At 70.5% G+C, this 57671-nt stretch carries 38 protein-coding genes (1 of these 38 running past the window's edge); 22 read left to right on the forward strand and 16 right to left on the reverse strand.

What is annotated here, in order from left to right:
* Positions 1-99: 99 nt before the first annotated feature.
* The 6 genes from ACIQCY_RS06430 (at position 100) to sufU (ending at position 7463) form a co-directional block, all read left to right on the forward strand.
* Positions 100-1050: a glycosyltransferase gene (locus ACIQCY_RS06430; protein ID WP_400483068.1), complete on the forward strand. Its 951-nt coding sequence runs from the start codon at positions 100-102 to the stop codon at positions 1048-1050.
* 77 nt (positions 1051-1127) lie between these two features.
* Positions 1128-2762: an ArnT family glycosyltransferase gene (locus ACIQCY_RS06435; RefSeq protein ID WP_400483069.1), complete on the forward strand. Its 1635-nt coding sequence runs from the start codon at positions 1128-1130 to the stop codon at positions 2760-2762.
* A 2-nt stretch (positions 2763-2764) separates the two neighbouring features.
* Positions 2765-4036 (forward strand): GtrA family protein, encoded by a 1272-nt coding sequence (locus tag ACIQCY_RS06440; RefSeq protein ID WP_400483070.1) that lies wholly within the window; start codon positions 2765-2767, stop codon positions 4034-4036.
* 358 nt (positions 4037-4394) lie between these two features.
* Entirely contained in the window at positions 4395-5480 is a 1086-nt protein-coding gene (locus ACIQCY_RS06445) for an excalibur calcium-binding domain-containing protein (RefSeq protein ID WP_400483071.1), read from the forward strand.
* Between the two features lie 210 nt (positions 5481-5690).
* Entirely contained in the window at positions 5691-7010 is a 1320-nt protein-coding gene (locus ACIQCY_RS06450; RefSeq protein ID WP_400483072.1) for an aminotransferase class V-fold PLP-dependent enzyme, read from the forward strand.
* Positions 7011-7463 carry a Fe-S cluster assembly sulfur transfer protein SufU gene (gene sufU, locus ACIQCY_RS06455; RefSeq protein WP_400483073.1) on the forward strand — a complete coding sequence of 151 codons (453 nt, stop codon included), beginning with the start codon at positions 7011-7013 and terminating at the stop codon, positions 7461-7463.
* Here sufU and ACIQCY_RS06460 read toward each other — a convergent pair.
* The 4 genes from ACIQCY_RS06460 to ACIQCY_RS06475 all read right to left on the reverse strand — a co-directional run bounded on the left by ACIQCY_RS06460 (position 7460) and on the right by ACIQCY_RS06475 (position 11354).
* The gene (locus ACIQCY_RS06460) at positions 7460-9160 is read right to left on the reverse strand and encodes a sensor histidine kinase (RefSeq protein WP_400483074.1); all 1701 of its coding nucleotides are present in this window, start codon (positions 9158-9160) and stop codon (positions 7460-7462) included. The two genes, sufU and ACIQCY_RS06460, sit on opposite strands and share 4 nt — an antisense overlap.
* A gap of 3 nt (positions 9161-9163) precedes the next feature.
* Positions 9164-10519, reverse strand: a complete 1356-nt coding sequence (nhaA, locus tag ACIQCY_RS06465) for a Na+/H+ antiporter NhaA (RefSeq protein ID WP_400483075.1) — start codon at positions 10517-10519, stop codon at positions 9164-9166.
* A gap of 54 nt (positions 10520-10573) precedes the next feature.
* Positions 10574-10795, reverse strand: coding sequence for an SCO4848 family membrane protein (locus ACIQCY_RS06470; protein WP_400483076.1), 222 nt, complete (start codon positions 10793-10795; stop codon positions 10574-10576).
* A gap of 61 nt (positions 10796-10856) precedes the next feature.
* Entirely contained in the window at positions 10857-11354 is a 498-nt protein-coding gene (locus tag ACIQCY_RS06475) for a DUF2505 domain-containing protein (RefSeq protein WP_400483077.1), read from the reverse strand.
* 246 nt (positions 11355-11600) lie between these two features.
* Here ACIQCY_RS06475 and mfd point away from each other — a divergent pair, with 246 nt between their 5' ends.
* The gene (gene mfd / locus ACIQCY_RS06480) at positions 11601-15197 is read left to right on the forward strand and encodes a transcription-repair coupling factor (protein ID WP_400483078.1); all 3597 of its coding nucleotides are present in this window, start codon (positions 11601-11603) and stop codon (positions 15195-15197) included.
* Positions 15198-15313: 116 nt separating this feature from the next.
* Here mfd and ACIQCY_RS06485 read toward each other — a convergent pair whose 3' ends face one another.
* The 4 genes from ACIQCY_RS06485 to ACIQCY_RS06500 form a co-directional block, all read right to left on the reverse strand.
* Positions 15314-15622 (reverse strand): hypothetical protein, encoded by a 309-nt coding sequence (locus ACIQCY_RS06485; protein ID WP_400483079.1) that lies wholly within the window; start codon positions 15620-15622, stop codon positions 15314-15316.
* A gap of 45 nt (positions 15623-15667) precedes the next feature.
* Complete coding sequence (deoC, locus tag ACIQCY_RS06490; RefSeq protein WP_400483080.1) at positions 15668-16348, reverse strand: deoxyribose-phosphate aldolase; 681 nt, start codon at positions 16346-16348, stop codon at positions 15668-15670.
* A gap of 142 nt (positions 16349-16490) precedes the next feature.
* Positions 16491-18278, reverse strand: a complete 1788-nt coding sequence (locus ACIQCY_RS06495) for a phospho-sugar mutase (RefSeq protein WP_400483081.1) — start codon at positions 18276-18278, stop codon at positions 16491-16493.
* Between the two features lie 84 nt (positions 18279-18362).
* Positions 18363-19163 carry a purine-nucleoside phosphorylase gene (locus tag ACIQCY_RS06500; RefSeq protein WP_400483082.1) on the reverse strand — a complete coding sequence of 267 codons (801 nt, stop codon included), beginning with the start codon at positions 19161-19163 and terminating at the stop codon, positions 18363-18365.
* 122 nt (positions 19164-19285) lie between these two features.
* On the opposite strand from ACIQCY_RS06500, the gene ACIQCY_RS06505 reads away from it, so the two are divergent.
* The 4 genes from ACIQCY_RS06505 to ACIQCY_RS06520 all read left to right on the forward strand — a co-directional run bounded on the left by ACIQCY_RS06505 (position 19286) and on the right by ACIQCY_RS06520 (position 24984).
* The gene (locus tag ACIQCY_RS06505; protein ID WP_400483083.1) at positions 19286-20686 is read left to right on the forward strand and encodes an NAD(P)H-quinone dehydrogenase; all 1401 of its coding nucleotides are present in this window, start codon (positions 19286-19288) and stop codon (positions 20684-20686) included.
* 232 nt (positions 20687-20918) lie between these two features.
* Positions 20919-22331 (forward strand): MFS transporter, encoded by a 1413-nt coding sequence (locus ACIQCY_RS06510; RefSeq protein WP_400483084.1) that lies wholly within the window; start codon positions 20919-20921, stop codon positions 22329-22331.
* Positions 22332-22621: 290 nt separating this feature from the next.
* Complete coding sequence (locus tag ACIQCY_RS06515) at positions 22622-24295, forward strand: serine/threonine-protein kinase (RefSeq protein WP_400483085.1); 1674 nt, start codon at positions 22622-22624, stop codon at positions 24293-24295.
* Complete coding sequence (locus ACIQCY_RS06520) at positions 24292-24984, forward strand: hypothetical protein (RefSeq protein WP_400483086.1); 693 nt, start codon at positions 24292-24294, stop codon at positions 24982-24984. Before ACIQCY_RS06515 ends, ACIQCY_RS06520 begins: the two co-directional genes overlap by 4 nt.
* A 171-nt stretch (positions 24985-25155) precedes the next feature.
* On the opposite strand, the gene ACIQCY_RS06525 is transcribed toward ACIQCY_RS06520, so the two are convergent.
* From ACIQCY_RS06525 to ACIQCY_RS06550, 6 genes are all read right to left on the reverse strand, one after another.
* Complete coding sequence (locus tag ACIQCY_RS06525) at positions 25156-26991, reverse strand: acetyl/propionyl/methylcrotonyl-CoA carboxylase subunit alpha (protein WP_400483087.1); 1836 nt, start codon at positions 26989-26991, stop codon at positions 25156-25158.
* A 108-nt stretch (positions 26992-27099) separates the two neighbouring features.
* Positions 27100-27732, reverse strand: a complete 633-nt coding sequence (locus ACIQCY_RS06530; RefSeq protein WP_400483088.1) for a Maf family protein — start codon at positions 27730-27732, stop codon at positions 27100-27102.
* A 43-nt stretch (positions 27733-27775) separates the two neighbouring features.
* Entirely contained in the window at positions 27776-28336 is a 561-nt protein-coding gene (locus tag ACIQCY_RS06535) for a hypothetical protein (RefSeq protein WP_400483089.1), read from the reverse strand.
* Between the two features lie 161 nt (positions 28337-28497).
* On the reverse strand, positions 28498-29913 hold the full coding sequence (locus ACIQCY_RS06540) for a dicarboxylate/amino acid:cation symporter (protein WP_400483090.1): 1416 nt from the start codon (positions 29911-29913) through the stop codon (positions 28498-28500).
* 183 nt (positions 29914-30096) lie between these two features.
* Positions 30097-31812, reverse strand: coding sequence for a DUF885 domain-containing protein (locus ACIQCY_RS06545; protein ID WP_400483091.1), 1716 nt, complete (start codon positions 31810-31812; stop codon positions 30097-30099).
* Positions 31813-31900: 88 nt separating this feature from the next.
* Entirely contained in the window at positions 31901-33121 is a 1221-nt protein-coding gene (locus ACIQCY_RS06550) for a DUF222 domain-containing protein (protein ID WP_400483092.1), read from the reverse strand.
* Positions 33122-33417: 296 nt separating this feature from the next.
* Between ACIQCY_RS06550 and ACIQCY_RS06555 the strand changes: the two genes are divergently transcribed.
* Together ACIQCY_RS06555 and ACIQCY_RS06560 are read left to right on the forward strand one after the other, a co-directional pair.
* Positions 33418-33864 (forward strand): hotdog fold thioesterase, encoded by a 447-nt coding sequence (locus ACIQCY_RS06555; protein WP_400483093.1) that lies wholly within the window; start codon positions 33418-33420, stop codon positions 33862-33864.
* Positions 33865-33978: 114 nt separating this feature from the next.
* A complete protein-coding gene (locus ACIQCY_RS06560) occupies positions 33979-35253 on the forward strand; it encodes a serpin family protein (protein WP_400483094.1) in 1275 nt (424 codons plus the stop codon).
* A 16-nt stretch (positions 35254-35269) separates the two neighbouring features.
* Here ACIQCY_RS06560 and ACIQCY_RS06565 read toward each other — a convergent pair whose 3' ends face one another.
* Together ACIQCY_RS06565 and ACIQCY_RS06570 are read right to left on the reverse strand one after the other, a co-directional pair.
* Positions 35270-35509 (reverse strand): acyl-CoA carboxylase subunit epsilon, encoded by a 240-nt coding sequence (locus tag ACIQCY_RS06565; protein WP_400483095.1) that lies wholly within the window; start codon positions 35507-35509, stop codon positions 35270-35272.
* The gene (locus ACIQCY_RS06570) at positions 35506-37089 is read right to left on the reverse strand and encodes an acyl-CoA carboxylase subunit beta (protein ID WP_400483302.1); all 1584 of its coding nucleotides are present in this window, start codon (positions 37087-37089) and stop codon (positions 35506-35508) included. Before ACIQCY_RS06570 ends, ACIQCY_RS06565 begins: the two co-directional genes overlap by 4 nt.
* A 247-nt stretch (positions 37090-37336) precedes the next feature.
* Here ACIQCY_RS06570 and ACIQCY_RS06575 point away from each other — a divergent pair, with 247 nt between their 5' ends.
* The 9 genes from ACIQCY_RS06575 to ACIQCY_RS06615 form a co-directional block, all read left to right on the forward strand.
* Complete coding sequence (locus ACIQCY_RS06575) at positions 37337-38206, forward strand: SDR family oxidoreductase (RefSeq protein ID WP_400483096.1); 870 nt, start codon at positions 37337-37339, stop codon at positions 38204-38206.
* 75 nt (positions 38207-38281) lie between these two features.
* Positions 38282-39163, forward strand: a complete 882-nt coding sequence (locus ACIQCY_RS06580) for a biotin--[acetyl-CoA-carboxylase] ligase (RefSeq protein ID WP_400483097.1) — start codon at positions 38282-38284, stop codon at positions 39161-39163.
* Between the two features lie 2 nt (positions 39164-39165).
* A complete protein-coding gene (locus ACIQCY_RS06585; protein ID WP_400483098.1) occupies positions 39166-39759 on the forward strand; it encodes a PH domain-containing protein in 594 nt (197 codons plus the stop codon).
* Positions 39756-41006, forward strand: coding sequence for an adenylate/guanylate cyclase domain-containing protein (locus tag ACIQCY_RS06590; RefSeq protein ID WP_400483099.1), 1251 nt, complete (start codon positions 39756-39758; stop codon positions 41004-41006). The genes ACIQCY_RS06585 and ACIQCY_RS06590 overlap by 4 nt, the downstream gene beginning before the upstream one ends.
* Positions 41007-41172: 166 nt before the next feature.
* Entirely contained in the window at positions 41173-47280 is a 6108-nt protein-coding gene (locus tag ACIQCY_RS06595; RefSeq protein ID WP_400483100.1) for an Ig-like domain-containing protein, read from the forward strand.
* Positions 47281-47397: 117 nt separating this feature from the next.
* Positions 47398-53466, forward strand: a complete 6069-nt coding sequence (locus ACIQCY_RS06600) for an Ig-like domain-containing protein (RefSeq protein ID WP_400483101.1) — start codon at positions 47398-47400, stop codon at positions 53464-53466.
* 63 nt (positions 53467-53529) lie between these two features.
* Entirely contained in the window at positions 53530-54501 is a 972-nt protein-coding gene (locus tag ACIQCY_RS06605) for an AAA family ATPase (protein ID WP_400483102.1), read from the forward strand.
* 45 nt (positions 54502-54546) lie between these two features.
* Positions 54547-55950 carry a DUF58 domain-containing protein gene (locus tag ACIQCY_RS06610; protein WP_400483103.1) on the forward strand — a complete coding sequence of 468 codons (1404 nt, stop codon included), beginning with the start codon at positions 54547-54549 and terminating at the stop codon, positions 55948-55950.
* Positions 55947-57671, forward strand: the 5' portion of a protein-coding gene (locus ACIQCY_RS06615) for a transglutaminaseTgpA domain-containing protein (protein ID WP_400483104.1). It continues 768 nt past the right edge of the window; only the first 1725 of its 2493 coding nucleotides appear in the window; the start codon lies at positions 55947-55949; its stop codon lies off the right edge, out of view. The genes ACIQCY_RS06610 and ACIQCY_RS06615 overlap by 4 nt, the downstream gene beginning before the upstream one ends.

Raw genomic sequence — 57671 nt, forward strand, 5'->3', positions numbered from 1 at the left:
CGGCTGGCTGCACTACTACAACCATCACCGGCCCCACACAGCCTGCAGCAACCAGCCGCCCTTCTCACGATTGACCAACGTGTCCGGTCAGTACACCTAGTGAGGGTCGCGCTCGACAGCAACGAGACCAAGAACAAGCCGCGGCAGCTCAACGGCGCCCTGGCGATGTGCCGGAACGACGTGGTGGGAGTCTTCGACGCCGAGTCGATCGCCGCGCGGGAGCTGCTCACGCACATCGACAGTGTCTTCACGCGGCGAAACGCCGATGTGGTCCAGGGGGCCGTTCAGCTCATCAACTACCGGGACACCTGGTACTCGCTCCGGAACTGCCTCGAATACTTCACCTGGTTCAGGTCCCGGCTCCACGCCCACTCCCGCCAGGGCTTCATCCCCCTGGGCGGCAACACCGTCTTCATCAAACGCGAGCTCCTGCTCGCCGTCGGAGGCTGGGACGGCGCATGCCTCGCCGAGGACTGCGACCTCGGCGTGAGGTTGTCCACCCTCAACAGGCGCATCGTCGTCGCCTACTCGCCGGAACTGGTGACGCGGGAGGAGACCCCCGACTCCCTCGCGACGCTCGTCCGGCAGCGAACGCGGTGGTCCCTCGGCTTCATGCAGGTCTTCGCCAAGGGGGACTGGAAGGCCCTTCCGACCCGGAGGATGCGCGTCATCGCCTGGTGGACGCTGATGCAGCAGCACTTCATGGCCTTCGCGGGTGTCTGCATCCCCATCGCGATCGTGGCGGCAGTCTGGGGGAACTTCCCCCTGCTGGTCACCCTGATCGCCTTCCTGCCGCTGATCCCCACCCTCGCCACCATCGCCTTCGACATCTGCATGCTGCGTGAGTTCGGCAGGGATCACCGCTTCGAACTGTCTCCGTACGACTACGCGCGGCTGATCATCGGAACGCCGTTCTACCAGATGGTCCTTGCGTTCTCCGCCCTGCGGGCCCTCGTGAAGTTCCAGCGGGGAGACTTCCGCTGGGAGAAGACGAGCCACGCGGGGTCCCACCTCTCCTACATCGAGACCACTGCCGCAGCGCAGGTCTAGCCCAGGCCCTTCCCACCCTTTTCCCTGACCGGGACCGCACTGGTCCCGCCGGTCTCGCACGTTCCCAGGAGGTCCCGATGTCCCTGCTCGAGGTCAAATCACCGCTGAGGTTCCCGCAACCCAAGCCCAGAAGCCGCGCGGCACATGTCGCACCCCTGACGCGGGACGAACCGTTCACCCTGACCCGGCTGAGCCCTGCCGACCGCTTCACCATGATCGGCCTGCTGGTGGCAGCGGTGGTCCTGAGCCTGTGGAACCTGACCGGCGCCCCGAGCTACCAGGATGACGAGGGGACCTACACGGCCCAGGCCTTCTCGGTCCACGAGGGCGAACTGGCCCCCTACACCTACTGGTACGACCACCCGCCGCTGGGCTGGATCCAGATAGCCGCGCTCAACTGGATCCCCCTGATGCTCAATCTCGGGGACGGGACGGCCATCGGAGCAACCCGGTATGTCATCTCCGTCTTCTTCGTGGCCAGCGCCATGCTGCTCTACATGCTCGCGCGGCGTCTTCGCGTTCGTACGCCTTTCGCGGCTCTTACGACGATCGTCTTCATCCTGTCGCCCCTGTCCCTGGTGCTGGGGCGACAGGTCTACCTGGACAACGTGGGAGTCCCATGGCTCCTCCTGGCGTTCTACCTCGCGCTGAGCACGCGGCATTCGCTGCGGGACCATGTGCTCGCCGGCGCCTGCTTCGCGGTGGCGGTCCTGTCCAAGGAGACGCTCGCGATCTTCGGTCCGGCGCTCCTGCTGGCCATGATCAACCGTCCGCGGTGGAGCAACCGGGCGTTCTCGATCGTCGGCTTCCTCGCAATAGGCGGTCTCCTCCTGGCCTTCTACCCGCTCGCGGCGCTCCTGCGAAACGAACTCGTCGCCGGGGAGGACCACGTCTCACTCCAGGAAGCCCTCGCCTACCAGTTCTTCGAGAGGTCAGGCTCGGGCACCATCTTCGAAGAGGGCTCGAGCAGGGCTGAGCTACTTGCCGGCTGGCTCTACTTCGACAAGTACCTGATTGCCGCCGGTCTGGTCGCCGCCGTGGTGTGCCTCGTGAGGCGCAACAGCCATGCCGTGGCCCTGGCGATCTTCGTGTTCGCCGTCCCGATCGTGCTGGGGCAGGGCTACCTGCCGGCCATGTACATCATCGCCGTGATACCGTTCCTCGCCCTCGCGCTGGGTATAGCGGTGGACGTCGCGTGGTCGGGCTCCGAGAGGCTCTGGCAGCACAACCACCACCTGCGGCGTCCCCTGCGTACTGGTTTCGTCCTCCTCCTGGCCACCGCGCTGTCCCTGATGTCCATGCCACAGTGGCTCCAGCAGGACCGGGTGCTGCTGACGGCAGAGACGAACACGGACTGGCTGAAGACCGTCGAATGGGTGAAGAGCAACGTCGACCGGGAGAGCGTGGTCCTGGCCCCCTATTCGATGTGGCACGATCTCAATTCGAGCGGTTGGGATGATCCCTGGACCATGGTCGCGATCGAGAAGCCCGACCTCGACGAGCAGTTCGACGCAGTCCACCCCGGCGGGTGGCGGGACGTGGACTACATCATCGTGGGGCCGATCGTGCTGGACAACATCGAGAACCTCGAGCTGACCCGGACGGGCAAGGCACTCCAGTATTCGGAGCCCGTCGCCACCTTCGGGGAATGGAGTGTCAATCGCGTCGCCGTCCCGGCGGGCCTGCCGGCGGATGCTCCAGAGGGGGAGTGACGGTGAGACTCTCGGTCATCATTCCCGCCGTCGGACAGGCAGCGGATACAGCTGAGCTGGTGCGGCGGATCGGAGGAGCCTGCGCAGGCATCGACGCCGAGATCATCATCGTCGACGCCGCCCGGGGTACGGCCCCCGCCGGACTCGACGGAACCGGCAGACGCGGATCGGTGCCGATCCGCCACGTCCGCCGCGACAACCCCCGCAGCGGGTTCAGCGGCGCGGTGATGGAGGGTATCGCGACGAGCCGGGCAACCTACTGCCTGGTCATGGGGGGAGGCCCACACCACCCGCCCGAACTGATCCCGCTCCTCCTCGCGCGGCTGGAGGCCGGCCAGGCCGACCTGGCCATCGCCTCCCGCTACTGCGGCGCCGCGACGCAGGGCGGGAACGCCTCGGGCCCCTTCGGGACTCCCGGCGCGTGGCGTGCCGCCTTCGTGGCCCGCGTCCTCTTCCCTGCTCGGCTGAGGGACTGCAGCGATCCCCTGACAGGCTTCTTCGCGCTCCGGCGGGACGCGATCGACCCGGGACTGATCCAGCCGAAGAGTCCCAACGTCCTGCTGGACATCCTGCTGCGCCACAGGCTGAGGGTCGAGGAGGTCCCCTTCGAGGTCGGGCGGCATGCTGCCGGGCAGCCGAAGGCGACGCCGGCGCAGGAACTGCGCTTCCTGCGCCAACTCGGCGAGTTGCGGATAGGCCGTGCGGGCCTCTTCGCAGTGGTCGGTGCCATCGGGACCGTCCTCAACCTGCTGATCATGGCGGTCCTCCTGGCCTTCGGCGTCCACTACGTGGCCGCGGCCCTGGTGGCGGCGGAACTGACCATCCTCACCAACTTCGTGATGCAGGAGAAACTGGTCTTCGCCGGTGACACACGGAGCGCCCGGGTGCTGCGCCACCGGTTCGCCCAGTCCGTCGGGTTCAACAACCTCGAAGCGGTGCTGAGGGTGCCGTTCCTCCTCCTGCTCGTCGAGGTCCTGATGTTCAACAGCATGATCGCGCAGGCCGGCACGCTGGCATGCGCCTTCGTGGTCCGCTACCTGTTCCATGCCAAGGTGGTCTACCGGCAGCGGCCCGCCGAATCCCCGGTGGCCGGCTCCCCGGCGGCCGAGACAGCGCCCGTGGCGGCCGCGCCGGCCGTCCTCGAGGAACTCCATGCCTCGCTGAACCAGGTTCAGCGTGACCGGCAGCCGCAGGCCGGGAAGGAGCCGGCCCCGTCAGCGGCCCGGCCGTCGATCTCCCTGCCCGCCGCGGTGCTGAATCCCCTGGAGACCTGACGCCGAGGGCACTGCCGGAACGGAGGCAGCACGGGATGCCCGGCCGGGCGCCCAGGGGGGCGGGCGAGCAGGAATTCTCCTCCTCGCCCGCCCTCCGCACTCCACCTGCGGGGCTGCGCGAAATACCCCTGTCGGTGTGCGTTCTTCACTTACTCCACTTGGAGAAACTACGTTCCCGATCGCTGCTGACACTCGTCTTCCCCTGGGGACTCCGGGTTCTGGGCGTTCCTGGTTACCTGAGGGTGCTCCCCGGGGTGACATGGAAAGAGAAGCGAGCTTGGGGCTTTCCAGAACCTGATTCTGGAAGGCCGTCCACCTCGTACTTCTCACTCCAGTGAATCCTCGACAAAGGTCTTACATGAACAAGCGCACTACCTACCTCGCTCTCGCGGTAACTGCGGGTCTCACCACCATGGCATCTCCGGCTCTCGCCACGTCCGTGGCCCCCACCGATCAGGTGTGCGCGGGCCTTAGCAGCGGCAAGATCGACACGCAGGGCGATCCCCGGACGGTCACGCTGGCAGCACCCGAGGGCATGGTCATCACCGGCTACTGTGTGAAGGCCGGTTCGGGCAACCAGGGTGATGGGCCCGAGTACGTCGTCCTCGATCCCGCCGGTTACGCAGCCACCCTCGTGATCTCCCACTCCTCGGGCAAGGCAGTATCGCACTACAGCTTCACCACGGCGCCGGCCACACCCGTCGACGAGACGCCGGTCGACGAGACCCCGGGCGGTGGGACGCCGGTTGTCGAGACGCCGGTTGTTGTCCCGCCGGTTGTCGAGACGCCGGTTGTTGTCCCGCCGGTTGTCGAGACGCCGGTTGTCGAGACGCCGGTTGTTGTCCCGCCGGTTGTCGAGACGCCGGTTGTCGAGACGCCCGTTGTTGTGCCGCCGGTCGTTGGGACGCCGGTTGTTGGGACGCCGGTCGTTGGGACGCCCGTTGTTGTGCCGCCGGTCGTTGGGACGCCGGTCGTTGGGACGCCGGTTGTCGAGACTCCCGTTGTCGGAACGCCGGTTGCCGAGACTCCTGTCGTCAGGACTCCCGTGAACGATGCGCCCGGCACGAACGTCATCGATGTTCCCGTCGTCGTCGTGGAGGTTCCCGACACCGAGCTCGGGTTCGCCTCCGAGGTCTACTACGAGAACTGCGACGCCGTCCGTGCCGCCAACGCGGCGCCGATCCACCTCGGCGAGACGGGCTACCGTGCCGGCCTCGACAGGGACGGGGACGGTATCGGCTGCGAAGCAGCCGGCGGGGACGACCGCGCCGTCGCGACGTCCTACGGCGCCGATGACACCGATAACGCCAATGGCACCGACGAGCTGGCCTACACCGGAACGGGCGAGGACATGAAGGTTGCCGGTGGCATCGGTGCCGCCCTGCTCGCGCTGGGCGCCGGCGTCGTCCTCGCCGGTCGCGGCCGTCACCGCAAGGCCGCATAACGCGTCCTGACCCTGCACGGCAGCACCTCGGAAGGGCCGGTCCATCGACCGGCCCTTTCGTTCGCCCGCGGACGGCCGAGCCACCCCCCCCGGAGCCTCCCGTAGTTAGGCAGCACTGGGATGCCCCGACGGGCGCTGAGTGGGAGGATTAGAGCAGAGAATCCTTGCGTAATTACCGCAGGGACTGCTGCCCGATCCGAGGAGCCCGAAGTGCCCGTGGTTGAAACGCCCGTCACGCTCACCCCGTCCGGCGGCGCCGGCCTGACCGACGCCGAGGTGCACCGCATCCGCAACGACTTCCCGATCCTCGGGACCGAGGTCAACGGCAAGCCGCTCGTCTACCTCGACTCGGGCGCCACCTCCCAGAACCCGCTGAGCGTCCTGGAGGCCGAGCAGGAGTTCTACGAGCAGCGCAACGCGGCCGTGCACCGTGGCGCCCACTCGCTGGCCGTCGACGCCACCGACGCCTACGAGGACGCCCGCGCCGCCGTCGCACGCTTCATCGGCGCCCGCACCAACGAGCTCGTCTGGACGTCGAACGCGACCGAGGGCATCAACCTGGTGGCCTACGCGATGTCCAATGCGGCCGCAGGTCGCGGGGGAGAGGCCGCACGCCGCTTCGCCGTCGGACCCGGCGACAGGATCGTGGTCACCGAGATGGAGCACCACGCGAACCTCATCCCGTGGCAGGAACTCGCCGCGCGGACGGGTGCGGAGCTGCGCTTCATCCCGGTGGACGACGACGGCGCGCTGCGCCTCGAGGAGGCCGCGGCCCTCATCACGCCGGCCACGAGGATCGTGGCCTTCTCCCACGCCTCCAACGTGCTCGGCACCATCAACCCGGTGGGGGAGCTCGTCCGGCTGGCGCAGTCCGTCGGAGCGCTCACGCTGCTGGACGCCTGCCAGTCCGTGCCGCACCTGCCCGTGGACGTGAAGGACCTCGACGTCGACTTCCTGGTATTCTCCGGCCACAAGATGCTCGGGCCCACCGGCATCGGCGCCCTCTACGGCCGCGCCGAACTGCTCAACGCCATGCCTCCCTTCCTCACCGGCGGCTCGATGATCACCACGGTGACCATGGAGCGCGCCGAGTACCTCCCCTCGCCCAACCGCTTCGAGGCGGGCACGCAGCGCATCTCGCAGGCCGTGGCCCTCGGCGCCGCAGTGAACTACCTGGCGGAGACCGGCATGCAGCGCATCGAGGCCTGGGAGTCGGCGCTCGGTGCGCGGCTCGTCGAGGGCCTCGGGGGCATCGACGGCATCCGCGTCCTCGGGCCGGCGGCGGGGATCCCGCGCATCGGCCTCGCGGCCTTCGACGTCGCGGGTGTCCACGCGCACGACGTCGGGCAGTTCCTCGACGACAAGGGCATCGCCGTGCGGGTGGGCCACCACTGCGCGCAGCCGCTCCACCGGCGCCTCGGCCTCACGGCCACGACGCGCGCCAGCACCTACCTGTACACCACGACGGATGAGGTGGACGCGTTCCTGGACGCCGTCGCCCGGGTCCGTCCCTTCTTTGGAGCGCACTAGATGAGCACCGGCCTCGAACAGCTGTACCAGCAGATCATCCTCGACCACGCCAAGGCGCGGCACGGTTCGCCGCTGCGCGAATACGACGGGGCGGGGCGCGTGGGGGAGTCCCACCAGCTCAACCCCGTGTGCGGCGACGAGATCACCCTCCGGGCCGGCGTCGCCGAGGGAGCCGTCACCTCGGTGACCTGGGACGGTGCCGGCTGCGCCATCTCCATGGCCTCTGCCTCCGTGCTCACCGACCTGGTGCAGGGGCTGCCGCGGGACGAGGTGATCTCCCTGGTGGACTCGTTCCGGGAGGTCATGCGCTCGCGGGGCAGGATCGAGGCCGACGAGGAGGTACTCGGCGATGCCGCCGCGTTCTCCGGCGTCTCGCGCTTCCCGGCGAGGGTCAAGTGCGCCATGCTCGCGTGGGTCGCGCTCGAGGAATCGCTCCTGGCCGCGAACGCCTAGTCCGGCGTCCCGGGAGCCGCCGGCGGCTGCGGGATGCGGATGGTGAAGCAGGTCCCCTGACCCGGCGTGCTCGTGACGGAGATCGATCCGCCGTGCTCATCGATGATGCTCCGGGTGATCAGCAGGCCGAGCCCCACGCCCTGCACGGCGGAGCTGCGGACCGACGGCGAGCGGAAGAACCGCTCGAAGACGCGGTCCAGTTCCTCCGCCGCGATGCCGATGCCGGTGTCCGCCACCTCGATCACCAGCCCGTCGTCGCCGAGCGAGGCGTCGAGCGTGATGCTTCCGCCCCGCCGGTTGTACTTGACGGCGTTGCTGAGCAGGTTGTCGACGGCCTGGGCGAGCCGGCCGGGATCCACGATCGCGGGCAGGCTCGACGGCGCCCGGTTGACGAGCCGGAGGTCCGAGCGCGTGGCGCGCACCTCGGCCGATGACGCCGCGTCCGCGAGGATGCTGCCGACGTCGGCGCGCACGGGGTGAACCGCGAAGGTGCCCGCGTTGATGGCCAGGAGGTCCTCGACGAGCTGTTCGAGCCGCAGGGCGTTGCGCCGCGCCACCACGATGAAGGCGCCGGCGTCGTCGGGCAGCCTGTCGCCGTACTCGAGCGTCAGCTCGAGGTACCCGAGGATCGACGTCAGCGGCGTGCGGAACTCGTGCGAGACGTTCGAGAGGAAGTCGTCCTTCGCCTGCAGCGCGAGCACCAGTTCCGTCACGTCGTTGAAGGACACCACCGTTCCGGCGAGGACGCCGTCGTCGTCGTGCATGGACTGGGAGGAGATGCTCAGCGCGCGCTGCGAACGCCCCTCACCGAGCCAGATCTGCTCGTTCTCGAGGTCCTCGCCCCCGATCGCCCGGATCACCGGGCGCTGCTCGGGCGGGATCGGGGTGACCCTGTCCGGGCCGAAGATCAGCAGTTCGGCCTCGGTCGGGTCGTCATTGCCCGGGGGCGCCGCCCCGGCATGGCCTGCCCGCTGCCGTGCGTTGGTGAGGATGTCGTGGCCCTGCGCGTCCACGGCCAGGAGTCCCACGCTGACCGTGTCCAGCACAGTGCTGAGCAGGCGCTCGCGTTCCCGGCCGGCCTCCACGCTCTCCCGCAGGGCGGCCTGTGACGCCCTGAGCGCCTCCTGCCGCCGGCGGTTGTCCTTCGTGAGTTCGCTGACGAACCAGGCGAGGCCGGTGAGCATGATGGGCAGCAGGATCGGGTTGCTCAGGGAGTCGTAGCTCGCCGGGGTGGCGGTGAAGGCCAGCGGAAGCCAGATGATGGCCAGGGACGCGACGACCGTGAGGGTGACGGCCGTGCCGGTCCTGATCCGGGAGGCGGCAATCCAGACCACCGGGAACGCGGCCAGGAGTCCGACGCCGGAAAGGCTTTCGCCCGCCGCTGCACGGGCGAGCCCGACGGCGACGAAATCCGCCAGCGGAACGAGGAGCACCCAGCGGCTCGGGATGCGGGACCACGGCAGGGTGCAGCACAGGACGAGCACGAGCAGGTTCAGTGCCCAGCCGGTGAGGAAGACCGCCGGTGAGTCGAGGTTCTCGTGCTCGACGACGCCGAGCACCATCGTCAGGGTGAACGTGATGGCGAGGGCGAGCTCGCTGAGGATGATGCGGCGGCGGTTCCGGGACCGTCCGGCGGCGTGGCCGGAACCCGTGGGACGCTCCATCCCCGGTACCTGGCCGAGATCCGCCGTGGACATCCGCTAGTTCCCGCGGTCCTCGAAGACGTCGGGGATGCCGTCCTGGTCGGCGTCGATCTTCTCCTGCTCCTCGATGCGGCGGTAGTGCTTGTTGCGGGCCCGCAGGACCACGCTGGAGAGCAGCGCCGCCGTGAGGGATGCGGTGAGGATGGCGACCTTCGCGTGGTCGTCGTGTTCGCTGCCGGCCCCGAAGCTGAGGTCGTTGACCAGCAGGGACACCGTGAAGCCCACGCCGGCGAGGATGCCGACGCCCAGGAGGTCCCACCAGCTCAGGCCTGGGTCCAGGTGGGCCCTGGTGGTCTTCGTGACGAGGAACGTGGTCAGCATGATCCCGAGGGGCTTGCCGAGGACCAGCCCGAGGACGATGCCGATGAGGACCGGATCGGTGAGGGCCGACGCGAAGCCCTCGGCCCCGCCGATTGCGACCCCGGCCGAGAAGAACGCGAAGACCGGGACGGCGAAGCCGGTGGACAGGGGGCGGAAGCGGTGTTCGAGGACTTCCGCGAGTCCGGGTTTGCCGGGCCGGGGCAGCGCCGGTTTCCCCTCGGATTTCCGCAGTACCGGCACGCAGAAGCCCAGCAGCACCCCGGCGACGGTGGCGTGCACGCCGGAGGCGTGCATGAGGGCCCAGGTGATGATGCCCAGCGGCAGGAGGATCAGCCAGGGGCCGCGCGTGGTGGTGCCGAAGAACCTCGGCCGGCGCTGGGCGAGGAGGGCGAACAGCCCCAGGGGCAGGAGCATCCACAGCAGGTAGGTGAGGTGGACGTCCTCGGAGTAGAAGAACGCGATGATCGCGATGGCGATGAGGTCATCGACGACGGCGAGGGTCAGCAGGAAGATCCGCAGGGCGCCGGGCAGGTGGGAGCCGATGACGGCGAGCACGGCCAGGGCGAAGGCGATGTCCGTCGCGGTGGGGATGGCCCAGCCGCGCAGCGTGTCCGGGGAGGACAGGTTCACGACCGTGTAGACGAGGGCGGGGACGACGACGCCGCCGAACGCGGCCGCGACGGGCACGATCGCGCGGCTGATCCGCCGCAGGTCGCCCGCGACGAATTCGCGCTTGAGTTCCAGGCCGGTGAGGAAGAAGAACACGGCCAGGAGGCCGTCCGAGGCCCAGGCGCCCACCGACAGCTTCAGGTGCCACGGCTCGTAGCCGAACTCGAAGTCCCGGACGGCGAAGTAGGACTCGGAGGCGGGTGAGTTGGCCCAGATGATGGCGATCGCGCTCGCGATCAGCAGCAGGATGCCGCCGACCGTCTCCTTGCGGAGGATCTCCGTGATGCGCAGGTACTCCGGATAGCTCGAGCGCTGCAGGATCACAGGATGGGCGCCGGACGCCGTCGGGTTCTCGTGTGCCATCGGTCTCCTGGGGTAGGGCGGATGCGGTGCGGGCGGCGGTGCGGGCGGCGGTGCCTAGGCGATGAGGGCCCGCACCCCGATCACGGCGGTCGCGGCGCCGAGGATCATCGACGTCGAGATGAGCATGAGGTGCACGGTGAGGAACCGCGTGGCCGCTCCGTTCTCGTGCCGCGCCCGCGGGTCCTTGAGGATGCGGCGGAGGAAGGGCGGCCAGACGATCAGGGTCCAGACGCCGGCGAGGATCAGGATGAGGGCGAGGGGTGTGGGGAGCTGCACGGTGCGGGTCTTCCGGGTCGGGGCTGGTGGCGGGGGTGGGCGGCGCTGGAGGGCGGCCGGGTCAGCGGCTCTCGAGCCACTTCCGGGCCTCGACGGCCTGCACGTTGAGTGCCTTGCCGATCATCGGCTCCGCGGCGCCGGCGATCTTCCCGCCGAGGAACGGGATGGAGGAGGTGACGTTGCCCTGGAGGTCGACGACGGTGTCGGTGCCCTGGGCGATCAGGCGCTGCACGGCCGAGACGTTCAGGGGCACGCCGGCGACCGTCATCTCGAGCGAGGCCTGGCGGGAGCCGTCCGCCGAGGGCGCCTCCCAGTGCTCGGTCTGCGTGACGGAGAGCGTCTCACCGACGAACTTGCGGGCCATGTCCGGCAGCCGGTCGGTGGGCATGGTGCGGACGGCGGTGAGCGTGAACGCCCCGGCGGCGTCGCCGTCGAGCCTGAGGGACTGGAGGGATCCGCCGACGTACTCGCTCATGTGGCGGACGAAGCCCTCGTCGGTGAAGACGCCGAGCACCGTGGCGGTGTCGTAGGGGAGCGTGGTGGACGCGTTCAAAGCCATGGTTCCTCCGGAGGATTCAGCGTGGGCGCCGCCGCGGCGGCGGGCCAGGGGTCTCCCGTAATCCTACGGCCTGGCCCCTGGTGGGGTGCGGCAGGCCCGGCAAAGCGTCAGGGCCCCTTGGTAGAGTTGACGCATCCCCGGGAACGATTCGTCTTTCCGGGTTTTCGTGCTGTCCCCGTCCCGTCGGCGAGCGTCTCGACCAGCGGAACGGGGCGGAGGAATCCACTCCTGAGGAGCCCCTGACAGATGAGCCTGAACGGATTGCGCGCGGCGCTTGCCGACGACGTTTCCTATGCGCGCGTGCGGACCAATGCCTCGCGGCCGGTCGAGCAGCGCAGCGCCGACCTGCAGATCGGCGCCCCCGCCGGCATGCGGGCCCCACTGATCGCGGAGATGGTCGACGGCCTCGACACCCTCGGCGCCGCCGATCCCGGCGGCGCCGTGCCGGTGGTCCTGGCGATCACCGCCACGGGACGGGAAGCGGAGGACCTCGCTGCGGCGCTGCGCAGCTACCTGCCCGGCAGCGCCATCGAGGAGTTCCCGAGCTGGGAGACACTGCCCCACGAGCGGCTGTCGCCCCGCTCCGACACCGTGGGCCGCCGCCTCTCGGTGCTGCGCAGGCTCGCGCACCCGGAAGGGTCCCCGGTCAGGGTCATCACGGCGCCCATCCGCGCCGTCGTGCAGCCGCTCGTCGCCGGACTCGGGGACCTCGAGCCCGTGTCCCTGAAGGTCGGCGACGAGGTGGCCTTCTCCGACGTCGTCAAGGCCCTCTCCGACGCCGCCTATGCGCGCGTGGACATGGTGACGCACCGCGGCGAGTTCGCGGTGCGCGGCGGGATCATCGACGTCTTCCCGCCCACCGAGGACCACCCGATCCGCGTGGACTTCTTCGGCGACGAGGTGGACCAGATGCGCTGGTTCGCCGTCGCCGACCAGCGTTCGCTGACCTCGGGCGAGCCGCCTGCCGCCCTGTACGCGCCGCCGTGCCGCGAGATCCTCATCACGCCGTCGGTCATGTCCCGGGCCGCGAGGCTGCAGTCCGAGCTGCCGGCCGCGGCGTCCATGCTGGAGAAGATCGCCGGCGGCATCGCCGTCGAGGGCATGGAGTCCCTCGCGCCCGTGCTCGTCGACGCCATGGTGCCCTTCGCCGGCGAGCTGCCGCCCGGATCGATCGCCGTCGTCATCGAACCCGAGAAGGTCCGCGCCCGCGCGCACGACCTCGCGGCCACCAACGAGGAATTCCTCGCGGCCGCCTGGTCCACGGCGTCCGAGGGCGGTGCCGCACCGCTCGACCTCAGCGAGGGGCTGGGGACGGACCTGCAGGAAGCCAGCTTTCGCTCGCTCACCGACACCCGGGCGACGGCGCTCGCCCACTCCGTGGCGTGGTGGGGCATCACGTCCTTCGGAGCCGACGAGGAACTGAGCGACGTCGACAGCTTCACGCTGCACGCGCGCGAACCACGCGGCTACCAGGGCGACGTCGCCGAGATGATGGAGTTCATCGGCGGCCGCGTCCGTGACCAGTGGCGCGTCGTCGTGGCCACGGAAGGGCCCGGACCGGCGCAGCGCCTCGCGGAGCTCTTCTCCGACAACGACATCCCCGCCAGCCGCGTCGACTCGCTGGATGCCGCGCCGCAGCCCGGCATCATCGAGATCACGACGGCGTGCGCCGGTCGCGGCTTCGTGGTGGACGGCCTGAAGATGGGGTTGCTCACGGAGGCGGACCTGCTCGGCCGCACGAGCGCCTCGGGCACCCGCGACATGCGCAAGATGCCCTCGCGCCGCCGCAACGCCGTCGACCCCCTGCAGCTCAAGGAAGGCGACTTCGTCGTCCACGAGCAGCACGGCGTGGCGAAGTTCGTCGAGCTGATGCAGCGCTCCACCGGTGCCGGCCCCATACGGACCACGCGCGAGTACCTCGTCCTCGAGTACGCGCCGTCCAAGCGCGGTGCCCCAGGTGACCGCCTCTTCGTGCCCACGGACCAGCTCGACCAGGTCACGCGCTATGTCGGCGGCGACGCCCCGGCCCTGAGCAAGATGGGCGGCTCGGACTGGAGCAAGACCAAGAACCAGGCGCGCAAGGCGGTCAAGGAGATCGCGGGCGAGCTCATCCGCCTGTACTCGGCGCGCATGGCCTCGCGCGGGCACGCCTTCGGCCCGGACACCCCGTGGCAGCGTGAGCTCGAGGAAGCCTTCCCGTACGTCGAGACGCCCGACCAGCTGACCACGATCAACGAGGTCAAGGCCGACATGGAGCGGGAGGTCCCGATGGACCGCCTCGTCTCCGGCGACGTCGGCTACGGCAAGACCGAGATCGCGGTGCGGGCGGCCTTCAAGGCGGTGCAGGACGGCAAGCAGGTGGCCGTGCTCGTGCCCACCACGCTCCTGGTGCAGCAGCACTTCGAGACCTTCTCCGAGCGGTTCTCCGGCTTCCCCGTGCGCGTGCGGGCGCTCTCCCGGTTCCAGACGGCCAAGGAGTCGCGCGAGACGGCGGAGGGGCTCACCTCGGGCGCCGTCGACGTCGTGATCGGCACGCACCGCCTGCTGTCGAAGGAGGTCTCCTTCAAGGACCTCGGCCTCGTGATCGTCGACGAGGAGCAGCGGTTCGGCGTGGAGCACAAGGAAGCGCTGAAGAAGATGCGCACCAACGTGGACGTCCTCGCCATGAGCGCGACGCCGATCCCGCGAACGCTCGAGATGTCGCTCACGGGCATCCGCGAGACCTCGACGCTCGCCACGCCGCCGGAGGAGCGCCACCCGGTGCTCACGTACGTGGGCCCCTACACGGACAAGCAGGCCTCGGCCGCGATCCGGCGTGAGCTGATGCGCGAGGGGCAGGTGTTCTTCGTGCACAACCGCGTCTCGTCGATCGACCGCACCGCCGCGCACCTCAAGGAGCTCGTGCCCGAGGCGCGCGTCGCCGTCGCCCACGGGCAGATGACGGAGTCCCGGCTCGAGCAGATCATCGTGGACTTCTGGGAGAAACGGTTCGACGTCCTGGTCTGCACCACGATCATCGAGACCGGGCTGGACATCTCCAACGCGAACACGCTGATCGTGGACCGCGCCGATTCCTACGGCCTCTCGCAGCTGCACCAGCTGCGTGGGCGCGTGGGCCGCGGCCGGGAGCGGGCCTACGCCTACTTCCTGTACCCCTCGGAGAAGCCGCTGGGCGAGGTGGCCCTCGAACGCCTCAAGGCCGTCGCGTCCCACAACGAGCTGGGCGCCGGCATGCAGCTGGCCATGAAGGACCTCGAGATCCGCGGGGCGGGCAACCTGCTCGGCGGCGAGCAGTCGGGCCACATCCAGGGCGTCGGCTTCGACCTCTACATCCGACTGGTCGGCGAGGCCGTCGCGAGCTTCCGCGGCGAGGCCGAGGAGAAGGCGGCGGAGATGAAGATCGAGCTGCCGGTCAACGCCCACCTGCCGCACGACTACGTGCCGGGGGAGCGGCTCCGCCTCGAGGCGTACCGGAAGCTCGCGGCCGCGATCACCGACGAGGCGATCGACGCCGTCGTCGCCGAGCTCGAGGACCGCTACGGAGAGCCGCCGGCCGCGGTGCAGAACCTGATCTCCGTGGCGCGCTTCCGGGTGGCCGCCCGTGCCCTCGGCCTGACGGACGTGGCGCTGCAGGGCAACTTCATCAAGTTCGCCCCGGCGGACCTGCCCGAGTCGAAGCAGATGCGGCTCACCAGGATGTACCCGGGCGCCGCCATCAAGCCCGCGCTGAACGCGGTGCTCGTCCCGAAGCCGAAGACCGCGAGGATCGGCGGCCGGGACCTCGTGGACGCGGAGATCCTCGACTGGGCGAAGAACGTGCTCGATGCGGTGTTCACGGCGTAGCCCGCCGGGGTCCGCGCCGCCGCCGGTTGAACAGAGCCGGATGCACGAGAAAGGCCGTCCCCTCGGGGACGGCCTTTCTCTGTTCGATCGTGTGTGCGCGTTGTTCCGCGCCGTGCTCAGGAGCTGACGCCCGCCGAGGTCTCCTTCTCGTCGGTGCGGTTTCCCTCGGCGAGGTCGAAGCCGGTGTCGGCACGGCCCAGGATGCCCTGCGGGATGAAGAACGCGATGAACGCGAGCACGATCACGGCGGCCATGGGCCAGATGTTCTGCGGCGTGAACCAGGTGAGCAGGTACATGCCGAGCAGGAACATGCCGAACATGATCACGAACACCAGGATGTTCCCGACGAGGTGGCCCTTGCCGGCGTGGGCGGGCTGGCTGTCGGCGCGGCGGCTGTTGCGCTCCGCGCTGGCTTCATGTGACATTCGATCTCCTAGCGTGCGTTCCTGCGGGATGTTCCTGCGGCGCCCTCAGTACCCTGCGGCGCCCTGTTCACCCTTAACGATAGCGACTCCTGAGCTGGCCCCGATACGGGTTGCTCCGGCGTGGATCATGGACCTCGCGTCCTCGAGCGATCGGACGCCGCCGGAGGCCTTCACGCCGAGGTCCGGACCGACGGTCTTCCGCATGAGGGCGACGTCCTCGACGGTGGCGCCGCCGCCGTTGAAGCCGGTGGAGGTCTTCACGAAATCCGCTCCTGCCTCCACCGCGGCCTCGCATGCAAGTACTTTCTGCCCGTCGGTGAGCAGCGAGGTCTCGATGATCACCTTGAGGATGGCGCCGTGCTCGTGGACGGCGTCGGCCACGGCGAGGATGTCCTGCACCAGCACGTCCTTCTCGCCGGCCCGGGCGGCTGCGATGTTGATGACCATGTCGATCTCGTCGGCGCCGTCGGCCACGGCGCCGCGTGCCTCGAAGACCTTGACCTCGGTGGTGGTGGCGCCCAGCGGGAAACCGATCACGGAGCACGTGAGGACGCCGGTGTCCTTCACCGCGGTGCGGACGGTGCTGACCCAGACGGGGTTGACGCAGACGGACTTGAACGAGTACTCGACCGCCTCGCGGCAGACCTCGAGGATCTGCTCGCGGCTGGCCTCGGGCTTCAGGAGCGTGTGGTCGATGTAGGAGGCGAGGGATACGTCGGTAGGCATGGTGTCCATCTTTCCATGTCGTCCGGCGCGGTCCGTCGCGGTGCCCCGACGACCGCCCGGGACGACGGCGGCGCGCGCCCCGGGCGGCGGTTCAGGGTGCCAATCGTCTCAGGTGGTCGAACGGCTCAGGTGGTCGAACGGCTCAGAGGCCGAGCGCCTCGCCGACGTCGTGCTTGACGGCATCGAGGCGCGCGCGCGCGGTGGCCTTGGCGGCGTCGAGCTCAGCGGTGGACCCGACGGGTTCGACGACCTCGAGGTAGCACTTGAGTTTCGGCTCCGTGCCGCTCGGCCGGATGATCACGCGCGTCTCGTCCTGCGTCAGGTACAGGAGCCCGTCCGTGGGAGGCAGGCTCGCCGAACCCTGGGCGAGATCCTCGGCGACGCTGACCGGCGAATCGGCGAACGACGACGGCGGGTTCTCGCGGAGCCTGTTCATCATGGCCCCGAGCAGGCCCAGGCTGCCCACGCGGACCGAGAGCTGGTCCGAGGCGTGCAGGCCGTGCACGAGGAAGGCGTCGTCCAGCAGGTCGAAGAGGGTGCGGCCGGAGGCCTTGGTGGCGGCAGCGAGTTCGGCGAGCAGCAGGCCGGCGGAGATGCCGTCCTTGTCCCGCACGAGCTCCGGTGCCACGCAGTAGCCGAGGGCCTCCTCGTAGCCGAAGGAGAAATCGTGCACGCGGGCGATCCACTTGAAACCGGTCAGGGTCTGGGCGTGGCCGATCCCGGCTACCCCCGCGATCCGCCCCAGCAGGCGGGAGGACACGATGGAGTTGGCGAAGACGTTCCCGCGGCCGGCAGCGCGGCCGGCAGTGCTGCCCGCCTGGCTGCCGGCCTGGCTGCCGGCCTCGTCGCGGGCCGGCGCCGTGAGCCGGGACGCCAGGTGGAGCCCGAGGAGCGTGCCCACCTCGTCGCCGCGGAGCATGCGCCACTCACCCGTGGAGGGCTCGCGGGCGGCCAGCGCCACGCGGTCGGCGTCCGGGTCGTTGGCGATCACCAGGTCGGCGCCCACCTCCACGGCGGTCTCGAGGGCGAGGTCCAGCGCACCGGGTTCCTCCGGGTTGGGGAAGGCGACGGTCGGGAAGTCGGGGTCCGGCTCGGCCTGGCGCTCCACGATCGTGACGTCGTCGAACCCGGCCGCCGCGAGGACCGCCTGCGCCGTGCGCCCGCCGACGCCGTGCAGGGGAGTCAGGACAATCCGGAGGTCGCGGTCCGTGATGGCGGTGTCCGCCAGGGCCGCGACGGAGGCGATGTAGTCGGTCTCCACGGATTCCGGCAGGACGGTCCAGCCGCCTGCCGCGAGCTCGACGGCGTCGATCCCCCCGATCGCGTCGATGTGCGCCGCGATGCCGGCGTCGTGCGGTGCCACGATCTGGACGCCGCGGGCGTCCTCCTCGACGGCCCGTCCGCCCAGGTACACCTTGTACCCGTTGTCCTGCGGCGGATTGTGGCTCGCCGTCACCATGATGCCCACCTCGCACTCCAGGGCCCGGATCGCGTAGGCGAGCACCGGCGTCGGCAGTTCGCGCGGCATCAGGAACGTCTCGATCCCGGCCGCGGTGAAGATGGCCGCGGTCTCCTCGGCGAAGATGCGCGAGTTGTGGCGGGCATCGAAGCCGACGACGGCGCGCGGCGCATACGCTCCGGCGGCGAGGTCCAGTGCGTGCGCGGCGACGCCGGCGGCGGCACGGCGCACCACCACGCGGTTCATCCGGTTGGGGCCGGCGCCGAGCGCGGCACGGAGGCCGGCGGTGCCGAAGGCGAGCGGACCGGAGAAGCGGTCCCTCAGGTCCTGTTCCGAGACGGCGGCGGCGGAGTCACCGGACCGCACGCGTCCGAGGAGCGTACGGAGTTCCTCCGCGGTCTGCGGATCCGGGTCGGCGTCGGCCCAGGCGTCGGCGGAGGCGAGGAGGGTGTCCAGTTCCGAGGTGGTCATGCGGGTCCCTAACGTGGAGCGGCGGTGGATGCCCGACGGGCGCCGGTCATGCTGGTCGTACGGCGTGCGGACGGTGCCCGCGCGCTAGATCGTGGCGACGATGTCGGCCAGGAGGCGCGAGATGCGCGGTCCTGCCGCCTGTCCCGCCTCGAGGACCTCGGCATGGCTGAGCGGCACGGGGCTGATGCCGGCCGCCAGGTTGGTCACCAGGGAGATGCCGAAGACCTCCATGCCGGCGTGCCGTGCGGCAATGGCTTCGAGCGCGGTGGACATGCCCACGAGGTCCGCGCCGATGCGTCTGGCGTACTGCACTTCGGCGGGCGTCTCGTAGTGCGGTCCCGTGAACTGCGCATACACGCCCTCCTCGAGCGAGGGATCCACCTGGCGTGCGATCTCCCGCAGGCGCGAGGAGTAGAGGTCGGTGAGGTCCACGAAGGTGGCGCCCTCCAGCGGCGACGATGCCGTGAGGTTGATGTGGTCGCTGATGAGGACGGGCGTGCCGGGCTGCCAGTGCTCCTTCAGTCCGCCGCACCCGTTGGTCAGGATCATCGTCGTCGCGCCGGCCGCCGCGGCGGTGCGGACGCCGTGGACGACGGCGCGCACGCCCTTGCCCTCGTAGAAGTGCGTCCGGGCGCCCAGGACCAGGGCGCGCTTGCCGTTGGGCGTGAGGATGGAGCGGATGGTGCCGGTGTGGCCGACAACGGCGGGCGCGGAGAATCCGGGGATGTCCGCGGCGTCGAGGGTGTGGGTGGTCTCGCCGATCAGTTCGGCCGCCTCACCCCAGCCGGAGCCGAGGACGAGGGCGGTGTCGTGCCGGTCGATTCCGGTAGCGCGGGCTATGTGGCCGGCAGCGTCGCGGGCCAGGTCAAAGGGATCAGAAGTCACCGCTACAACTTACCCTCTGCGCTAACGGGCGGACCACCGGCCAGGGCCTCCGTCCCGCCCGGCCCCTCGGCGGGACCCGCGGCGTTTCGGGGGTGTCGGTGGCATGGGCGATAATCGAGGACGTGACCAACCAACTCGATTTCAGTTCATTGCGCCTGGCCATCCTCGGTGGGGGGCCCGGCGGGTATGAAGCGGCGCTGGTCGCGTCCTCGCTCGGCGCCAAGGTGACCGTCGTCGAGCGCCACGGCCTCGGCGGATCGGCGGTCCTCACGGACGTCGTGCCGTCCAAGACCCTCATCGCCACGGCGGACACCATGACGCGCTTCACCGACGCGAGCGGACTGGGGGTCCACTTCTCCGCGGACAGCAAGGTCTACGCGGACCTGGACAAGGTCAACCAGCGGCTGCTGAAGCTCGCCGTCGAGCAGTCCTCGGACATCCGGGCCACGCTGGAGCGCCTCGGAGTGCAGGTCATCATCGGGACCGGCAAGCTGCTCGACGACCACCGGCTCGAGGTCGTGTCCGACGGCGAGACGAGCATCATCGAGGCCGACGCCGTCCTCCTCGCCGTCGGTTCGACACCGCGCGAGCTGCCGAGCGCCAAGCCGGACGGCGAACGCATCTTCAACTGGACGCAGCTCTACAACATGCGCCAGATCCCGGACCACCTGATCGTGGTCGGCTCGGGCGTGACCGGAGCGGAATTCGCCAGCGCCTACAACGGCCTCGGTTCGAAGGTCACCCTGATCTCAAGCCGCGACCGCGTGCTGCCGGGCGAGGATGCGGACGCCGCCGAGGTGCTCGAGGGCGTCTTCAAGGACCGCGGCATGACCGTCCTCTCGAAGTCCCGCGCGGACGCCGTCGACCGCACCGAGGACGGCGTGATCGTCCATCTCTCGGACGGCCGCACGGTCGAGGGCAGCCACTGCCTCGTCGCGGTCGGCGCCGTGCCGAACACCGCGGGCATCGGCCTCGAGGAGGCCGGGGTCGCCGTCAGCGAGTCCGGCCACATCCAGGTGGACGGCGTCTCGCGCACCACGGCGCCCAACGTCTACGCGGCAGGTGACTGCACGGGCGTGTTCGCCCTCGCCTCGGTGGCCGCGATGCAGGGCCGGATCGCGATCGCGCACCTCATGGGCGATTCCGTGAGCCCGATCAAGCTCAAGCAGGTCGCCTCCAACATCTTCACCTCCCCGGAGATCGCGACCGTCGGCGTGACGGAGGAGGACATCGAATCCGGCCGGTACCAGGGCGACGTCGTCAAGCTCTCCCTGCACACCAACGCCCGCGCGAAGATGATGAACGTCAAGGACGGCTTCGTGAAGGTGATCGCCCGCAAGGGATCCGGCACCGTGATCGGCGGCGTCGTCGTCGGCCCCCGCGCCTCGGAGCTGATCTTCCCCCTCGCGCTCGCCGTGACCAAGAAGCTGCACGTGGACGACGTGGCGAACACCTTCACCGTCTACCCGTCGCTGACGGGGTCCATCTCGGAGGCCGCGCGGCGCCTGCACACCCACATCTAGCGGGGTGCGCGGGACGCAGTCCGCATCCGGACGGTTCCCGGCGTACGGCAGAGTGCCCGGTGCCTCGCGTAGTTCCCGGCGTCCAGTAGTTCCCGGTGTCCAGTACGTGGACACGTTTATCCACGTACTGGACACCGGTGGTCGAATATCAGGGTTCAACTGAAGCACGGGCGCCGTGCTGCAAGGGCCTCGTGGACCTGCGGCAGCGCTCGTTCCGAGAAAGCCGCAGCCCATGACCTCCTCCACTTCCGCTGGTGCCAGCGGAACAACCACGCCCCTGAACAGCAGGGGCCGGGTGATCTTCGCCAGCCTCATCGGCACGACGATCGAGTTCTACGACTTCTACATCTACGCCACGGCCGCCGTCCTGGTCTTCCCGTCGCTGTTCTTCCCGAACCAGAGCGACGCGAACCAGCTCCTCAGCTCGTTCGCCGTCTTCGGCGTCGCGTTCGTCGCACGCCCGCTCGGCTCCATCGTCTTCGGGCACTTCGGCGACAAGATCGGGCGCAAGGCGACCCTCGTGGCCTCACTGCTCACCATGGGCATCGCCACCTTCCTCATCGGCCTGCTCCCCGCTGCGACCAACCCGGGATGGGTCTTCCTGGCGCCGCTGCTCCTCGTCGTGCTGCGGTTCCTCCAGGGACTGGCACTCGGCGGTGAGTGGAGCGGTGCTGCTCTGCTCGCGACCGAGAACGCTCCCGCGGGCAAGCGCGCCATCTACGGCACGTTCCCGCAGCTCGGGGCGCCCATCGGCTTCATCCTCGCCAACCTGCTGTTCGTGCTCCTCAGCTCCACGCTGAGCCCGGAGGAGTTCCTGTCCTGGGGTTGGCGGGTGCCGTTCCTGCTGAGCGCCGTCATGGTCATCATCGGCCTCTACGTGCGCCTCAAGCTGATCGAGAGCGCGTCCTTCCAGAAGGTCCAGAAGACCGGCAAGGTGGTGAAGGTCCCGCTCGGCACCACCTTCCGCCTCCACTGGCGCGGGCTGATCCTCGGCACGTTCATCATGTTCGCCACCTACGTCCTCTTCTACTTCATGACGGCCTTCACGCTGACGTACGGAACAGCGCCGTCCAGCCTCGAGCAGGCACGGGCCAAGGTCGAAGCGGCCGGCGGCACGTTCACCGAGGCCCAGGCCGCTGCGTTCGTCCCCGGCCTCGGCATGGCGCGCACCGATTTCCTCTGGATGCTCATCATCGGCGTCGTCTTCTTCGGCATCTTCACCATCGTCTCCGGACCCCTCGCCGAGCGCTTCGGCCGCCGCAAGATGCTCCTCGGGACGACGGTCGGTATCGCCGTCTTCGGTCTCCTCTGGGCACCGCTCTTCGGCGCCGGCACCGCCGGTGCCATGGCACTGCTGATCATCGGCTTCATCCTGATGGGCCTGACGTTCGGGCCCATGGCCGCGGTGCTGCCGGAACTGTTCCCGGCGAACGTCCGCTACACGGGCTCGGCCGTGGCGTACAACGTCTCGAGCATGATCGGCGCTGCTCCCGCATCGTTCATCGCCGTCGCACTCTGGCAGGCAGCGGGAGGAAGCACCGTGCTGGTGGGCGCGTACCTGACCGTCGCCGCCGTCCTCACCTTCATCGCGCTCTACATCTCGCGCGAGACCCGGGACCACGACTACGAGAACAACGTCGCCTGATCGCCCTGTAGCTTCCGCGCGAGCTTCCGCGCGCAGCGACGGCGCCGCACCCACCCGGGTGCGGCGCCGTCGTCGTTCCCGCCCCCGGGGTCGTTCCCTCCCGTCGTTGTTCCCGCCCGGCGTCGTTTCTACCCGGCGTCGGTAGCCGGTGCTGCGATTCCGGTCCTCGATGCAGCACGGCCGTCGCCTGCATGGTCGAGTCTGTCCACAGGATGACGCTGATCTCGTTGCTTAACCCCGATCCGGTGCCGCCCGTACACTGGAAGCAAAGCCGGCTTACCAACCAACGGGTGCGTGTTGAATTCGCGCGCCCGGCGCCGGACCACGGGGTAGCGGAAGCGGGTGACATGGAGAAGCAGGCGCTGGCCGGGCGGTACGCACTGGGGGAGCGGGTCGGTACCGGCGGCATGGCCGAGGTCTTCACGGCCCGGGACACGCGCCTTGAGCGCGACGTCGCCGTCAAGCTCTTCCGGTCCGGAATGGCCGACGGGCCCGAGCGGGGATCCGCCGAGGCGCGGCTGCTCGCCGGACTCGATCACCCCGGACTGGTCCGCGTGCTGGACATGGACAACGGCGAACACTCCGGCGAGAACCCCTACCTGGTCATGGAACTGGTGCGCGGCCCGGACCTCGGCGTCCTGCTGCGCACCGCGGGACCGCTCGGGCGCGAGGAGGTCCGGCTCATGGCGCTGGACCTCGCACGGACACTGCAGTACATCCACGAACGCGGCATCGTGCACCGCGACATCAAGCCCTCCAACATCCTCACGCGCGAGGCAGATCCGCACAGCGGTTTCTTCCGCTACCTCCTCACGGACTTCGGGATAGCCCGGTTCTTCGACGGCGGCAGGATGACGGCGACCGGCCAGGTCATCGGCAGTGCCGCCTATTTCAGCCCGGAGCAGGCGCGGGGCGACGCGGTGGGGCAGCCCTCGGACATCTACTCGCTGGGCCTCGTGCTGATCGAGGCCCTGACGGGTGAGCGCGCGTTCCCGGGCACCGGAGTCGAGAGTGCGCTGGCGCGCCTGAGCCGGAGCCCGTCCGTCCCGCATGCCGCGGGGCCCGCGCTGTCCGCGCTCCTGGTCGCGATGACCCTCGACGGGCCGGACGACCGGCCGGATGCTGCCCGCGTGGTCCGGGAGCTGATCGCCATGGGTGTGCAGGGGCACGGCGAGGTTCCGGCGACGACGGCGCTGCCCGTCCACGCGCCTCCGACCGCGGCCCTGTCCGTTCCCGACCGTGACCGGGCTGCCGACGAGGGCACGCAGGCGCACGACAGCGAGTCGGTCCGCTCGGGCTTCACGCAGGCGCACGACAGCGGGACGCACGACGGCGCGGGGGCGGACACGTCGCGTCTCACGCAGGCGCACGACGGCGCCGGGGCGGACACTTCGCGTCTCACGCAGGCGCACGACGGCGCCGGGGCGGACACGTCGCCCCTCACGCAGTCCGTCGCCGCGACGCGGGTCGTGGCCGGTCCGGCGCGCGGGAGCGATCAGCATCCGTCGTCGGTCGCTGAGGAGTCGGGTGCGACCTCCGTAACCTCCGTAACCGCCGTCGGGCCGGGTCCTGCCGCGGCCGCTTCTCTTCCGGTGTCCTCGTCCCCGGCATCGCGTGTTTCCACGACGCGTGACAGCGACGGATCGGACCCCGCGACAGTGGCCCTGCCGGAGCATGGCGAGCGGTCACCGTCGGCGGCGCCGAGCCTCCCGGGGCAGGGCGTGCAGCACGTACTCGGTACGACAGGCGAGGAACGGCCGAGCTCGCGACCCCCACGCGGGCGCCGTGGGCGTGGCGTTCCGTGGCTCGTCGCGCTGCTCGTCGTCGCCGTGCTCGCTGCCGGCCTCTGGGCTTTCACGACCCTGTTCTCCGGGGACCCGGCGCCCGGCATCGAGCCCTTGCCGGCCGTCCCGGGAGAACCCGGCGAGAAACTGCAGGAACTCTACGAAAGCGTGCAGGAATGACCATCGCACCCCCACGAAGGATCCGGCTCGGAGTGCCCCTCCTGGTCGGCACGGCCCTGCTGCTGGCCGGTTGCGGCAGTGATCCCATCGACGCCGCGACGGCGGGCGACCTCCAGGCCGAGGTGCGCACGATCGCCTCCAGTGCTGCTGCCGGTGACTCCGGGGGAGCGATCGTCCTCGCGCAGCGCCTCAAGGGTGAGGTCGAGCGCGCGGCCACGGCCGGCTCGGTCACCGAGGAGCGGGCAGCGCTGATCGGCGCGCGGATCGATGCGGTAATCGCTTCGCTCGAAGCCGGGCAGGTTCCCGCCGACGTCGTGCCGTCCGACGTCGTTCCCTCCGATGTCGTGCCCTCCGAGGAAGCGCCCGCCCCCGTCGAGGAAAGCGTGGACCCGGCACCGCAGCCCGCGCCCGCCGAGACCTCCTCGGCGCCGGTGGAGCCTGCCCCGGCTCCGACGGACCGGGATTCCGCGGATGACGGGGAGAGCGGTGACGATGCCGCGCCGGAGGAGACGGGTGACACGGCACCGGAAAACGCCGGCGGGGAGGGCTCTCCGCCGGGCGGCAGCGGTGACAAGGCCGCGGACAAAGCGGCCGAGCAGCAGCGCAAGGCAGAAGAGAAAGCCCGGGAAGCAGCCGAGAAGGCCGCGGAGGACGCGCGCGACAAGGGCAAAGGCAACGGCGGAGGCTGATCCGAGGCCGGTTCCGGCCTGAGGGCGCTCTGATCGGCGCGCCCTCAGGCGGAGGACAGCGGCGAGGGACAGCGGCGGCCGGTATTCCTCCCACGCGGCGACGGATCCTTGCGCCCGGACTCCGCGCCCGATCGCCGTCCGCCGATGACCGGCCGGTCGCGGCGGACTTCGCTAGTCGCGGATGGTTGCGATGACGGAACCGGCGGAGACGGTGTCCCCGGGGGAGGCAGACAGGCCCGTCAAGGTTCCTGACTTGTGCGCGGTCAGCGGCTGCTCCATCTTCATGGCCTCGAGCACCACGATCAGATCGCCCTCGGTGACCACGTCGCCGTCGGACGCGGCGACCTTGACGATCGTGCCCTGCATCGGCGAGGTCAGTTCGTCGCCGCTCACGGCTGCCTTGCCTGCTCGTGCCCGCGAGGACTTCTTGGTCTTGGCCGGAGCGCTCGTCTTGCCGTTCGGCGTCGCACCGAGTCCGGCGGGCAGCACCACTTCGAGGCGGCGCCCGCCGACCTCGACCGTGACGCGCTGCCGCGAATCCTCGTCGGTGGAAGGATCGGCTGCGCCGGTCCAGGGGGCGATGGTGTTGTCGAACTCGGTCTCGATCCAGCGCGTGTGGACCGAGAACGGGCCCTCGGCGGGAGCGAAGGCGGGATCGGCGACGACGGCGGCATGGAAGGGGAGCACGGTGGGCATGCCCTCGATCACCATCTCGCCGAGTGCACGGCGCGCACGCTGGAGGGCCTGCTCGCGGCTCCCACCACTGATGATGAGCTTGGCGAGCATGGAGTCGAAGTTGCCGCCGATGACCTCGCCGGCCTCGACGCCGGAATCGACGCGCACGCCCGGGCCGGTGGGGAGCTTGAGGGTCCGCACGGTGCCGGGTGCCGGCATGAAGCCGCGGCCGGCGTCCTCGCCGTTGATGCGGAACTCGAAGGAGTGGCCGCGGACCTCGGGGTCGCCGTAGCCGAGCTCCTCGCCGCGGGCGATGCGGAACTGCTCGCGGACGAGGTCCAGGCCGGTGACCTCCTCCGAGACGGGGTGCTCGACCTGGAGCCGCGTGTTCACCTCGAGGAACGAGATGGTGCCGTCCTGGCCGACGAGGAACTCGCACGTGCCGGCGCCCTGGTAGTCGGCCTCGCGCAGGATGGCCTTGGACGCCTCGTAGAGCCGGGCGTTCTGGTCGTCGGAGAGGAAGGGCGCCGGGGCCTCCTCGACGAGCTTCTGGTTCCGTCGCTGTAGGGAGCAGTCGCGGGTCGAGACGACGACGACGTTCCCGTGGCTGTCGGCGAGGCACTGCGTCTCCACATGGCGCGGTGCGTCGAGGAACCGCTCCACGAAGCACTCGCCGCGGCCGAACGCGGCCGTGGCCTCGCGGACCGCCGAATCGAACAGTTCGGGGATCTCCTCATGGCTGCGGACGACCTTGATGCCTCGCCCGCCGCCACCGAAGGCCGCCTTGATGGCGATGGGCAGGCCGAACTCCTGGGCGAAGTCGATCACTTCCTGGACGGACTCCACGGGGTCCCTGGTGCCGGGCACGAGGGGCGCACCGACGCGCTCGGCGATGTGGCGTGCCTGGACCTTGTCGCCCAACTGCGAGATGGAGGAGGGAGAGGGGCCGATCCACGTGATCCCGGCGTCGATGACCCGCTGGGCGAAGTCGGCGTTCTCGGAGAGGAACCCGTACCCGGGGTGGATGGCGTCGGCGCCGCTGCGCCGGGCTGCTTCGAGGATGCGGTCCATGAGCAGGTAGGACTCGGCGGCGGTCTCCCCGCCGAGCGCGAAGGCCTCGTCCGCCATGCGCACGTGCAGTGCGTCGCGGTCGGGATCGGCGTACACGGCGACCGAGGCGATTCCTTCGTCGCGCGCGGCACGGATGACCCGGACGGCGATCTCCCCGCGGTTCGCCACCAGGACCTTCGTCACCCGGTGCTGCCCCCCGGTGTCGTTGCTCGCGCTGCTGGCATCAGGGGACTCGGACGGGACGAGGGGGGACTGGCTCATGGTGCGTTGGACTCCTTCTTCTCAGTTCGGAGCCTAGCCCGGTTTTGGAGCTTCCGCCCATGGATCGTGCTGAAGGGGAGTGTTGTGCGGGAATCCTTTGTAGGGAACCTACAAGGCCGCGGCGTGCGCCCACAGATCGGTGACGGAGACGCCGGCCGCCTGCAGGAGGGCGCGCAGGGTGGAGATGCTGAGCCCGACGACGGCGTGCGGGTCGCCGTCCACGCGGTCGATGAAGGCCCCGCCGAGCCCGTCGATGGTGAAGGACCCCGCGCACTGCAGGGGTTCGCCGCTGGCGACGTACGCCGCGACGTCGGCGTCGGACATGGCGCCGAAGTACACGGTCGCGGAGGACACCGCGCCGATCGTGGCGCCCGATCCGCCGTCGCGCGTGTCCACGAGCCAATGGCCGGTGTGGAGCACGCCGGAGCGGCCGCGCATCCGGCTGATCCGCTCGATCGCCACCGCGGGCTCGTAGGGCTTCCCGTGTGCTTCGCCGTCGAACTCGAAGACGGAGTCGCACCCGATCACGAGCGCGCCGTCGGCGTCGTCGAGCCCGGCGACGGCCTCGGCCTTGGCGCGTGCCAGCAGGAGGGCAGTGTCATGGGGGTCGAGCTCGCCGTACGCAGCGACGACGGCGGGCTCGTCCACGTCCGACACCAGGACCGAGTGACGGATGCCCGCCTCGGTGAGGAGCTTGGTGCGGGCAGGGGACTTCGAGGCGAGGATCAGGCGGGCCGTCATGCCCCCAAGCCTAGATGCACTGCAGCGGGTGCAGCGTCCGATCTCACCAGAGGTGCGCGACGTCGATCACCACCCTCGAGCCGGCACCGGGTCCGGGGACCACGAAGACGCGGACGGGAAGCCGCGCCCGGACGCCGAGTCCGAACGTCGTCTGCCCCTCGTAGCTCCCGGCCAGGGCGACCTGCCGGAACGTCGAGTAGCCCGTGACATTCACGAGTTCGCTGCGACGGGCGGGGGAGTAGGTCGCCCGGCCGGCGTCGTCGTAGGCGGGAGCGAGGACCGTCACGGAGAGGCGCGCGCCGCCGCGCAGGGGAACGGTGGCGCCCGATCCCGGGTTCCCGACCTTGTTCACGTAGGCCACGCGGTAGCCGGAAACAGGACCGCGGGCGTCGATGACGAGGCGATCGAAGCACTCGTGCCGGCCCGAGCGGACGTTGGTGATGGGAGCGGAGGAGTAGGTGGGCGCGGCCTTCACGGTCGAGCCCCACGTGATGCCGCAGTACGCGGCCGATGCCGGTGGTCCCCCTGCGAGGCCGAGGCCTGCGGTGAGGGCGAGGGCGGCGAATGTGGCGGAGAGTCTCCCCGTCATGCGCGATTGCTTCATGGCGCACCACCTTGTCGTGCTGGATAGGTGCTCTTATAATCCTCCCGCACCCCGGGAAAAGCGCTGTCGTCGTGCTGAACGGCGCCGAATCGTTAGCCGGACATGCAGGACGGCCCGCCCCGGAGGTGCCGGGGCGGGCCGTGGAACGATGCGTCAGGCGCTCAGCGGGTGACGGAGGCCGAGATGCCGTCGTTCGGGGCGCCGGCGTCGATGGCGCCGTCGAGGTCGCTGTCGTCGACGAAGGGATCGCCGGTCCGCTGTGCGTTGTAGAGTCCGAGGTCCAGCAGGCCTTCGCGCCGGGCGACGATCGTGGGCACGAGTGCCTGGCCGGCCACGTTCACCGCGGTGCGGCCCATGTCCAGGATCGGGTCCACGGCCAGGAGGAGCCCGACGCCGGCCAGGGGCAGGCCCAGCGTGGAGAGCGTGAGCGTCAGCATGACGACGGCACCGGTGGTTCCGGCGGTCGCCGCGGAGCCCAGCACGGAGACCAGGGCGATCAGCAGGTACTGCGTCAGCGTCAGGTCGATGCCGAAGAACTGGGCCACGAAGATCGCGGCGATGGCCGGGTAGATGGCCGCGCAGCCATCCATCTTCGTCGTGGCGCCGAGCGGCACCGCGAAGGAGGCGTATCCGCGGGGAACGCCGAGATTCCGTTCGGTGACGCGCTGCGTGAGCGGCAGGGTGCCCACCGACGAACGCGAGACGAAGGCCAGCTGGATGGCCGGCCAGGCGCCCGAGAAGTACTGCCTGACGGACAGCCCGTGCGCCTTGATCAGCACGGGATACACGGCGAAGAGCACGAGTGCGAGGCCCACATAGATGGCCAGGGTGAACTTGCCGAGCGAGCCGATGGTGTCCCAGCCGTAGACGGCGACGGCGTTGCCGATCAGGCCCACCGTGCCGAGCGGGGCGATCCGGATGATCCACCACAGGACCTTCTGGATGACGGCGAGGGCCGAGGCGTTGAAGGTGAGGAACGGCTCGGCCTGCCTGCCGACCTTGAGGGCGGCGATGCCGACGGCCACGGCGACGACGAGCACCTGCAGCACGTTGAAGTTCAGTGCGGTGGTGACCGCGCCGCCTTCGGCGACGGCGGACGATGCCTGGAGGCCCAGGAAGTTGGCCGGGATGAGCCCGGTCAAAAAGGCCCACCAGCTGCCGGTGCTCCCGGTGTACTCCGCCGGCTGTGTCGCATCGGTGCCCGCTCCGGGCTGGAACACGACGCCGAGTCCGATGCCGATCACCACGGAGATCAGCGCGGTGATCGCGAACCACAGGAGCGTCTGGCCGGCGAGCCGCGCGGCATTGTTGACGGCACGGAGGTTGGCGATCGAGCTGACGACCGCGGTGAAGATCAGGGGGACGACGGCGGCGCGCAGCAGGGCGACGTAGCTCGAGCCGAGGGTGGCGAGCGTGGTCCCGAGGCCGTTCGGGGTTTCCTTGGTGTGGCCCGTGTACTTGGCCAGGAGGCCGAGGGCCAGCCCGACGACGAGGGCTGCGATGATCTGCGGGCCGAAGGAGGTTGCCCAGCGGGGCAGCCTGCGCCGGGAGGGCGGGGAGCTGGTTTCAGTAGACACGACCGAAACACTAGGTTCGCTTTATACCCAAGCGAAGCGGGAGTTGCGAAATGTTACGCAGCCTCCCGCCGCCGTCGTGCACGGTTTCCAGCCGTTTCCGCGTGGATCCGGCGATCCCCGGGCGGGCGGGGGTTATTCCCCGCCCGCGTGTGACGAACGTCTATGTGAGGACGAGCAGCTGCGTCAGGGCACCAGGGCCCGGCGCAGCGTGTCGAGTCCCACGGAACCGAGGTTGAGGGCGCGGGTGTGGAAGGCGCGCAGGTCGAAGGAATCGCCCTCGGCGGCCCGGACCTCGTCGCGAACCTGCTCCCACAGGCGCTGGCCGATCTTGTACGACGGCGCCTGGCCCGGCCAGCCGAGGTAGCGCGTGAACTCGAAGTTCAGCTGGCCCTCGCTGATGGCGATGTTGCGCTTCAGGAAGTCGTAGCCCTTCTCGGGAGTCCAAATGCCCTCGCCCCAGCGCTCGGGGATCTCGAGCTCGAGGTGCACCCCGATGTCGAAGACCACGCGGGCAGCCCGCATGCGCTGCGCGTCGAGCATCCCGAGGCGGTCGCCCGGATCGGAGAGGAAGCCCAGTTCCTGCATGAGCCGCTCCGAGTAGAGCGCCCAGCCCTCGCCCTGGCCGGAGACCCAGATGGCGTTGCGGCGCCAGGGGTTCAGGAGTCCGCGCTGGTAGGTCGCGGTGGCGATCTGCAGGTGGTGGCCCGGAATGCCCTCGTGGTAGACGGTGGTGGTCTCCTTCCAGGTGGTGAAGGAGTCCTCGCCCTCCGGCACGGACCACCACATGCGGCCCGGGCGGGAGAAGTCGTCGCTGGGGCCCGTGTAGTAGATGCCGCCCTCGTTGGTCGGGGCGATCCTGCACTCGAGGCGGCGCATCACGTCCGGGACGTCGAAGTGCACGCCGGCCAGGGCGTCGACGGCCCGGTCCGAGAGGTCCTGCATCCACGCCTGCAGCGCGTCGGTGCCGTGCAGCTGGCGAGCAGGATCCTCGTCGAGGATCCGCATGGCCTCCTCGATCGAAGCGCCCTCGCGGATCTCGTTCGCCACCGCCTCCTGCTCGGCGATGACGCGGTCGAGCTCCTCGACGCCCCACTGGTACGTCTCCTCGAGGTCGACGGCGGAGCCCAGGAACACGCGGGACATCAGGGCGTACTGTTCCCGGCCCACGGCATCCTTCTCCGGTGCGGTGGGGAGGAGGTCCTCCTGCAAAAAGGCAGCCAGGGAGCGGTAGGCCGCACGGGCGGCCCCGGCGCCGGTCCGGAGCTGATCCTTCAGCGATTCGGGCAGGTCGCCGTCGTCGGCCGTGGCGGTGCCGCCGAGTGCGTCGAAGAAGCCGCCGTCCTCCGCGTACTTCGTGGACTGCTCGATCACGATGGACACCTGCCGCCGTGCGGCGACGAGGCCGCGCTCGCGGCCGGCGCGGAGGGATGCGATGTACCCGTCGATCGCGCCGGGCACGTTGGCCATGCGCCCTGCGATGTGGCTCCAGTCCTCCGCCGTGGCGGTGGGCATGAGGTCGAAGATCGCGCGGATGCTCTGGGCCGGGCAGGCGATGTTGTTCAGGGTGGAGTAGTCGAACCCGGCGTCGTGGATCTCGAGGTCGAGCCCGAGCCGCTCGCGCATCGCGTCGAGGGTGACGGCGTCGACGTCATCGGCGGGCTGGAGGTCGTCGAGGAGGCGCAGGGTGTTGCGCGCGGCCTCGGCGAGGGCCTCGAGGCCGGCGGGGGAGTAGTCCCGGTACTCGGTCTCGTGGCCGGGCAGGCCCAGCTCGGTGGCGAAGTCGGGCATCAGTTCGAGCAGGGTCTCGTAGTACGAGGTGGCGACGGCGTCGATCGCGGTGGATCGGCGTGCGGGCGGCTCGCTGGAGGATGGGGCGGAAGCTGGAGTGTCGTGGGTCACGCCCCGAGCCTATCGCCAGACGGTTGCCGGAGGCCACCGAGTGCTCGTTCCCGTGGCTTCCGGAGGCGGCGGGTGAGAACCATTGTGGTCAGAACGGCGGTGGTTCCAGGTCGCAGGCATAGGTTCGACCGCCGGGCGAGGTCGCCGTAAGGGTGCCCGCGCGTGACTGCCTGTAGTGCCAGATCCCCTCGCTCTTGAGTTTGTGGTGTTTCCGGCACAGGTGGGCGAGGTTGTCGTGCGTCGTCGTGCCCTGCTGCGACCAGGGCTTCGTGTGGTCCAGTTCGCATCTCGACGCCGGGACGTTGCAGCCCGGGTGTCGGCAGGTCCGATCACGTACGCGCAACCACTTCTTGAGGTCCGCCGGGACGGCATAGCTTGTCCGGCCGACACTCAGCACCGCTCCCGTCTCGGGGTGTGTGAGCAGCCTCGTGAAGGAGGGGGCGTGGGCAGCCAGGCGCCGCGCGATCTCGGCGGGGATGGGTCCGTAGCCTTCGAGCTCGGCGGGTGCGTCGTCGACACCGAGCAGTGTCAGGACCGGGACGGTGACGTTGATGTCCGCGCGTACCCGGGAGCCGCTACCCACTGAAACTGCGCGGTCGGTGGGCGAATCATCGCTGAGGAGGAGATCCGTCAGGATGTCGGTGCGCAGCTGGGGCAAGGTCCTGCGCTCGGAGGGTGTCTGCAGGGACCGCGCACCGTGGGTCAGCCGGGCGTCGATGGCGGCAGCATCGGTGGCCCGAAGGTGGACGTGGAGCCAGGCCATCGCATCGTCGGCTGGTTCGATGTCGACCCGCCGCTCCTGGACGGCCGCCCGGGCGCGATCGTCGAGAGCGAGGGGATGCAGCTGTGTCCTCAGCCTGCGTGCACGGTAGGAGAGCCGCGGGACGGTCGTGGCGATGGCGACGGGCAGCAGCGCGTCCTCGACGCCGGCAGCAGTACCGGCCGGCAGGCCCGCGTACTCGTGCAGCAGGGTGGTGGCATGGGCCCAGGAGATGGCGCCCGTTCGCAGGGCGGCGAGGGTCTTCGGGTGGTGGGTCACCAGGAGCGCGGAGTACTGGACAAGGCGATGGGCCGAGCGCTCGGAGATCCGCAGCAGGCAGGCGATCTCGGTTGCGGTGGTGGTGTCGGAGAAGTTGGATCTGCCTCGCAGTGCATTCGAGGGCAGGGGAACCCGTTCCTGGAAGAGGTCCCTCAATTCGGCGGCGGCGTCGGCCATTGCGGCGTCGAGGCGTGCTTTCTCGGCATTCAGGGAGAGCATCCGGGCGGATATCCGCTCGAGTTCGACCATCCGCTCCGAATTCGTCCTCATGGCACTATTGTCCGTTCCGCCACCGACATTCCTGGGTGCTCCGGGCGCCTTGCCGGCCCTGCACAACCGGTCCGTGGCGTCCGGTGGACAATCAATGGCCGCGAGAATGATCGAATGGAAAACTGCTCCCGTCACCGTCCGGCCAGCCGAGGAAGCGCAGGCCACGGCCCGGCCGGTGCGCACCGTCGTCGTCCCGATCCTGGCCTGCGAGTGCCTCGCCGCTCGGACCGCGCGCAGACCGACCTCCTGGATGCCAGGGGCGAATCAACCCACAACCGATAGGACGGAACACGTCGATGCTGCACCCACACCCGATCCTCGCGAACGACCGCGCCTCCCGGTGGCTCGGTATCGAGGTCGACCGAGCCCTCTTCGGCGACGCGCAGATCTCCATGACCGTCCGGGAGGAGATGGTGAACGGCTTCGGCATAGCGCATGGCGGGATCATCTTCGCCTTCGCCGACACCTGCTTCGCCCTCGCCTGCAATGATCCCGACGCCGGCCCCGCAACCGGCCCCGACGCCGGCCCCGACGCCGGCCCCGCAACCATCACGGTGGCGTCCGGCGCCGACATCAATTTCGTCGCCCCCGCGTTCCAGGGCCAGACCCTCACGGCCGTCGGCAGGGTGGTGAACCGCACCGGGCGCAGTGGGATCTACGACATCCGCGTCACCGCGGGCAGCACCCTGATCGCCGAATTCCGGGGCCGCAGCCGCACCATCCCGAACCCCGTGCCCCGCTGAACCCGAAGCGTCGAGCACCATCATCAGGCTTCCGTGACCGGATCGTGCTCCCGGTGCCCATGGCCCTCGGCAGTATGCGCACCTACCGTGGGGGAAACACACGAGGGGGAGCGGATGGAACATCAGCGCGAGCAGGAACGGCTTACCGGACGCATCAGCAGGACGGCGACCACGACGACGGCGGCCCTGGTGCTGCTGACCGCGTGCGGTGCATCGACGCCCGAGCAGCAGGCGGCGCCCATCGACCGGGTCGTCATCGAGGAAGGCGTCTTTCCCGAGGCGGAAGACGCCCTCCTGCGGTCCTCCTTCCGCCTCGGCGCTGCGATGACCGCCGATCCCGAGGCGAACCAGGTCACCAGCCCGCTCAGCGCGCTCTACGCCCTGTCCATGCTGCGGGCAGGAGCCGGGACGACGACGGCCGCGGAGATGGACGCCGTTCTCGGGCTACCGGCCGAGCACCACGAGGCGATGAACGCCCTTCTCGCACGCGTGGAGGGCTTCGACGGCGATCCGGGGGGCGTCGACGAGGACAATCCCCCCGAGAAGCCCCTGCTGCACCTCGCCAATGCAGTCTTCGTCCCCGAGGACGGAACCACGGGCGAGCGTTTCCTCGCCACCCTCGCGCGGAACTACGGGGCGGGCGTCTATCCCGTCGACTTCGCGGACCCGGCGACGGCGGCACGCATCGACGGGTGGGTGTCGAGGGAGACGGGCGGGCGTATCGGGAAGGCCCCGCTCGAGGTCGACGCGGGGACCACGCTGTCCCTGCTCAACACCGTCTACTTCGCGGCGGCCTGGGACGAGCCCTTCGATCCGTCCGGCACCTTCGATGAGGAGTTCATGCTGGCCGATGGCAGCAGGGTGGACGTCCCGATGATGCACGGAACCCGGACGGTGCGGTACATCGAGGCGGACGGCTGGACCGGAATCGATCTGCCCTACGGCGAAGGCTTCTCCCTGAGGCTCCTCCTGCCCGCGGAAGGATCACCGCCGCAGTGGACCGAGCAGGAGTTGCTCGACATGGCCGAGCTGCTCGATGCAGCCGAGGACGTCCGGGTGGACGTGGCACTGCCGACATGGGACCACGAGTTCGAGCAGGACCTCCTGGAATCCTTGGCCGCCATCGGACTCCGCGAGTCCTTCGGGCCCGAGGCCGACTTCCGTGCCATCCAGCCGGGCACCGTCGTCGGCGGGGCCGCCCAGGTGGCCAACATCACGGTGGCGGAGAAGGGGACGATCGCCGCCGCTGTGACGCAGGTCGTGATGATGACGAGCGCTCCGATGCCGCCCGAGGTGAGCATCTCCTTCGACCGGCCGTTCGGCTACCAGATCATCCACGAGGACACGGGGCTGCCGCTGTTCATGGGAACGGTCGCCGATCCGCGCTAGCGGCTGCCCGCAGGCGTCAGCGGACGCTGCGCCGCCACGAGCCGGGCCCCGGCGTCGGGCCGAGCCGCAGCAGGGCCCGCCGCACCCAGGACCGCCCGTGGTGCGGTGCGTCGTCGGCCTCGCCTGCACCCTGCAGGGCGACGACGACGACGGTGAGTGCCGCGAGATCCTCCTCGCTCGGCTCTCCGGCGACCACGGAGAGGAGGGCCGGGCCCTCCTCCGGGATGGCGCCGGGCGTGCTGTCCTGCGCGGTCACAGCGGGATGTTCCCGTGCTTCTTGACGGGGTTCGACGCCCGCTTGTCGCGGAGCGCGCGCAGCCCGCGGACGATCTGCAGGCGCGTCTCCGACGGTGCGATCACGGCGTCCACATAGCCGAGCTCGGCCGCCTGGTACGGGTTCAGGAGCTCTTCCTCGTACTGCTGGACGACGTCGGCCCGCGCGGCCTCGACGTCCCCGCCGGCGGCGGCGACGGCCTTGAGCTGGCCCCGGTAGAGGATGTTGACTGCGCCCTGTGCTCCCATGACGCCGATCTGCGCCGTGGGCCAGGCGAGGTTGAGGTCGGCTCCGAGCTTCTTCGAGCCCATGACGATGTACGCACCGCCGTACGCCTTGCGCGTGATGACCGTCAGCTTCGGCACCGTGGCCTCGGCGTAGGCGTAGAGCAGCTTGGCGCCGCGCCGGATGATGCCCTGGAACTCCTGGTCCTTGCCGGGCAGGAAACCGGGGACGTCCACGAGGGTCAGGATGGGGATGTTGAAGGCGTCGCAGTGACGCACGAAGCGGGCGGCCTTCTCCGAGGCGTTGATGTCGAGGGTGCCCGCGAACTGCAGGGGCTGGTTGGCGACGATGCCGACGGTGTGGCCCTCGACCCGCGCGTAGCCGGTGACGATGTTCGGCGCGTAGAGCGCCTGCATCTCGAGGAAGTGTCCGTCGTCCACGACCGCGTCGATGACGGCGTGCATGTCGTACGGCTGGTTCGCGGCGTCGGGGATCAGTTCGTCGAGCGCCAGGTCCTCCTCCGTCACCTCGGGCTCCTCCACGAACGCCGTCAGGGGAGCCTCCGCGAGGTTGTTCGAGGGCAGGAAGTCGAGGAGTTCACGCACGAAGCCGATGGCATCCGCCTCGTCGCTCGCGAGGTAGGCGGACGTACCCGTCGTCGTATTGTGCTGCCGCGCCCCGCCGAGGGTCTCCATGTCCACGTCCTCGCCGGTCACCGTCCGGATGACGTCGGGGCCGGTGATGAACATGTGCGAGGTCTTGTCCACCATCACCACGAAGTCGGTCAGCGCGGGGGAGTAGGCCGCCCCGCCGGCGCACGGTCCCATGATGAGGGAGATCTGCGGGACCACGCCCGAGGCGTGGACGTTGTTGCGGAAGATGTCCGCGAACATCGCCAGCGACGCCACGCCCTCCTGGATGCGGGCGCCACCGCCGTCGTTGATCCCGATCACGGGGCAGCCGTTGCGCAGGGCGAATTCCTGCACCTTCACGATCTTCTCGCCGTTGACCTGGCTGAGCGAACCGCCGTAGACGGTGAAGTCCTGGCTGTAGATCGCGATCAGCCGGCCGTCGACGGTCGCGTAGCCGGACACCACGCCGTCGCCCAGCGGCTTTTTGTTCTCCATGCCGAACGCGGTGGAACGGTGGACCGCGAGGGCGTCGAACTCGACGAAGGAACCCTCGTCCACGAGCAGGTCGATGCGCTCGCGGGCCGTGTTCTTGCCGCGGGCATGCTGCCTCTCGATCGCCTCGGGACCGGAGGGCTGCTCCGAGAGCGCCTTGCGCCTCCGGAAGTCCTCGAGCTTCCCGGCCGTCGTGGTGAGGTCGGGCTGCAGGTCCTGGTGCATTGGTACTCCGGTCGGCGGGTGGCTGGGGCAGGCGCAGGGGAATCCCCAGCCATGACTGGAGGATTCCGACAACGAGCGGCGCTTTTCGTCCAGTCTAGTGAGGATTCCCGGGCCGGCCGTTGTAGGACGTCTACAGTTTCCGCCGCCATCGCTTAGCCGCGGCATCGATGTTACCCGCGGGTAACATCGGTGCGTCGGGGGCCGTCCGGCCCTCCCGGCTGCTTATGGTGGAGCCATGACTGCACGCAATGAAGCTCAGGAATCCCCGGCCCCGGGAACCGGCCCCACCCTCGCCGGGCGGACCATCATCATGTCGGGCGGAAGCCGCGGGATCGGCCTGGCCATCGCCCTGCGAGCGGCCCGCGACGGCGCCAACGTGGCCATCCTGGCCAAGACCGGCGAGCCGCACCCGAGACTCGAGGGCACCGTGTACTCCGCGGCGGAGCAGATCGAGGCCGCAGGCGGGCGGGCCCTCCCCCTCGTGGGCGATGTGCGCAACGACGAGGACGTCCGGGCCGCGGTCGACGCGACCGTCGATGCCTTCGGCGGGATCGACGCCGTGGTGAACAACGCCTCCGCGATCGACCTCTCGAAGACACCCGAGGTCGACATGAAGCGCTACGACCTCATGGCCGACATCAACGTCCGGGGCACCTTCATGCTGAGCAAGTTCGCCCTCGACGCGCTCCGGAGCTCCGCCAACCCCCACATCCTGACGCTCTCGCCACCGCTCAACCTCGCGCCGAAGTGGGCCGGGATGCACCTCGCCTACACCATGGCCAAGTACGGCATGAGCCTGACGACCCTCGGCCTCGCCGAGGAGTTCAGGGAGGACGGCGTCGCGGTCAACTCGCTCTGGCCCGCGACCCTCATCGACACGGCCGCGATTCGCAACATGCCCGGCGGACACCGCATGGTGCAGGCGGCCCGCAGCCCGGAGATCGTGGCCGACGCCGCGTACGCCGTCCTCGTCCGCTCAGCACGTACGTGCACCGGGAACTTCTACACGGACGAGCAGGTGCTGCGGGAGGAGGGGATCACCGACCTCACGGGCTACAGCCTCGGCGCACCGGAGGACCAGCTCGTGCCGGATATCTTCCTCTGAACATCCTCCTCCGGATACCCTCCTCCGGCGGCCGGCTCCGGAACAGGAGGCGCCGGGCCGGATAAGATCGATGCCATGTCCTCCCGCTACTCCAATCTCGAGCGCCCGGGCCTGAACCTCGGCGCACTGAGGACAGCCCTGTGCATGCCGTCGGGTCCGTTCTCGCGCCTCGACATCGTGCCCAGCACCGGTTCCACGAACACGGACCTCGTGGAGCACGCACAGCGGGAGCCGGCCGGCTGGCCCGATCTCAGCGTCCTGGGCGCCGAGGTCCAGACCGCCGGCCGCGGCCGGCTCGACCGCAGCTGGATCGCCCCGGAACGGTCCTCGCTCTTCGTCAGCGTGCTCCTGCGGCCCTTCAACCGGCACGGGCGGCCCGTCCCCACCACGGCCTACTCCTGGTTCTCCCTCCTCGCCGCCCTCGCGCTCGCGGAGAGCGTCGAGGACCGCACCGAGATCGCCCCGCAGCTCAAGTGGCCCAACGACGTCACGGTGGACGGCCGGAAGCTCGCCGGCGTCCTCGCGCAGTTCGTGCCCGGCGCCGGTGCCGAGCCACCCGCCGTCGTCGTCGGGATCGGACTCAACGTCAGCCTCACCGACGACGAGCTGCCCGTCCCCACGGCCACGAGCCTGCTGCTCGAGTACGCCGGGACCACCGACCGGAACATCCTGCTCAAGTCCTTCCTGCGATCGTTCGCCGACTCCTACCGTGCCTTCTGCGACGTCGACGGCGACGCCGAGGCGGCCTGGGACGGAGGGCCGTCCCTCCTGGCCCGCGTCGGCGCCCGCATGGCGACCCTCGGCCAGGACGTCCGCGCGGAACTGCCCGGCGGCGGCCTGCTGACGGGCCGGGCGCTGGCCCTGGACCCGCGCGGCGCGCTGGTGATCCGCGACGACGACGGCGAACGCCACACCATCTCGGCGGGCGACGTCGTGCACCTGCGCCCCCAGGCGTAGCCGTGCGCGTCAGACTGCTGCCCGGGGAGCGGGTGCTCGTGCGGACCCGGCCCAATCCGCTGCCGCTGGTGGGGCCGGTGCTCGCGGGCTTCCTGCTCCTCGCCGTCGGGGGCTTCGCCCTGGGCTACCTCTCGCGGCGGGACCTGGCCGGCCTCGCCGAATGGCAGCCGCTGCTCCTGCTGCTGGCACTCGCCGCCGTCGTCCTGCTGCTGCTGCGGGTCGTGGTGCGCCCCCTCGTCCGCTGGTCGAGCAACCGCTACATCCTCACGAGCATGCGGCTCATCCACCGTCGCGGCGCCACCCGGCGCACGGAGCACCAGATCAACCTGTCCGCGATCTCGCAGCTGCAGACCGAGCAGGGGCTGCTCCAGCGGATGGTGGGCAGCGGCACCCTCGTCGCGGACCTCGGCTTCGACCGCTCGCACGCCTACCGGGACGTTCCGCAGCTCGGGACGTTCAAGGAGTACATGGTGCAGGCGATCAGTGAACTCCCGCTGACCCGCATGTTCGATGGTGTAGACATGGAGATCGATCCCGAGTACGCCCGCGGTGGCGCGCCATGGGCACAGCAGGAATGGAGGGGCGAGCGATCGTGACAGTCGAGGACCGCCACGAGTCCGGCCAGGCGGAGGGTTCCGGGGACACTGCCGGGAGTCCGGGCGCCTCGGGCACGTCCGACGACGCCCCCGAGGCCGCTGCCTCGACGGCGTCGAAGGCCGTGTGGCAGCTCCAGCCCGACATGGCGACCGTCGGCTCCGACGCCGACCAGCCGTCGGACGACCCGAAGGAGGCCGCCCCCATCGAGCTGGACCGCGAGACGATCCGCCGCCTCGAACGCGAACTCCTCGGCGCCGAACGCACCCTCAAGCGCCGCGACATCGCCGCGGGAGCAGGCGTCTCCCTCCTGTCCGCCCGCAAGCTCTGGCGTGCCATGGGCTTCCCCAATATCGGGGACGACGACATCGCCTTCACCGAGAAGGACCTCGGCGCGCTCACCACCATCATCGACATGGTGCGCCAGGAGCAGCTGACCGAGGACGCGGCCATCTCGATCACCCGCGCCGTGGGGCAGATGACGGACCGCATGGTGGTCTGGCAGATCGAGGCGATCGTCGAGGAGATGGTGGCCCAGCGCGGGCTCTCGGACGCCGACGCGCGCAAGACCCTGGTCTCGGAGCTCCCGGACCTGATCGAGCCGCTCGAGAAGACCCTCGTGTACGCATGGCGCCGGCAGATGAACGCCGCCGTCCAGCGACTGGCACTGCGCGCGGAGTCGGGTCTGCGCTCCAGCGAGGCGGGGCGCGACGGCGACGAGCAGGACGCGCCGCTGCCGCTCGCCCGCGCAGTGGGCTTCGCGGACCTCGTCTCCTACACGAGCCTGTCACGGCAGATGAACGAGCGGACCCTGGCGCAGCTCGTGCAGCGGTTCGAGAACAAGTGCGCCGAGATCATCTCCGTGGGCGGCGGGCGCCTGGTGAAGACCATCGGCGACGAGGTCCTCTACATCGCCGAATCGCCCGAGGCCGGCGCGGAGATCTCGCTCGCCCTCGCCAAGGCCTTCACCGAGGACGAGTTCCTGCCCTCCGCGCGCTGCTCCCTCGTCTGGGGGCGGGTGCTGTCCCGGCTCGGCGACATCTACGGCCCGACCGTCAATCTCGCAGCCCGGCTGACGGCGCTCGCCGAGCCGGGGGAGGTCCTCGTGGACTCCGCCACGGCCGCGACCCTCGAGCACAACGAGAAGTTCGTCCTGACGCCCCACGAGCCCCGGCAGGTGCGCGGGTTCGGCGAGGTGCGGCCCGTGACCCTGGCCCGGGGCACCGGTACCGGCATCATCCTCGACTGACGCCGGACCGGGGGGAGTGCTCCCCATGCCGGCGCGTTGGCACATCCGGGAGGCCGTGCGAGACTGCTAGCGGCCTCCTGAGCCCTCCGCCCTCCCTCCCGAGCGGCACGCCGGTTCACGGGTGGACCGCAGTACCGAAAAAACTGGGGCAATAAGGGTGAAGTTCGTGGGTCTCAACCGCATGCAGCCGAAGCATCGCCGCGCCATGTCCGCGGCCGTCGTCACGACGGTGACCGGCGCCGTCGTCGCCGGCGCTCTGCTCTATCCGGGCTTCGCGACCGCCGACGTGGACCTGAACGACGGCGGCGTGTGGGTCACCAACGGGAACCTCGGCATGGTGGGCCACCTGAACTACCAGTCCCGCCTCCTCGACGGCGGGTACGCGGCCAACAGCGACGCGTTCGACATCCAGCAGCACGCGGCCACCGTCTTCAACATCAACTCCGACCAGTCGAAAGTCAGCCCCGTCGACATCGCGAACGTGGTCCGCGGCACCGAGGTACAGCTGCCGGGCGCCGCCGTCGTCACCCTGGGCGGCACGACGGCGACCGTCACCGACCGGTCCTCCGGATCGGTCTGGATCACGACGACGGCCGAACTCGCCGCGTTCAGCGACCAGGAGGAGGACCCCGTCTCCACGGGTCCCGGATCCGTCGCCGCCGTCTCCGCGACGGGCCGCGTCATCGTGGCCGACCCCGACGCCGCCACCATCACCACCTACGACGTCCGGGCGGACGGCACGTGGGACGAACCGGACGTCCGGGAGGCGCCGGAGCTCGCGAACACCGGGGACCTGCAGGTGGCAGCGGTCGGCGAGGACGCCGTCGTCCTCGATCCCGCCTCCGGCCTGGTGATCCTCCCCGACGGCAGGACGGCCTCCTTCGAGGACACCGAACGCGCGAAGCTGCAGCAGAGCGGGCCGGCAGCCGGGTCCGTGTCGATCGCCACGGAGACCTCCCTCATCCAGCAACCCCTCGACGGCGGCGACGCGGCGGTCACGGAGATCGGCAACGGCCTGCCGGCCGCGCCCGTGGTGCAGGGCGCCTGCCTGCACGCCGCCTGGGCCGGCGCCGCGACGTACCTCCGCGACTGCCGGGACGACGCGGACGACAAGCGGGAGGACATCCCGAACCTCGGGGCGCAGTCCGAGCTCGTGTTCCGCGTGAACCGCGACATCGTGGTGCTGAACGACACCGCCGCGGGCGACGTGTGGCTCGTGCAGCAGAACCTCGAACTCGTGGACAACTGGGGGGACATCGTCCCGCCGAAGGACGAGTCGGACGAGCAGGACGAGGAATCGGCGAGCGAGAACCCCGTCAACACGCTGCCCGATCGCTCCGGTGAGAACCGGCCGCCCGTGGCCACCGACGACAGCTTCGGGGCGAGGGCGGGCCGCACCACCATCCTCAACGTGCTCGACAACGACACGGACCCGGACGGGGACCTCCTGACGGCGACGCTCGCGGGTGACCAGCCGGCGTCGGGCACCGTGCAGAGCATCTACGACGGCGCCGGCATGCAGATCGTGGTGCCCGACGACGCTCCGGTGGGCCGCAGCACCTTCCGTTACGACATCGAGGACGGGCGCGGCGGAGAGGCGGGGGCGTCCGTGACCGTCGACGTCCGCGGCCCGGACACCAACGAGGCGCCGCGCGCCAGACGCCCGACGACCATCCTCGTGGAGCAGGGCCGCAGCGTCAGCCAGAACATCCTCGATACCTGGGAGGACCCGGACGGCGACGACCTGTTCCTGGTCAGCGCCGACCCGACCCCGGACGGCGACCAGGTGCGCACGCGCTCCGACGGCCTGCTCACCTTCCGCGACATCGGCAAGGGGCTCGGCGTGAAGGAGGTGCGGATCGTCGTGTCCGACGGCCTCGAGCAGGTCGAGGGCACCGTCGTGTTCGACGTCCGGGCCAACGGCATCCTCCCGCCCGTCGCCAACTTCGACCACTTCACGGCGATCGTGGGCCAGGAGGTGCAGCTGTCCCCGCTGAAGAACGACCTCGACCCGGCCGGCGGGCAGCTCAGCCTCGCGAAGGCGGAGGCCACGGCCGGCGACGCCCCGATCACCCCGGACTACGACACCGGGACCATCGCGTTCACGCCCGCCGCGGCGGGGACGGTCTACCTCGAATACCTCGTCACCAACGGCCCGCAGACCGCCAGCGGGCTCATCCGCGTCGACGCGACCACGAGCGGCAGCCAGGGCGCGCCGGTCGCCGTCCGCGACGTCGCCCTGCTCCCGCGCAACGGTGACGTCCTCGTGGACGTCCTCGCCAACGACACGGACCCCACCGGCGGGGTCCTGGTGGTGCAGTCCGTGACCACGCCGGAGGGTTCCCCGCTCGACGTCGCCCTGCTGGACCACAACATCCTGCGCATCCACGACGTGCGCGGGCTCGACCAGCAGACCACGCTCCGGTACACGGTCTCCAACGGCATCGCGTCGTCCACCGGTGAGGTGAGCGTGCTCTCCGTCGCCGGCCCCGAGACGCTCCTGCCGCCGCAGGCCACCCCGGACACGGCGACGGTGCGGGCGGGTGACGTCGTCAACATCCCCGTGCTCGACAACGACACGCATCCCAACGGCGACGCCCTCACGCTGGATCCCGTCCTCGCGCAGGGCGTGGACCCGGCCGACGGGCGCATGTTCGCCTCGGAGAACGTCCTGCGTTTCGTCGCGGGACCGATCGCCAAGACCGTCTACGCGATCTACACCGTCCGGGACACCACGGGGCAGGTGGACTCCGCGGAGGTGCGCATCACCATCAAGGCGCGCGACGACGCCAAGAACACGCAACCCGTGCCGAGGAACCTCGAGGGCCGCGTCATCGCCGGCTCCACCGTCCGCATCCCCGTACCCCTGGACGGCATCGACGCCGACGGCGATTCGGTCTTCCTGACCGGCATCGACAGCGCGCCGAAGCAGGGCGCCGCCATCCCGGGCACCAACTTCATCGACTTCACGGCCTCCGCGACGGGCGCCGGGACCGACTCCTTCACCTACAGGGTGCGCGACCGCTTCGGGCTGGAGAACACGGGCACCGTGCAGGTGGGCATCGCCCCCGCGGCGGAGGCGAACCAGAAGCCCATCGCGGTGAACGACGGCGCGATCCTCCGGCCCGGCCGGGCGATCGCCGTCGAAGCCCTGCGCAACGACTCCGATCCCGACGGCGACCCGATCCGGCTCGACCCGGACGGGCTGTCCGCGACGCCGGCCGAGATGGCGCCCGAGGCGAAGGACGCCAGGGTGCTGTTCACCGCGCCCGAGCAGCAGGGCACGTTCAACGTGCGCTACCGGGTGGTCGACGGCCGCGGCGGCGCCGCCGACGGCAACATCACGGTGACGGTGGACCAGAACGCGGAGCTGCTCCTGCCGATCGCCCGCGACGACCGCGTGGAACCCGCGGAGACACGCGGCGAGACCGCCGTCGACGTCCCGGTGCTCGACAACGACGAGGATCCCGACGGCGTCCGCGAGGACCTCGAGGTGACGGTGGACCCCGGGTTCACGAACGTCTCGGTCAGCGACGACAACGTGGTGAGGGTGGACCTGGCGCAGGAGGACCAGCTCATCCCGTACCAGGTCGAGGACATCGACGGCGGTGTGGCGCGGGCCGTCATCTGGGTGCCGAGCCTCGGCGAGCAGTACCCCACGCTCGCGTCCGACGCCCCGATCGACGTCACCGCCGGGGAGGACCTCGCGCTCGACCTGCGGGAGCTCGTCGAGGTGCGTGAGGGCCGCACGCCGCGCATCACCGTGGCGGAGAAGGTCGCGGCCATCGGCGCGGACAACGCCGGGGAACTCATCCGGGACCCGTCCACCCTCGTCTACGGAGCGGACATCGGCTACGCGGGCCTGGGCTCTATCACGTTCGAGGTGACCGACGGCGATGGTCCCGACGACGCCGACGGGCTCACCAGCACCCTCACCATCCTGACCAACGTGATCCCCGCCCCCGAGACGAACCTGCCGCCGACCCTGGCCTCCGCGTCCCTCGAGCCCGCGACGGCGGAACCCGCCGTGTCGCTGGACCTCCGGCAACTCGCCTCGGACCCGAACCCCGAGGACGCCGATTCCCTCGTCTTCGCCCTGGTGGGAGAGGTTCCCGCCGGTTTCCAGGCGCGGCTGAACGGATCGGTCCTCGAGGTCGGCGCGGAGGACTCCGCGCGCATCGGGACGGTCGGGCAACTGGGCATCTCGGTCTCGGACGGCGAGGAGACGGCGGTGAGCACCGTGGCGCTCACCGTCCTCGCCTCCAGCAGGCCACTGGCCGTCGCCAATACCGACATCGTGCCGAAGGCCATCCAGGGCGAGCCCGTCACCGTGCCCGTGCTGGAGAACGACGCGAACCCCTTCGAGGACACGCCGCTGACCATCGTCGACGTCATCGCCGACGGCAACGGCAGCGCCTCCCAGCAGGGCGACGCCGTCGTCGTCACGCCCTCCGGCACCTTCGTGGGCAGCATGACGGTCCAGTACACCGTGGCGGACAAGACGGGGGAGAGCAACCGCTTCGTCACCGGGCGGATCCAGCTCACCGTCGAGGGGAAGCCGGGCGTCCCGGGCACCCCGACCGTCGAATCGACGCGCAGCCGGACCGTGGTGATGTCCTGGGATCCTCCCGCGAGCAACGGCTCGCCCATCACGGGCTACACGGTCACGGGCACCAACGGCTTCAGCCAGGAGTGCCCGACGACGACCTGCACCATCACGGGCCTGACGAACAACGTCGAGTACGTCTTCCAGGTCACGGCGACCAACGCCAACGGCACCTCGGACGCCTCACCGGCGAGTGCCCCGGCGCGTCCGGACACCAAGCCCGACCAGCCCGCACCCCCGACGCTCGTCTTCGGCGACGGCTCGCTGACGGTGAACTTCACGCCGCCGGCCAACGAGGGCTCGCCGATCGAGGGCTACGATCTGCAGATCTCGCCCGCTCCGCCGAGCGGGGCGACCCAGCGCGCCGCCGCCGACAGCCCCCTGGTGTGGGAGGGGCTGGAGAACGGAACCGCCTACAAGGTGCGCGTCCAGGCCCGCAACGCCGCCCCGGATCCCTCGGACTGGAGCGACTACTCGGCGGCCGAGACGCCCGCCGGGCTGCCCGGCGTACCGCAGGCGCCGACGACGACGCGCGCCCCGTCGGTCGGGGCGCAGAGCCAGCTCGGGGTCGACTGGAACGACGCCGACCCCAACGGCGCCCCCGTCACGAAGTACCAGGTCCAGGAGTACCGCGGGGGCGCGCCCGTGCGGACGCTTCCCGAGGTGCCCGCGTCGCAGCAGACCATCACCGTGGACAACGCGGAGGCGGACTACTCCTATGCGGTGCGCTCCTACAACAGGGCCGGCTGGTCCGCGTACGGTGCGCAGTCGGCACCGCGGCGCGCCGTCGGCAACCCCGCGCCGCCCGCGGCCCCGCAGCTCGTCGAGGCGAACACCGGCGGGGCCGGGCGCGCCGTCACCCTCACCTACGCGCCGCTCTCGGCGGCGCAGCGCAACGGCGCCCGGGAGAACGAGGTGGCGTACCAGGCGAGCTTCAACGGCGGCGGCTGGCAGGCCATCGCCCAGAACCAGACGGTGGGAGGCTTCGCCAACGGCTCCGACGTCTCGGCGCGGATCCGCGCCGTCGTCACCAGCGACGGCGCCAGCTACACGAGCGAACCGGGGGCGGCGTCGGCCGCTGCGAAACCGTACGGATCGCCGGGAGCCGCGACGGCGTCGGGGCGTGACGGCGGGAAGGAACAGAAGAGCCTCGACCTGGGCTGGGGCGCGCCGAACATCTCCGCCCACGACGTGCAGCAGATCCAGATCAGGATCGACGGCGGACGCTGGGAGGACGTCGGCAACTCCGGCAGCCGGACGATCAATACCGGCGGCTACAACGAGCGGCACACGATCGACGTGCGCTCGCTGAACTCGCGCAACCAGGAAGGGCCCATCGCCTCGGCGGCAGCGCGCAGCGGGGATGCGCCGCCGCCCAAGCCGACGCAGTGGACCATCGCGGCCGGCGGCCCCGAGCTGGACACCCGCAGCTGCATGGATCCTCGGACCTCGACGAACTTCGACGAGGCGACCAGGGACTGCGCCGGCGAGCACTGGATGTACAGCGGGAGCTCGCTGGAGTCGAACTGCTTCATCACCCGCAGCAGCGGGCCGTGGTACCGCCAGCTGTCCGGCCCGAACCGGGACGCCAACAATGACGGCCTCTTCCTCAAGGGACTCCACACGGACTACCGCAACGGTCCACCCGCGGGCATGCCGCCGTGCTGACTCCCCATGGGCAGCGCCCCATGGGGAGTCCTGCCCATCGAGGACCGGTCCCGCCCGCCGCTACACTGATCCAGGCACCGGTCTCAGGCGTGCCACAGGTCTCCCGGGGGAAATAGCGTGAAGTTGTCCGGTCTCACCGCGCGCAGGCGCAGGTCCATCAGCGCGCTGTCCTTATCGGTGGTGGGCGCGCTCGCGGTCACGGGCGCCGTCGTCTATCCCGGCGTGCGCACCGCCGACGTCGACCTCAACGACGGCGGCGTCTGGGTCACCAACAACGCCCAGGGCAAGGTGGGCCACCTCAACTACCCGTCCCGCACCCTCGACGGCGGCTTCGTGGCGAACAGCAACTCGTTCGACGTCCACCAGAACGCGGCCACGGTCTTCACCGAGAACCGCGACGTCGGCGCCCTGAACCGGGTGGACACCGCGAGCGTGACGACGGGCGAGGAACAGGCGCTCCCCGAGTACGACGACGTCCTGCTCGGCAGCCGGTACGCCGTCACCGTCCAGTCCTCCGACGGCACCGTATGGGTCGGGGACACCACGGCCCTGGCGAGCCTCACCACCGAGGACGCCACGCCGCTCGTCGAGGGCGCTCCGGGAACCGTCGCCGCCATCGGCCCCGACGACACCGTCGCGGTCGCCGATCCGCAGGCCCACACCCTGACGACCTTCGTGCTGGAGGACGGCGCCTACGCAGAGCCCGAGACCACCACGGCACCCGAGATCACCGGGGAGCTGCAGGTCGCCGTCGTGGGCCGGCATGCGGTGGTCCTGACCGGCAGCGGCGACCTGGTCACGGCCGACGGGGACGTGCGGGCGCTGCCCGACGCCACCGACGCCGTCCTCCAGGCGAGCAGCGCGGACTCCGACCTGGTGGCCGTCGCGACGCCGTCGGCCCTGCTCGAGGTGCCCCTGGACGGCGGCGGACCGACGAGCACCGCGACCGCGAGCTCCGGCGGCCCCATCGCGCCCGTGCAGCTCAACGGCTGCGTCCACGCGGCCTGGACCGGGTCCGCCGAGTACGTACGCCAGTGCCGCAACGACGCCGACGACGACACGAGCGCCATCCCGTCCCTCGGGGCGCGTTCGGACCTCGTGTTCCGCACCAACCGCGACGTCGTGATCCTCAACGACCTCGCGGGCGGCAACGTGTGGCTCGTGCAGCAGGACATGGTCCTCGTGGACAACTGGGACGAGATCATCCCGCCGCCCGAGGAGAGCGACGAGGAGGACCAGGAATCGGCGGATGAGAACCCGCTCAATACGCTGCCGGACCGCACGGGCGAGAACCGGCCACCGGTGGCCGAGGACGACTCCTTCGGTGTGCGGCCGGGCCGGACCACGCTGCTCCCGGTCCTCGACAACGACTCCGACCCCGACGGCGACGTCCTCACCGTCACGCCCCAGGGCGATGATCCGCCCGTCGGCACGGTCCAGCCGGTCTACGACTCCACCGGCCTCCAGATCGTGGTGCCCGGCGACGCCGTCCCGGGCCGACACACCTTCGACTACCGGATCGACGACGGCCGCGGCGGCACGGACACCGCCAGCGTGCAGCTCGACGTCCGTTCCGACAGCGCCAACGAGGAGCCGTCGCCCAAGCGCGCGACCCGGCTCACGGTCGAGCAGGGCGCCACCATCACCGCGAACATCCTCTCCGACTGGGAGGACCCGGACGGCGACGACCTCTTCCTCCGGTCCGCGACCATCGGTACCGAGGGCGACCAGGTGCGCACGCGCGACGACGGGCAGCTGACGTACCGCGACGCCGGCGGCACGCTCGGGCAGAAGGAGATCACGGTGCAGGTCTCCGACGGACGCGACACCGCCGAGGGGACCGTCCTCCTCGACGTGCAGCCCACCGGCAACGTGCCGCCCGTCGCGAACTCGGACCACATCACGGTCGTGGCCGGGCAGGACGTCGTCGTCGCCCCGCTCAAGAACGACCTCGACCCGAGCGGGCGGGGACTGCGCCTCACGCAGGTCACGCCGCTCGAGACGGCGACCGTCACGCCCGACTACGAACTCGGCACGTTCACCTTCTCCTCCACCACGCCCGGCACCGTCTACGTGCCGTACGTCGTGGCCAACGGCCCGGCGACGGCGGAAGCGCTGGTGCGCGTGGACGTCACCCCCGAGGGCGGGGCGCCCGGCGACCCCATCGCGGTGCGGGACGTGGCACTGCTGCCCACCGGCGGGCAGACGCTCGTCGACGCCCTCGCCAATGACACCGATCCGGGCGGCGGGGTGCTCGTGGTGCAGTCCGTCGAGCTCCCGCCCAACAGCGAGCTGAACGTCGCCGTCCTCGAGCACAATGTCCTCCGCGTCACGGACGCCCGCGGCCTCCGCAACCCCACCGCCTTCACGTACACCGTCTCGAACGGGACGAGCAGCTCGACGGGCCAGGTCTCCGTGCTGCCCCTCCCCGCACCCGAGAAGCTCGAACCGCCGCGGGCCGCGGCCGACGACGTCACGGTGCGCGCGGGCGACGTCGCCACCGTCAACGTGCTCGAGAACGACGTCCACCCCAACAACGCCGAGCTGACGCTCGCCCCCGAGCTCGTGGAGCTCCCGAGCGAGGGCAGCGGGCTCATCGCCGTCTCAGGCGATTCCATCCGCTTCAAGGCCGGGACCGCGGCGGGCACCTTCCACGCCGTGTACGCGGTGCTCGGCCCGGACGGCCAGACCGACTCCGCGCAGGTCACGTTCCGGGTCAAGCCGGCGACGGCGGAGAACAACGCGCGCCCCACGCCCAGGGCGCTGGAAGCGCGGGCCATCGCGGGCAACCCCACGAGGATCGTGATCCCGCTCGACGGCATCGACCCGGACGGCGACTCCGTCTCGCTCGCGGGCATCGAGCAGGCCCCGACGAAGGGCACCGCCGTGGTCGGCGCCACCTTCATCGAGTACACCGCGGCGAGCGACGTCACAGGTCAGGACGCCTTCAGCTACGTGGTCGAGGACCGCTACGGCGCGAGGTCCACGGCCACCATCCTCGTCGGCATCGCCCCGCCGTCCGCCTCGAACCAGCCACCGGTGGCCGTCGACGACGCCATCGCCGTGCAGCCCGGCCGGCGCGTGAGCGTCGACGTGCTGAAGAACGATTCCGACCCCGACGGCGATCCGCTGTCCGTGACGCTCGAGGGACTCGACCTGCCGGCGGCACTGCAGGCCGAGATCATCGACGGGAAGCTCTTCTTCGACGCGCCGTCGGAGCCGCTGACCACCGCCGTGCCCTACCTCGTCTCCGACGGCAGGGGAGGGGACGTGGTCGGCACCGTCCGCATCGAGGTCTCGCCGACGGCGCGCCAGCTCGCTCCCGTGGCCTTCGACGACCGCGTCTCCTTCGCCGACACCCGCGGCCGGACCGCCGTGGACGTCCCGGTCCTCGACAACGACGTCGACCCGGACGGTGCGTTCGACGAGCTGGTGATCAGCTTCCCCGAGAACACCGAGGGAGTGGCCGCAGTGGACGGCGGGCTCGTCAACGTCGCCCTGCAGCCCACCGCGCAGCTCATCCCGTACCAGGTGACGGACCCCGACGGGCTCAGCTCCGTTGCCTTCATCAGGGTGCCGGGCCTTGCCGACCAGCGGCCCGCGCTCCGCGACACCGAGCCGCTCGAGGTGCAGAGCGGTGACGAACTCCTCCTCGAGCTCGCGGACCTGGTGGTGGTGCGCGAGGGCCGGACCGCCGCCATCACCGAGGACTCCAGGGTGTCCGCCATCGCCTCCGACGGCGGGGCCCTGGTGCGCGGCGTCTCGACCCTCGCGTTCACCTCGGCCACCGACTACTCGGGTGCCGCGTCGGTGACCTTCGAGGTCACGGACGGCACCTCCGCCGATGATCCGGAGGGCCTCACCTCCGTGCTGACCGTCGGCATCCGGGTCCTGCCGGATCCCGACCGGAACACCCCGCCCACGCTGACCTCGGGCGGGCTCGAGGTCGAGCAGGAGGGCTCGGGGCGGCTGGACCTCGCCGGGCTCGCCGCGGACGAGGACCCGCAGGACCGCGACGCCCTGGCGTTCTCGATCGTCGGCGACGCGCCGGCTGGGCTGTCCGCGCGGCTCGACGGATCGGTGCTCGAGGTCGGCTCGGCCGGCGCGCCGGCCGGCACCCGCGCCGTCCTCCGCGTCGCCGTCGAGGACCCCCGCGGCGGGCGTGCGGAGGCGATCGTCGACGTCGTCGTCGTCTCGTCCCGCCTGCCGCTCGCCGTGGCGGGGGACGACGTCCTCGGCGATGCCGAGCAGGGCGAGACCGTCATGGTGCCCGTGCTCGCCAACGACACCAATCCCTTCCCCGACACACCGCTGCAACTGCTGAGCGCCGACGTCGAGACCGGGACGGGCTCCGCGTCGGTGGTCGGCTCGGAGGTCAGTGTCACCCCGTCGGAGGACTTCGTGGGCACGATGGTGGTGCGCTACCGCGTGGGGGACCGCACGGGGGCCGCCGACCGGCAGGTGGACGGCCGAATCCGGCTGACCGTCCGGGGGCGTCCGGACGCACCGACCGCACCGTTCGTGGTGGAGGTCCGCAACCGTACGGTGGTCCTCGAGTGGGACCCGCCGGCGGCGAACGGCACCCCGATCACCGGGTACACCGTGCAGGGCACCAACGGCTTCAGCCAGTCCTGCCCCTCGACGACCTGCACGCTGACCCCGCTGACGAACAACGTCGAGTACACCTTCACCGTCACGGCCACCAACGAGGTGGGGGAGTCGGATCCCTCCGCGGCCTCGCCCGTGGCACGCCCCGACGAGAAGCCCTCCACGCCCGGGGCCCCGACGCTGACGTTCGGTGACGGCTCCCTCGCGGTGCAGTGGGCCGTCCCGCCCACCGAGGGTTCACCGGTGGAGAGCTACGACCTCGAGATCTCCCCCGCGCCACCGGGAGGCGGAGCGCTGCGTGCCGGGGTCCAGGGGACCTCGCTCGAATGGACCGGGCTCGCCAACGGCACGCCGTACCAGGTCCGCGTCCGTGCCTACAACCGCGCACCGGACCCGTCCGAGTACAGCGCGTACTCCGCAGCGGAGATCCCCGCCGGTGCCCCCGCGGCGCCCGCTGCCCCGGCCTCGGCCCTCGGGTCCCGCGGCGGTGAGGCCAACTCGGTGCTGAACGTGTCCTGGGCGGCACCGGACAGCAACGGCGCGGAGATCCAGGGCTACACCCTGACCACGCTGCAGAACGGCAGCGCCGTCACCAGCACCGAGCTCTCCGGATCCCAGACGTCCTCGCCCGTCACGGTCGCCAACTCCGAGGCGCCGTACAGCTTCACGGTGACCGCCCGGAACAAGGCCGGAGTGTCGGCTGCGAGCGCGGCGTCCGCGCCGCGGCAGGCGTCCGGCGCACCGGGTGCCGTACCCGCGCTGACGGCCACGGAGGGCGACCGCTCCATCAGGGTGGGCTTCGGCGAGGCCGCCCGGAACGGAGCGCGGCCCGAGCAGCTGGCCTACGAGTACAACCTCGGCGGCGGCTGGCGCTCGGTCCCGGGGGACCGCGTGATCCGGGACGGCGTCAGCAACGGCACCACGTACCGCGTGACCATGAGGGCGGTGAACACCGCCGACGGGCAGGCCCTGCCCGGGCCCGAGTCCCAGTCCGGCGCGGTGGTGCCCTACGGCGCGCCCAACGCTCCCGGCGTGCAGGCCCAGGCGAACGGGATGTCCGTCCGCTTCACGGTCACCGCGCCGTCGTCGAACGGTCGCGAGATCACCGGCTTCGACTACACGACGTCGGACGGCCAGGCCGGCAGCTTCGGGCCCGCCGGAGGCTCGATCGACAAGGGCGACACGGCGGACACCTCCTGGAGCATCCGGGTGACCACGCGCGATTCCGCCGGGCAGCGATCGGCGGAGGCCACGGCGCAGGCCCGGACCGCTCCGACCACCATGGACATCGGCAAGGGGCCGCAGAATCCCGCGATCACCTCCGAGGACACCTACTGGGAGATGTTCCGCGTGAACAACTTCCCGGCCGGCCGGCACCGGGTGAGCTGCTACGCGGACCAGACGCTCGGCGGCACCACGGCGTATGAAAGCGGCTTCGACGACTTCCCGGTCTCCGGGACCTTCCAGAGCCGGGTCTGCTACGGCAAGTTCGATCCGAAGTCGACGACGCCGGGCTACCTGAAGGTCATCGTCGACGGCGTCGGGGAGTTCAGGGCCGACGGCGGCTGGGACTTCTAGGCGCCACGCCACCAGCACCACCGGATACAGCGACAGCACGACCAACGACAGGAAGAACGAACGATGGCAATGACAGCAGAGCAGGCAACCTGGTTCGCCGGCACCTTCGACAAGCTGGTGGGCAACGTGGGCCAGGCGGTGCTCGGCAAGTCACAGGTGGTGCGCCTCGTGCTGACCGCCATGCTCGCCGAGGGGCATGTGCTCCTGGAGGATGCGCCCGGCACCGGCAAGACGATGCTCGCGCGTTCCCTCGCCGCCACCGTGCAGGGCACGCACTCGCGCATCCAGTTCACGCCCGACCTCCTGCCCTCGGACGTGACCGGCGTGACCATCTACGACCAGAAGACGCAGGCCTTCGAGTACCACAAGGGGCCCATCTTCGCGAACATCGTGCTCGCCGACGAGATCAACCGGGCGTCCCCCAAGACGCAGTCGGCCCTCCTCGAGGTCATGGAGGAATCCCGGGTCACGGTGGACGGCGTGAGCTACACCAACGAGCGGCCCTTCATGGTCATCGCGACGCAGAACCCGATCGAGCAGGCCGGCACCTACCGCCTGCCGGAAGCGCAGCTGGACCGCTTCCTGATCAAGACGGAGATCGGCTACCCGGACCACGCCTCCACCGTGCAGCTGCTCAGCGGCGCGGCCACGCGCGACCGCTCGCTGGCCCTGACCCCGATCATCACCACCTCCGCCGTCGTGGAGATGGCGAACCTCGCGGCGGAGACCCACGTGGACACTGCGGTCCTCGAGTACATCTCGCGCCTCACGGAGGAGACGCGCACCGCGCCGGAGACCCGCCTGGGTGTCAGCGTCCGTGGTGCCCTCGCGATGGTGCGCGCAGCGAAGGTGTGGGCCGCGGGACAGGGCCGCCACTACGTCCTGCCCGACGACGTGAAGGAACTGGCGCCCTTCGTCTGGACCCACCGCTTCGTGATGGATCCGGAGGCCGAGTTCGCCGGCGCCACCCCCGAGGCCGTGCTGCGGCGCGTCCTCGCGGACGTGTCGGCGCCGCAGCAGCGCGCGTCCGCCTAGCGCCACCCCCGCACCATCGAGCAGGCAGAAGGCAGCAGGCACACCATGGCAACCTCCACCACCGAGAACCGGGCCCGGCGCGGCGCCCGTCCCGGCCGCGGCACGACGTCGGGCGTGCCGCCCGTGCGCGGTCGGCAGGACCGCATTCCGCGCGCGCCCCGGCCCGAGCGCCGGCGGGACCGCCCGGGCGGCGCCCTGCGGCCCGGTTCCCTCGTCGCCGAGTCGGGCCGGTTCCTCCGGGGTGCACTCGCGCCCGCAGCACACCGGGCGAGGGACCTCGGAGCAGGGCTGCTCGGTCCCGTGGTGTCCATCGTCAGTCCTCTCGGCAGGCTCCTGATCGGCGCCGTGGCATGCCTCTGGATCCTCGGCGCGCTGCTCGGCTGGAGCGAGGCGCTTATCGCCGCCGTCATGGGCACCCTGCTGGTCCTGCTCGCGATCGGCTTCATCCTCGGCCGCTCCTCCTACGGGGTGGAGCTGGACCTGGCACGCACGCGGATCGCGGTGGGGGACAGGGCCGTGGGCAGCGTGTCGGTCTCCAACACCTCGGACAGGGCGTTGCTGCCGGCGTCCCTCGAACTGCCGGTCGGCGCTGCGACGGCGATCTTCCACCTCCCGCGGCTGGCTCCGGGGCAGGTCCACGAGGACCTCTTCAGCATCCCCACCCAGCGGCGCGCGGTGATCGTCGTCGGTCCCGTCCGGTCCGTCCGGGCGGACCCGCTGAGCATCCTGCGCCGCGAGGTGCTGTGGACCGACCCCACCGACCTCTTCGTGCATCCGCGCACCACGCCGCTGACCGGCTCGGCCGCGGGGTTCATCAAGGACCTCGAGGGCCTGCCCACCAAGGAACTCTCCAGCGCCGACGTGTCCTTCCACGCCCTGCGCGACTACGTGCCCGGCGACGACCGCCGGCACATCCACTGGAAGACGACGGCGCGCACGGGCAAGCTGATGGTCCGCCAGTTCGAGGAGACCCGCCGGTCCCACCTCGCGGTCGCACTCTCCACCAACCTCAACGAGTACGCGAGCGAGGCGGAGTTCGAGCTCGCCGTCTCGGTCGCGGGATCCATCGGCCTGCAGGCCATCCGGGAGCAGCGCAACCTCAGCGTCCTGACCCAGGGCGGTCCGCTGCGGACCGAGACGGGCCGGAACCTGCTGGACGACATGACGCGGCTCCAGGGCCGCGGCATGCGGGCGAGCGCGCTGGACCTCGCGCGGACGACGGCGGACAGCGTACCCAACGCGTCGGTGGTCTTCTTCGTCGTGGGCCCGGAGGTGACGCCGTCCCAGCTGAGGTCGGCTGCCGCCTCCATCCCGCCCGGTATCCGCTGCCTCGCGATCCGCTGCGTCACCGAGGGCCGGCAGAGCCGCGCCACCATCGGCGACCTCACGGTCCTGACCCTCGACTCGCTCGAGGACCTGGCGCTCGTCCTCCGGAAGGCCGCAGCATGAGCCGCCGCCCCGCGCAGGCCGCACCACCTGCGGTGCCGCACCTGCGGGCCGCGGCACCTGCCGTGCCGCGCCGCCAGGCCGCCATCGACTCGGGCGTCCTCCTGCTCCTCCTCGGCCTCGGCGTCCTCGGCTTCGGACCGACGTTCGGCGGCGACCTCCGCTACCTCGTGGCGGGTTTCGCCGGCGTGCTGCTGGGCCTCGGCCTGGCCTGGGTCGGGCGGCTCCTGCAGTGGGGCCTCTGGACCATGATCGGCGCCTTCCTCGGGACGTACCTCCTGCTCGGCCATGCGCTCGCCGCCCCGCAGGAGGCCTTCCTCGGATTCCTGCCCACGCTGCAGTCCCTCCGCATCCTGATCCTCGGCGTCGTCTTCTCCTGGAAGGACATCCTGACCGTCGCGGATCCGGTGGGTACCGCCAGCGGCATGCTCGTGGTGCCGTTCCTCGCCGCGATGCTGTGCGCGGTGGTGGCCGGCACCCTCGCGTGGCGCCTGCGGGCCCCCTACTGGACCATGCTCCCGGTCCTCGCGCTGTTCGTCGTCGGGATCGCCTTCGGCACCGACCGCGCCTTCCTGCCCGAGGTCCGCGGCATCCTGCTCGTCGTCGGAGCCACGGCCTGGCTCGCCTACCGCCGGGACATCGCGCGCACCGACGCCCGCACCCGGGGTGCCGTGGACCCCGCGCAGGCGGACCCCGCGACCGCCCGCTCCGGCCGGAACCGGCGGCTGGCCCTCGGTGCCGGCGTGCTCGCGGCAGCGACCGTGCTGACGCTCGTGATCAGCCCCGTGGTCGCCGCCGGGCAGGACCGCAGGGTGCTGCGCGACGTCGTCGAACCGCCCGTGGACCTGTTCGCCTATCCCAGCCCGCTCACCAGCTTCCGCCGGTACGTGAAGGACAACTCGGACACCGTCCTGTTCACGGTCGACGGCCTGCCCGAGGGGGAGCGCGTCCGGCTCGCCGCGCTGGACGCGTACGACGGCGTGGTCTACAACGTGAACCCGCAGGCCGCGGGGAACTTCGCCCGCGTGGGCGACGCCCAGCAGCTCGGCGACGTGGACCCGGACGACCTCGACGGCGGCACGAGCGCGCAGCTGACCTTCGACATCAAGGACTACACCGGTGTCTGGCTTCCCGCGGGGGGCGACGTCGAGGGCGTCCGGCTCGGCGGGCCGCGTGCGGAGGAGCTCGGCCGATCGCTGTACTACAACGACGACGCCCGCACCGCGCTCTCGACCGTCGGCGTGCAGCCCGGTGACACCTACGAGGTCAACGCCGTGTTCCCCGAGACCTTCCCGGAGGAGCAGCTGGCGCAGTACGGCTTCGCGGACCTCACGCTGCCCCGTGTCCAGAACGATCCCCCCGTCATCGCAGCCAGGGCCAGCGAGTACATCGGCGCCGTCTCGGAGCCGATCGAGCGCGCGCGGCGCCTCGAGCAGGTGCTCAGCGCGCAGGGCTTCTTCAGCAACGGCAAGGAGGACGAGGCGAAGTCGCTGCCGGGACACGGCGCCGCACGCATGCTGAGCCTCCTCGACGCCGAGCAGATGGTCGGCGACGACGAGCAGTACGCCGTGGCCATGGCCCTCATGGCACGCAAGGTCAACATCCCGGCACGCGTGGTCATGGGCTTCTACCCCGACTGGGACGAGGTCGGCGCTGCCGAGGGGCCCATCGAGATCACGGGCGAGGACGTGCACGCCTGGGTCGAGGTGGCCTTCGACGGCGTC

The organism is Arthrobacter sp. NPDC092385, from assembly GCF_044755105.1.
Taxonomy (GTDB): Bacteria; Actinomycetota; Actinomycetes; order Actinomycetales; family Micrococcaceae; genus Arthrobacter_D.

Bases quoted from the DNA above. Each gene is read 5' to 3' on its own strand.
- ACIQCY_RS06510 (WP_400483084.1), top strand. From the start codon at position 20,919: ATGACCTCCTCCACTTCCGCTGGTGCCAGCGGAACAACCACGCCCCTG.
- ACIQCY_RS06575 (WP_400483096.1), top strand. From the start codon at position 37,337: ATGACTGCACGCAATGAAGCTCAGGAATCCCCGGCCCCGGGAACCGGC.
- ACIQCY_RS06605 (WP_400483102.1), top strand. From the start codon at position 53,530: ATGGCAATGACAGCAGAGCAGGCAACCTGGTTCGCCGGCACCTTCGAC.
- ACIQCY_RS06610 (WP_400483103.1), top strand. From the start codon at position 54,547: ATGGCAACCTCCACCACCGAGAACCGGGCCCGGCGCGGCGCCCGTCCC.
- mfd (WP_400483078.1), top strand. From the start codon at position 11,601: ATGAGCCTGAACGGATTGCGCGCGGCGCTTGCCGACGACGTTTCCTAT.
- ACIQCY_RS06495 (WP_400483081.1), bottom strand. From the start codon at position 18,278: ATGACCACCTCGGAACTGGACACCCTCCTCGCCTCCGCCGACGCCTGG.
- deoC (WP_400483080.1), bottom strand. From the start codon at position 16,348: ATGCCTACCGACGTATCCCTCGCCTCCTACATCGACCACACGCTCCTG.
- ACIQCY_RS06485 (WP_400483079.1), bottom strand. From the start codon at position 15,622: ATGTCACATGAAGCCAGCGCGGAGCGCAACAGCCGCCGCGCCGACAGC.
- ACIQCY_RS06435 (WP_400483069.1), top strand. From the start codon at position 1,128: ATGTCCCTGCTCGAGGTCAAATCACCGCTGAGGTTCCCGCAACCCAAG.
- ACIQCY_RS06520 (WP_400483086.1), top strand. From the start codon at position 24,292: ATGACCATCGCACCCCCACGAAGGATCCGGCTCGGAGTGCCCCTCCTG.
- ACIQCY_RS06535 (WP_400483089.1), bottom strand. From the start codon at position 28,336: ATGAAGCAATCGCGCATGACGGGGAGACTCTCCGCCACATTCGCCGCC.
- nhaA (WP_400483075.1), bottom strand. From the start codon at position 10,519: ATGGCACACGAGAACCCGACGGCGTCCGGCGCCCATCCTGTGATCCTG.
- ACIQCY_RS06580 (WP_400483097.1), top strand. From the start codon at position 38,282: ATGTCCTCCCGCTACTCCAATCTCGAGCGCCCGGGCCTGAACCTCGGC.
- ACIQCY_RS06560 (WP_400483094.1), top strand. From the start codon at position 33,979: ATGGAACATCAGCGCGAGCAGGAACGGCTTACCGGACGCATCAGCAGG.
- ACIQCY_RS06525 (WP_400483087.1), bottom strand. From the start codon at position 26,991: ATGAGCCAGTCCCCCCTCGTCCCGTCCGAGTCCCCTGATGCCAGCAGC.
- ACIQCY_RS06550 (WP_400483092.1), bottom strand. From the start codon at position 33,121: ATGAGGACGAATTCGGAGCGGATGGTCGAACTCGAGCGGATATCCGCC.
- ACIQCY_RS06475 (WP_400483077.1), bottom strand. From the start codon at position 11,354: ATGGCTTTGAACGCGTCCACCACGCTCCCCTACGACACCGCCACGGTG.
- ACIQCY_RS06445 (WP_400483071.1), top strand. From the start codon at position 4,395: ATGAACAAGCGCACTACCTACCTCGCTCTCGCGGTAACTGCGGGTCTC.
- ACIQCY_RS06555 (WP_400483093.1), top strand. From the start codon at position 33,418: ATGCTGCACCCACACCCGATCCTCGCGAACGACCGCGCCTCCCGGTGG.
- sufU (WP_400483073.1), top strand. From the start codon at position 7,011: ATGAGCACCGGCCTCGAACAGCTGTACCAGCAGATCATCCTCGACCAC.
- ACIQCY_RS06460 (WP_400483074.1), bottom strand. From the start codon at position 9,160: ATGTCCACGGCGGATCTCGGCCAGGTACCGGGGATGGAGCGTCCCACG.
- ACIQCY_RS06530 (WP_400483088.1), bottom strand. From the start codon at position 27,732: ATGACGGCCCGCCTGATCCTCGCCTCGAAGTCCCCTGCCCGCACCAAG.